General features: G+C 42.3%; 50 protein-coding genes (2 of these 50 running past the window's edge). 31 read left to right on the forward strand and 19 right to left on the reverse strand.

Going from position 1 to position 57,671, the window contains the following annotated elements:
* Window positions 1–170: the final stretch of a DNA primase gene (dnaG, locus tag WC222_07385; protein MFA6916203.1), read on the forward strand. 1,627 nt of this gene lie to the left of the window's left edge; only the last 170 of its 1,797 coding nucleotides appear in the window; its start codon lies beyond the left edge, outside the window; it ends in the stop codon at window positions 168–170.
* A 19-nt stretch (window positions 171–189) separates the two neighbouring features.
* Here dnaG and WC222_07390 read toward each other — a convergent pair whose 3' ends face one another.
* Window positions 190–1,002 (reverse strand): hypothetical protein, encoded by an 813-nt coding sequence (locus tag WC222_07390; protein ID MFA6916204.1) that lies wholly within the window; start codon window positions 1,000–1,002, stop codon window positions 190–192.
* 193 nt (window positions 1,003–1,195) lie between these two features.
* On the opposite strand from WC222_07390, the gene WC222_07395 reads away from it, so the two are divergent.
* The 11 genes from WC222_07395 (at window position 1,196) to WC222_07445 (ending at window position 8,902) form a co-directional block, all read left to right on the forward strand.
* Window positions 1,196–1,474, forward strand: coding sequence for a type B 50S ribosomal protein L31 (locus tag WC222_07395; GenBank protein ID MFA6916205.1), 279 nt, complete (start codon window positions 1,196–1,198; stop codon window positions 1,472–1,474).
* Between the two features lie 21 nt (window positions 1,475–1,495).
* Window positions 1,496–2,572 (forward strand): peptide chain release factor 1, encoded by a 1,077-nt coding sequence (prfA, locus tag WC222_07400; protein ID MFA6916206.1) that lies wholly within the window; start codon window positions 1,496–1,498, stop codon window positions 2,570–2,572.
* A complete protein-coding gene (gene prmC / locus WC222_07405; protein ID MFA6916207.1) occupies window positions 2,569–3,408 on the forward strand; it encodes a peptide chain release factor N(5)-glutamine methyltransferase in 840 nt (279 codons plus the stop codon). Before prfA ends, prmC begins: the two co-directional genes overlap by 4 nt.
* A 45-nt stretch (window positions 3,409–3,453) precedes the next feature.
* On the forward strand, window positions 3,454–4,782 hold the full coding sequence (ffh, locus tag WC222_07410) for a signal recognition particle protein (GenBank protein MFA6916208.1): 1,329 nt from the start codon (window positions 3,454–3,456) through the stop codon (window positions 4,780–4,782).
* Window positions 4,773–5,111, forward strand: a complete 339-nt coding sequence (gene rpsP, locus WC222_07415) for a 30S ribosomal protein S16 (GenBank protein ID MFA6916209.1) — start codon at window positions 4,773–4,775, stop codon at window positions 5,109–5,111. Before ffh ends, rpsP begins: the two co-directional genes overlap by 10 nt.
* 6 nt (window positions 5,112–5,117) lie before the next feature.
* A complete protein-coding gene (trmD, locus tag WC222_07420) occupies window positions 5,118–5,789 on the forward strand; it encodes a tRNA (guanosine(37)-N1)-methyltransferase TrmD (GenBank protein MFA6916210.1) in 672 nt (223 codons plus the stop codon).
* Between the two features lie 28 nt (window positions 5,790–5,817).
* Window positions 5,818–6,243, forward strand: coding sequence for a 50S ribosomal protein L19 (gene rplS / locus WC222_07425; protein ID MFA6916211.1), 426 nt, complete (start codon window positions 5,818–5,820; stop codon window positions 6,241–6,243).
* 9 nt (window positions 6,244–6,252) lie between these two features.
* Entirely contained in the window at window positions 6,253–6,903 is a 651-nt protein-coding gene (locus WC222_07430; protein ID MFA6916212.1) for a ribonuclease HII, read from the forward strand.
* A 134-nt stretch (window positions 6,904–7,037) separates the two neighbouring features.
* Window positions 7,038–7,733 carry a hypothetical protein gene (locus WC222_07435; GenBank protein MFA6916213.1) on the forward strand — a complete coding sequence of 232 codons (696 nt, stop codon included), beginning with the start codon at window positions 7,038–7,040 and terminating at the stop codon, window positions 7,731–7,733.
* Between the two features lie 13 nt (window positions 7,734–7,746).
* Entirely contained in the window at window positions 7,747–7,935 is a 189-nt protein-coding gene (locus WC222_07440) for a hypothetical protein (GenBank protein MFA6916214.1), read from the forward strand.
* Between the two features lie 58 nt (window positions 7,936–7,993).
* Entirely contained in the window at window positions 7,994–8,902 is a 909-nt protein-coding gene (locus WC222_07445; protein MFA6916215.1) for a hypothetical protein, read from the forward strand.
* A gap of 76 nt (window positions 8,903–8,978) precedes the next feature.
* Here the strand turns inward: WC222_07445 and WC222_07450 are convergent, their stop codons facing one another.
* Window positions 8,979–10,172, reverse strand: coding sequence for an ATP-binding protein (locus WC222_07450; GenBank protein ID MFA6916216.1), 1,194 nt, complete (start codon window positions 10,170–10,172; stop codon window positions 8,979–8,981).
* 361 nt (window positions 10,173–10,533) lie between these two features.
* On the opposite strand from WC222_07450, the gene WC222_07455 reads away from it, so the two are divergent.
* A complete protein-coding gene (locus tag WC222_07455; protein MFA6916217.1) occupies window positions 10,534–11,145 on the forward strand; it encodes an HAD family phosphatase in 612 nt (203 codons plus the stop codon).
* Window positions 11,146–11,192: 47 nt separating this feature from the next.
* Here WC222_07455 and WC222_07460 read toward each other — a convergent pair whose 3' ends face one another.
* On the reverse strand, window positions 11,193–12,431 hold the full coding sequence (locus tag WC222_07460) for an aminopeptidase (GenBank protein MFA6916218.1): 1,239 nt from the start codon (window positions 12,429–12,431) through the stop codon (window positions 11,193–11,195).
* 77 nt (window positions 12,432–12,508) lie between these two features.
* Between WC222_07460 and hemH the strand changes: the two genes are divergently transcribed.
* The 7 genes from hemH to coaD all read left to right on the forward strand — a co-directional run bounded on the left by hemH (window position 12,509) and on the right by coaD (window position 20,360).
* A complete protein-coding gene (gene hemH, locus WC222_07465; protein MFA6916219.1) occupies window positions 12,509–13,525 on the forward strand; it encodes a ferrochelatase in 1,017 nt (338 codons plus the stop codon).
* A 135-nt stretch (window positions 13,526–13,660) separates the two neighbouring features.
* Window positions 13,661–16,813: an ATP-binding protein gene (locus tag WC222_07470; protein ID MFA6916220.1), complete on the forward strand. Its 3,153-nt coding sequence runs from the start codon at window positions 13,661–13,663 to the stop codon at window positions 16,811–16,813.
* Window positions 16,794–17,210 (forward strand): response regulator, encoded by a 417-nt coding sequence (locus WC222_07475; GenBank protein MFA6916221.1) that lies wholly within the window; start codon window positions 16,794–16,796, stop codon window positions 17,208–17,210. The genes WC222_07470 and WC222_07475 overlap by 20 nt, the downstream gene beginning before the upstream one ends.
* Entirely contained in the window at window positions 17,207–18,547 is a 1,341-nt protein-coding gene (locus WC222_07480) for a GAF domain-containing protein (protein ID MFA6916222.1), read from the forward strand. Before WC222_07475 ends, WC222_07480 begins: the two co-directional genes overlap by 4 nt.
* A gap of 37 nt (window positions 18,548–18,584) precedes the next feature.
* Window positions 18,585–19,118, forward strand: coding sequence for a thiol peroxidase (gene tpx, locus WC222_07485; GenBank protein ID MFA6916223.1), 534 nt, complete (start codon window positions 18,585–18,587; stop codon window positions 19,116–19,118).
* Window positions 19,111–19,842, forward strand: a complete 732-nt coding sequence (locus WC222_07490; protein MFA6916224.1) for a Fe-Mn family superoxide dismutase — start codon at window positions 19,111–19,113, stop codon at window positions 19,840–19,842. The genes tpx and WC222_07490 overlap by 8 nt, the downstream gene beginning before the upstream one ends.
* A gap of 47 nt (window positions 19,843–19,889) precedes the next feature.
* The gene (gene coaD, locus WC222_07495) at window positions 19,890–20,360 is read left to right on the forward strand and encodes a pantetheine-phosphate adenylyltransferase (protein ID MFA6916225.1); all 471 of its coding nucleotides are present in this window, start codon (window positions 19,890–19,892) and stop codon (window positions 20,358–20,360) included.
* A 2-nt stretch (window positions 20,361–20,362) separates the two neighbouring features.
* On the opposite strand, the gene WC222_07500 is transcribed toward coaD, so the two are convergent.
* Window positions 20,363–21,322 (reverse strand): ROK family protein, encoded by a 960-nt coding sequence (locus WC222_07500; protein ID MFA6916226.1) that lies wholly within the window; start codon window positions 21,320–21,322, stop codon window positions 20,363–20,365.
* A gap of 167 nt (window positions 21,323–21,489) precedes the next feature.
* The gene (locus tag WC222_07505) at window positions 21,490–22,515 is read right to left on the reverse strand and encodes a hypothetical protein (protein MFA6916227.1); all 1,026 of its coding nucleotides are present in this window, start codon (window positions 22,513–22,515) and stop codon (window positions 21,490–21,492) included.
* Window positions 22,516–22,683: 168 nt separating this feature from the next.
* On the opposite strand from WC222_07505, the gene WC222_07510 reads away from it, so the two are divergent.
* Window positions 22,684–23,337, forward strand: coding sequence for a hypothetical protein (locus tag WC222_07510; protein ID MFA6916228.1), 654 nt, complete (start codon window positions 22,684–22,686; stop codon window positions 23,335–23,337).
* Between the two features lie 17 nt (window positions 23,338–23,354).
* A complete protein-coding gene (locus tag WC222_07515) occupies window positions 23,355–24,281 on the forward strand; it encodes a M48 family metalloprotease (GenBank protein MFA6916229.1) in 927 nt (308 codons plus the stop codon).
* Between the two features lie 658 nt (window positions 24,282–24,939).
* Here WC222_07515 and uvrA read toward each other — a convergent pair.
* Window positions 24,940–30,621 (reverse strand): excinuclease ABC subunit UvrA, encoded by a 5,682-nt coding sequence (gene uvrA, locus WC222_07520; protein MFA6916230.1) that lies wholly within the window; start codon window positions 30,619–30,621, stop codon window positions 24,940–24,942.
* Window positions 30,622–30,807: 186 nt separating this feature from the next.
* On the opposite strand from uvrA, the gene WC222_07525 reads away from it, so the two are divergent.
* Window positions 30,808–32,922, forward strand: coding sequence for an SUMF1/EgtB/PvdO family nonheme iron enzyme (locus tag WC222_07525; protein ID MFA6916231.1), 2,115 nt, complete (start codon window positions 30,808–30,810; stop codon window positions 32,920–32,922).
* An 84-nt stretch (window positions 32,923–33,006) separates the two neighbouring features.
* Here the strand turns inward: WC222_07525 and WC222_07530 are convergent, their stop codons facing one another.
* From WC222_07530 to WC222_07540, 3 genes are all read right to left on the reverse strand, one after another.
* Window positions 33,007–33,480 (reverse strand): hypothetical protein, encoded by a 474-nt coding sequence (locus tag WC222_07530; protein ID MFA6916232.1) that lies wholly within the window; start codon window positions 33,478–33,480, stop codon window positions 33,007–33,009.
* The gene (locus tag WC222_07535; GenBank protein MFA6916233.1) at window positions 33,467–36,430 is read right to left on the reverse strand and encodes a hypothetical protein; all 2,964 of its coding nucleotides are present in this window, start codon (window positions 36,428–36,430) and stop codon (window positions 33,467–33,469) included. Before WC222_07535 ends, WC222_07530 begins: the two co-directional genes overlap by 14 nt.
* 171 nt (window positions 36,431–36,601) lie before the next feature.
* Window positions 36,602–37,312, reverse strand: a complete 711-nt coding sequence (locus tag WC222_07540) for a hypothetical protein (protein MFA6916234.1) — start codon at window positions 37,310–37,312, stop codon at window positions 36,602–36,604.
* A 221-nt stretch (window positions 37,313–37,533) separates the two neighbouring features.
* Here WC222_07540 and pyk point away from each other — a divergent pair, with 221 nt between their 5' ends.
* Complete coding sequence (pyk, locus tag WC222_07545; GenBank protein ID MFA6916235.1) at window positions 37,534–39,294, forward strand: pyruvate kinase; 1,761 nt, start codon at window positions 37,534–37,536, stop codon at window positions 39,292–39,294.
* 45 nt (window positions 39,295–39,339) lie between these two features.
* On the opposite strand, the gene WC222_07550 is transcribed toward pyk, so the two are convergent.
* From WC222_07550 to WC222_07565, 4 genes are all read right to left on the reverse strand, one after another.
* Window positions 39,340–39,783: an Asp23/Gls24 family envelope stress response protein gene (locus WC222_07550; protein ID MFA6916236.1), complete on the reverse strand. Its 444-nt coding sequence runs from the start codon at window positions 39,781–39,783 to the stop codon at window positions 39,340–39,342.
* Window positions 39,784–39,938: 155 nt separating this feature from the next.
* On the reverse strand, window positions 39,939–40,196 hold the full coding sequence (locus tag WC222_07555) for a hypothetical protein (GenBank protein MFA6916237.1): 258 nt from the start codon (window positions 40,194–40,196) through the stop codon (window positions 39,939–39,941).
* Window positions 40,193–40,621, reverse strand: a complete 429-nt coding sequence (gene msrB / locus WC222_07560; GenBank protein MFA6916238.1) for a peptide-methionine (R)-S-oxide reductase MsrB — start codon at window positions 40,619–40,621, stop codon at window positions 40,193–40,195. Before msrB ends, WC222_07555 begins: the two co-directional genes overlap by 4 nt.
* The gene (locus WC222_07565; GenBank protein ID MFA6916239.1) at window positions 40,621–41,205 is read right to left on the reverse strand and encodes a DUF502 domain-containing protein; all 585 of its coding nucleotides are present in this window, start codon (window positions 41,203–41,205) and stop codon (window positions 40,621–40,623) included. The genes msrB and WC222_07565 overlap by 1 nt, the downstream gene beginning before the upstream one ends.
* An 83-nt stretch (window positions 41,206–41,288) precedes the next feature.
* Between WC222_07565 and WC222_07570 the strand changes: the two genes are divergently transcribed.
* A complete protein-coding gene (locus tag WC222_07570; protein ID MFA6916240.1) occupies window positions 41,289–41,912 on the forward strand; it encodes a hypothetical protein in 624 nt (207 codons plus the stop codon).
* A 183-nt stretch (window positions 41,913–42,095) separates the two neighbouring features.
* Window positions 42,096–43,433, forward strand: a complete 1,338-nt coding sequence (locus WC222_07575; GenBank protein ID MFA6916241.1) for an amino acid carrier protein — start codon at window positions 42,096–42,098, stop codon at window positions 43,431–43,433.
* Here the strand turns inward: WC222_07575 and WC222_07580 are convergent.
* The 6 genes from WC222_07580 to speA form a co-directional block, all read right to left on the reverse strand.
* Window positions 43,430–44,359 carry an adenosine kinase gene (locus WC222_07580; protein ID MFA6916242.1) on the reverse strand — a complete coding sequence of 310 codons (930 nt, stop codon included), beginning with the start codon at window positions 44,357–44,359 and terminating at the stop codon, window positions 43,430–43,432. The two genes, WC222_07575 and WC222_07580, sit on opposite strands and share 4 nt — an antisense overlap.
* Window positions 44,356–44,964, reverse strand: a complete 609-nt coding sequence (gene pgsA, locus WC222_07585; protein MFA6916243.1) for a CDP-diacylglycerol--glycerol-3-phosphate 3-phosphatidyltransferase — start codon at window positions 44,962–44,964, stop codon at window positions 44,356–44,358. The genes WC222_07580 and pgsA overlap by 4 nt, the downstream gene beginning before the upstream one ends.
* 16 nt (window positions 44,965–44,980) lie before the next feature.
* On the reverse strand, window positions 44,981–46,498 hold the full coding sequence (gene glgA, locus WC222_07590) for a glycogen synthase GlgA (protein ID MFA6916244.1): 1,518 nt from the start codon (window positions 46,496–46,498) through the stop codon (window positions 44,981–44,983).
* 205 nt (window positions 46,499–46,703) lie between these two features.
* Complete coding sequence (locus WC222_07595) at window positions 46,704–47,645, reverse strand: deoxyhypusine synthase family protein (protein MFA6916245.1); 942 nt, start codon at window positions 47,643–47,645, stop codon at window positions 46,704–46,706.
* 20 nt (window positions 47,646–47,665) lie between these two features.
* Window positions 47,666–48,565, reverse strand: a complete 900-nt coding sequence (gene speB / locus WC222_07600; protein ID MFA6916246.1) for an agmatinase — start codon at window positions 48,563–48,565, stop codon at window positions 47,666–47,668.
* A 4-nt stretch (window positions 48,566–48,569) separates the two neighbouring features.
* On the reverse strand, window positions 48,570–50,441 hold the full coding sequence (gene speA, locus WC222_07605) for a biosynthetic arginine decarboxylase (GenBank protein MFA6916247.1): 1,872 nt from the start codon (window positions 50,439–50,441) through the stop codon (window positions 48,570–48,572).
* Window positions 50,442–50,597: 156 nt separating this feature from the next.
* Between speA and WC222_07610 the strand changes: the two genes are divergently transcribed.
* The 5 genes from WC222_07610 to WC222_07630 all read left to right on the forward strand — a co-directional run.
* A complete protein-coding gene (locus WC222_07610) occupies window positions 50,598–51,197 on the forward strand; it encodes a hypothetical protein (protein ID MFA6916248.1) in 600 nt (199 codons plus the stop codon).
* Entirely contained in the window at window positions 51,187–51,951 is a 765-nt protein-coding gene (locus WC222_07615) for an MBL fold metallo-hydrolase (protein MFA6916249.1), read from the forward strand. The genes WC222_07610 and WC222_07615 overlap by 11 nt, the downstream gene beginning before the upstream one ends.
* Before the next feature lie 3 nt (window positions 51,952–51,954).
* On the forward strand, window positions 51,955–53,232 hold the full coding sequence (gene hflX, locus WC222_07620; GenBank protein ID MFA6916250.1) for a GTPase HflX: 1,278 nt from the start codon (window positions 51,955–51,957) through the stop codon (window positions 53,230–53,232).
* Complete coding sequence (gene radC / locus WC222_07625; GenBank protein MFA6916251.1) at window positions 53,225–53,926, forward strand: DNA repair protein RadC; 702 nt, start codon at window positions 53,225–53,227, stop codon at window positions 53,924–53,926. The genes hflX and radC overlap by 8 nt, the downstream gene beginning before the upstream one ends.
* Before the next feature lie 86 nt (window positions 53,927–54,012).
* Window positions 54,013–57,671, forward strand: the 5' portion of a protein-coding gene (locus WC222_07630) for a hypothetical protein (GenBank protein MFA6916252.1). It continues 781 nt past the right edge of the window; only the first 3,659 of its 4,440 coding nucleotides appear in the window; its start codon is at window positions 54,013–54,015; its stop codon lies off the right edge, out of view.

Genomic DNA, 57,671 nt, shown 5'->3' on the forward strand with positions numbered 1-57,671 from the left:
AGAGGATGTTGGAGAAGGAATGGATGCGTAAAAGGGAAGAAGTCCGCCTTAAAATTCAGAGCGGAACCTGTTCAGACGATGAGGTATTAAAGCTGTTGCGCGAGTTTGATGCCTTAAAGGGATCGCCCCCTGTCGTAAAGATTTCGGATAAGATGGAGACACCGATTTAATACACTTGCCAAATGCGCTCTATTGAAGTGTTTGTCCAAATTGTGCTGCCTGAAATTTTTCTAATACTTGGAGGAAGCGCAGATGGAGCGGTTCAGAAGATTCAATCACAGCAAACACTGTATCTAAAAGACATTCAAGCCGATGTTTTTCACGCATAAGTTTTTGCCATTTATCTACTAAGGAATTCTCAACTCCCGGCTTTTCCCGGTATTTAGACTCTTTCGTTTTAATAAACTCTGCTTGCTCCCACTTGGCCTCATGAAACAATTCGTAAAGTGTGGCATCCCCTTCAATAAGGGAGTGAAGGCGACTAATTTTATTTTTCAGCTGAGCCATTTCCTGTTCACAGGACAAAATTAGTTCATTCAATTCTATTGTGGCTTGTTCTCTTCTTTGCACATCCATCCGAGCGATGATCTTTTCTTGTCCATAAGTCCAAAAGAATGCCAAACCAAGTAATGAGATAAAGCCAAAATAAGCGGGTTTTAATAAAATAGCGCATGCAACTAATGAGATGGTTAGAAGGAGTGCACCTAAAGAAAGTTTGAAGTGAGAAGGAATATCTTTTTCATTCTCTCGTAGATAACTAGCTACACTTTTAACCAAGACAACTGTTGAGGGAAGGGCAGTGATACAGGCAGAAGCATATTTCAGCGTAGAGGGAAGCAGCGGATTTAATGAGGTCAATTGAAGAAAGGCCGTTGCCGCTAACCAAAGCGCTGCAATTTTATATTCAGTACGTTCCGAGTCACTCACTTCAAAATAATTTAGAGTTGCATCAATGGGTTTATCAATTAGATGATGTGAAATATAATTAAAGCTATTAATCATTAGGATGTGATTTGTTTAAAATAATTAACAATAGTACATCACTTGTTGTTATAAGTCAATTGATTGAGCGTTATTAAACTATCAAGAAGAGGAGGAAAGCTGTGCGTATGCGACTTTTCTTTTCTCTTGAAATAATTTACCCTACTCTGTAAGATTACTGTCTATTAAGAGCTTTGATGCCGGAGAAAATTACATGAAAAAAGATAAACACCCTCAATACCAAGAAGTTGTTTTTGTAGATTCATCTACAAACCGCCAATTTAAGTGTGGCGCAGCTATTTCCAGCAAAGAAACCATAGAATTGGATGGACAAACTTATCCTATGATAAGAATTTCTATTTCCTCCGATTCACACCCTCTCTTTACTGGCGATCGTAACCGTTTTGTGGATGCTGAAGGACGCGTGAAGAAATTCCAACGCCGTTATGCTGAAGCTTCTGAAAAAAGACAAAAAGGTTCTGAAAAAGAGTAAAACATAAGGCGTCCGCTGGATATGTTAGAGAAAAAAATCGAACGTTTGCGGGCGCGCCTTCATCAAGTAGAAGGATCCTTAGGTGATCCTTCCGCTTTTCAAGATAAAGCCCAATTTAAAACACTTTCCCAAGATCACTCCTACTTAACCCAAGTACTACAGTCCTGGGATACGCTTGTTAGCTTTCGTAAGCAAGTAGCAGATAATACCGAAATGCTGAAAAGTGAAAAAGATCCGGAATTTATCGCTATTTTGGAAGAAGATAATCGCCAGTTAACGGAGCAAATTCCCGAGCTGGAGAAAAAATTAGAGCTTCTTCTAGTCCCGCCGGATCCTAATGATCACCGCAATTCCATTCTAGAGATCCGTGCCGGTACAGGCGGAGATGAAGCAGCCCTTTTTGTAGGGGACTGTGTCCGTATGTACAAGATGTTTGCCGATCGTGTGGGCTGGAAATATGAACTACTGTCATGCACCGAATCTGAAGTAGGCGGCTTTAAAGAATATGTGATGGTTCTAACCGGTCAAAACGTATACCGCTCCCTCCGCTATGAAGGCGGCGCTCACCGCGTGCAGCGCGTGCCCGACACCGAAGCACAAGGGCGAGTTCATACCTCCGCCATCACGGTAGCCATCATTATGGAACCCGATGAACAAAGCGAAGTCGTCATTGATGAAAAAGAACTGCGCGTCGATACCTACCGTTCATCCGGTGCAGGCGGACAGCACGTTAACACCACTGACAGTGCCGTTAGATTAACACACTTGCCGACAGGGATTGTGGTCTATTCTCAAGAAGAGCGTAGCCAGCATAAAAACAAAGAGAAGGCCATGCGCCTACTCAAAGCTAAAATTTCCGATGCGGAAGAAGAAAAGCGCCGCGCCCTGATTGCCGATACCCGCTCCAAACAGGTAGGCTCCGGCGATCGTTCTGAGCGTATACGTACCTATAACTTCCCCCAAAACCGCGTCACGGACCACCGTATTAACTATACACGCTATAATCTTGATCGTGTCATGGAAGGGGATCTGGAAGAGTTGACTGCGCAGCTTGTTGCCTACTACTATCAACAAGAATTACACGACGAAAACGAATGAGCACTTTGCTGCAAGAAGTACAGTCCGCTGCCGCCTACCTGGAAAGTTGCGGATTAGAGCATCCTCGCAAGGAAGTTGAAGAGCTGTTAGGCAGTGTCCTAGGGTTGTCTCGCCTTGATATTTATCTCTACCCGGACCGCAAGCTGAATTCATTGCAATCTCTTAACTTTAAAGAGCTTGTGGGTAGGAGGGCTAAACGCGAACCATTGCAGCACATCCTCGGAAATGTCGACTTCTACAATTGCATACTTAAATCCGATAAAAGAGCTTTGATTCCTCGCCCTGAAACAGAAGAATTAGTCGAAAAAATCATCAAAGAAATCGGCTCGAAGTCCGGTGTATTTTATGATATCTGCTGCGGAACAGGGTGTATTGCTATCGCAGTAAAAAAAGCTTGTCCTCAACTCGATGTATACGCTTCCGATATCGATCCCGACGCTTTATCTTTAGCGCGGGAAAATGCAGAAATAAATAATGTTTTAGTGACCTTTGCTCAAGGCGACCTTTGTCAGCCCCTGCAAGGTCGCCCGTGTGATTTCCTCGCCTGCAATCCACCCTATATTGCTACACAGGAAATTCCCGCTCTCCAACCGGAAGTCCACGCTTATGAACCCAATAAAGCTTTGGACGGCGGAACCGATGGATTGGAGTTTTATAGACGCTTAAATAACGAATTGCCTGCGCTATTAAAAAGCGGAGGCAAAGCCTGGTTAGAGATAGGACATGGTCAAGGCCATGACCTCATCGGGATTTTTAATACTCCCTCTTGGACAGAATGCCATTTGGACAAGGATAGGGCAGGGCGGGAAAGGTATATTTTCCTTGTAAATGAATGAAAAATTTAGTACCTTATCCTCTTAAATCAATAGGTTAAGATAAAAATGTTTGGTGCTCTTACCGATAAAATGCAGGGTCTTCTATCCAAGCTATCGGGAAAACATAAATTAACGGAAGATAATGTCGCAGAAGCAGCAAGCGAAGTTAGACTCGCTTTGCTTGAAGCTGACGTTAACTATAGTGTTGCAAAAGAGCTCGTCAAACAGATCAAGCACAAAGCCCTAGGTGATGCAGTCCTAAAATCTGTAACTCCCGGACAGCAATTCATCAAAGTCGTCCACGATGAACTCATCGCCCTCATGGGGGGGGAAGAATCACCGCTAGACCTTTCCGCAAAACCCACTATCATCATGATGTGCGGCCTGCAAGGCTCCGGTAAAACAACCCATACCGCTAAGCTTGCACGCTATCTCTTGAAATCAGGTAAAGCACAAAAACCTCTCATCGTTGCCTGCGATCTTCAACGTCCTGCCGCCATCGCTCAGCTTAAAACCCTAGCCCAATCGATCGGCGTTCCGGTTTTCTCCGACGATAACGAAAAAAATCCTCTGACCGTTGCTAAGAAAGCCATGGAATTCGCTAAAAAAGAAGGCCATGACATCGTCCTGCTCGATACCGCCGGCCGCCTCCATGTCGACGAAGAGATGATGAAGCAATTAGAAGAGCTCTACAAGCTCATTAAACCTCAGCACGTCCTTTTCGTTGCCAATGCCGCCACAGGCCAAGAAGCAACTAATGTTGCCGCACAGTTCAACAACTCCGTTCCTATTACCGGCTCCATACTCACTATGTTGGACGGTAACACTCGCGGCGGCGCAGCAATCTCTATCCGTCACATCACCGGCAAGCCTCTTCTTTTTGAAGGCATAGGCGAAAAAGTAGACGACATTCAAGTGTTTAACCCACGCTCCATGGCCGACCGTATCCTAGGGATGGGCGATACAATCAATCTTGTCAAAAAAGCACAAGAACATATCGACGAAGATGAAGCAAAAAAGCTCGAAAAGAAAATTCGCTCCGCTTCCTTCACCTATCAAGACTATTTGTCCCAAATACAGATGGTCAAAAAAATGGGATCGTTCAAAAGCCTTTTAGGCATGCTTCCCGGCATGAACGCTCTCAAAGACATCGATATCGATGACAAAGAATTTAATAAAGTCGAGGCCATCATACAGTCGATGACCCCCGACGAGCGCTCCGAGCGCACCGAGTTGGTCCCTTCACGCCGTCGGCGCGTCGCCAATGGCAGCGGAACAACTCTAGAGGCAGTAAATAAACTGGTCAAGTCCTTTAAACAGGCTAAACAGTTTTTTAAAAACATGCCAAACATGAAACAGTTACAAAAGATGATGGGAGGATCCCTATGGCACTAAAGATTAGACTGCGCCAACAAGGCCGCAGCAACAGTCACACTTATCGTATAGTCGTGATAGATGCGCGTCAAGCACGCGATGGTAAATATGTTGAAGCTCTCGGCTGGTATTGCCCGCTAGCGAGCGTACATGAAGAAAACTTTGCTCTTAAAGCCGATCGTATTCAACATTGGCTTAACATGGGCGCGGAAATTTCTGAGAACGTCGTTGCTCTTTTAGCACGCGGAGCTCCAGAAGTTCTACGCACTCAGCGCGAAAAAGCAGAGAAACTAAAAGTACGCCAAGCTGCGAAACGTCGCGAACGTCGCCGCGCTAAGCAAACTGCATAAGAAGAAATGGATATTGACATCATCTCGCTTTTTCCGGATTATTTTACCGGACCTTTTGATGTCAGCATCATCGGGCGAGCTTTGCGTAATGGACTCGTAAGTGTAAAACATACCGATATTCGCAGCTTTGCCCGAAATAAACACAACCGCGTCGATGACCGCCCTTTTGGCGGTGGACCCGGCATGGTCATGATGGCCGAACCTGTTGTCGATGCAGTGGAAAGCGTTGTAAAACCAGCGTCGCGAGTAATTTGCCTTTCGCCTCAAGGGAAAACCCTTACAGCGGAAATGTGTAAAGAACTCGCCAAAGAAGAACACCTGGTCTTGCTGTGCGGACACTATGAAGGCATCGATGAACGTGCGTTGCAAATATTGCACGTTGAAGAGATAAGCATCGGTGATTACGTATTAACGAATGGATGCGCCGCCGCTTTAATTCTCGTCGACGCCCTGCTAAGGTTTGTTCCGGGCGTTCTAGGACATGAGGACGCCGCAGGGCAAGATTCATTTGAAGAAGGGCTGTTGGATTGTCCACACTACACCCAGCCAAGGACATATCGTGGGTTGGAAGTACCTCCGGTACTGCTGAGCGGCGACCATAAGAAAATCGCCGACTGGCGGCGGAAGTGCGCTTTAGAGAAAACACGGCAGGTACGCCCCGATTTGTATAAAGAATAAGTTACATTATTTGGAGAGAAATTAAACCATGAGTAAGCTAGCTCTAATTAAACAAGTGGAAGAGTCGCAGCTCAAAAAGGATATCCCTGACTTCAAAGTCGGCGATACCTTGAAGATCTACATTCGTATCATTGAAGGCGACAAGGAACGTATCCAGCAATTCACCGGTACAGTCGTCGCACGTAAAGGCTCCGGTCTCTCCGAGACCATCTCCCTCTACCGTGTTGCGTTCGGCGGAAGCGTAAAACGCGTTTTCTTGCTCCACAACCCACGTATCGCTAAAATCGAACGTCTGACAGAAGGTCATGTACGCCGTGCAAAACTGAACTACCTCGTTGGTACATCAGGCAAGAAATCACGCGTACGTCAAAAAATGGGCGGCGCTAAAAGCCGTGCCGCAGTTGTCGCTCCTCAAGAAAGCGATGTCCAGAGCACACCTGAATCTAATTCCTAAGCTAGTTACATGCTAGTTCAAGAGCAAGAGCGCATTCGTGCGCTCTATGCTATGGAAGAAAATTTACGGACTCAAGGATACGCCCGCATTGCAGGTGTTGATGAGGCAGGTCGCGGCCCCTTGGCCGGACCTGTTGTTGCAGCTGTATGCTGCATGACAAAACATGTCCATATTGAAGGTATAAATGACAGTAAGCAGGTGCCGGCACCCTTACGCGCACGTTTATACGCCAAATTAATTTCACACTCACATATTCATTACGCAATTGGAATGGCCTCTGTGGAAGAGATAGATGAAATAAATATCTATCAAGCTACACGTTTGGCAATGCGTCGTGCCGTCGAGGGCTTGAGCTTTACACCGGATTACCTTTTGATTGATGGAATGGCCTTACAAGAGCTCCAGATCCCAAATCAAGGTGTGATCAAAGGGGATACCCTCTCTTATTCCATCGCTGCAGCTTCCATCATAGCAAAAGAGCACCGCGACCAGTTAATGCGTGAATTTTCCTTCCAATGGCCTCATTATAAATTTGGAAAGAACAAAGGATATGGTACAGCAGAGCATCTACAAGCTATTGCAGAGCATGGCCCCTGCCCAATACATAGAAAATCTTTTGAGCCGATCAAAGGAATGTCTTTATTAATTCTTAATAAATAGATTGTATAATTTATTCATATTTCAAAATTAATAATTGGAGCACTCAGATTTCAGAACTAATCAATTTCCCTACTATTTCTAACATATCTAACACTGCTGGATTTCAGTTTGTGGTAGTGTCAAATAAAGTACTGATGAAACTTCGCGCTGGCGTAGCGTTGGAAGAAACCACAGTTCTAATTAGATACCTTACTGTCCAAGATTTACTCCAAAAAAACAATGGTGCACGCAAACTTGAAAAGTATTTTCAAGAGTTCCGTATCGGTTATATCAATGCCGAAGGTAAACAGCGTATTAACCAGAAAGTTTTTGAAGAAATTAATTATGCGGTGAGAGTTATGAAGATGGAGAATGTAAGTAAAAGAGCCCCTATAATCACTGAAATCGAAGCCATGGACGAGGAAGAATTCGACCAATTCCAGTTGCTCGTCTCCCAAATGGTGGCGACAATTCTCCAAGCTAAAAAGACGATTACTTCCAATCCAACTAAAACAAAAGAAACGACAGTCTTTTCTTCTGAAAATTATCTGCTTGAAGTGGAACTACAACTGAGTGCAGTCATCACGAAACTTCTTAGACAGTTTGGCGAAGCCGCCCGCAAAGAGGAATCTCGTAATGAAGAAGCATACAAAAATAGAGTTTTCAAAGAAGCTCAACTTAACGAACAAATTAAAGTCCAATCCATTAAAAAATGGGATCTTCTTTTGGCACGTCTCAAAGCAGATATTTTAATTTACGTACACAAAAGTGCTGACAGCAAGCTTGAAAAGCTGGACTTCTCCCTTTTACATCCGAAAAACATGTTAGGTAATGTCACTCCTGTGGCTTAAGAAATAAAATATCATGACAAGTGAAGCGACTGCTGTCTGTATCAGCATCGGCACATTCATAAATGTGATCGAAGCTTTAGACGAAAATACTCAGAGCGTAACATTGCCTCTTTCTGAAAACAATTTTCCAATTTTACGTAAAACTTTAGAAAAGAAGAATTTTCAAAAACCTGCATACGGTTTTATTTACTTTAAAGCATAAGTACATCTTGTGCTCTATCATTTTGAATTTCTATCCTTGAAGCCTCAAAGGATCTGTTATGACTAATACTACAGCCTCTACTCCTTCTTTATCTACTGCGGGCACAGTGAATATAGTGGATTCGTTTACTGGTCTTGCCCTCCAGCATGGACGTACTGAATCCGTCGGACTAGCTTTAGCCCGTATAGGGGGTATTGCTTCCATGGGCATGGTAGTAGCATTATCTTCTATTCCAATGACTCCTTGGTTTCTAGGAAAGATCTTTATCGAAAGCAGCCCATTACTTCTTGTCATTACCGCAGGGCTAGTTTCACAGCTGTCTTTTGTCATATTAGGCGTGTATGTGATAGCTAAGGGTGTTCAATGGTATGTTGGGATAAAGAAATCCATGGAGATGCATAATTCTAAACTTGTTATGCCGGTGCTAGATCTTGCCATCCAGCAAGGTGATTTTGAAGCATTTAGACAGGTGAGCCATTTATGCTCCACGTATGATTTTCATCGCTTTAAATGCATACCGAAATTTTCTGATATTGGTTCCACTTCATTGGGACTCTTGCATCGATTGATACCTAAAGATAGAAGGGGAATACTCGAAGAATTATTCAGAAAGGAAAAGTATTCTTTGAAGCAGCTTGAAGTACTAAATAAAAACGCACAAGAGTTCTGGAATTGGTATTTAGATTCTGAAAATAATGTTGTTAGTGAGGATTTCATACGATCGGGCTTGCCAGAAGAAAAATGGGCATTGGCTTATTTGGATAGATTGATCGAATCTTCTTATCATGATAGTCATGCAACACAGGTTTCTGTGGACAGGATGATTAGGTTGATTGATATGTTTGATATCAACACTACATACATCTCATTTATTCCGGGCAGTAGCCAAGTCAAAACTGTAGTGGATGCCTTCGCACGCAAAGGTTATATCCTCTCTCCCCATTCTGATTGTTTCATCAAGAAATAGATTATCCCCAGCCTCACTTATATAGATACGTTAAACAAAAACTTAGAATGGCGAAGCAATTCCATGATTGCGGGTTCTATTCAAATAAGGAATTTGGAGCCGTTGATAAAAATGCCTTTAATGGAATTCCTTGATCTCCGACCAACAAAATTCTATTTGGCTTAAATTGTTTTACAAAAGAGTCTATCCCTGAATGGTAGATAGATTCTTGACCACTTTTAACTTCTATAGCAATGAGCTTGTCTCCTAATTTAAGCACAAAATCGACCTCTCTATCTCCTTCTCTCCAATAGAAAAGTTCCAGTTGTGTTCCTCGAATGCTATTGAGCAGGTGTGCTCCTACAGCTGATTCGACTAGTCTACCTAAAAAAACTCGATCAGCCATTGCTTCGAAAAAACTCTTTCCCGATTGCGCACTCAAAAGTGCAGTATTATAAACTGCAAATTTAGGACTGGACCCCTTCCGTCTTACGCTTTGATTTGCGAATTTCTGTAATCCAGTAAGTAAACCAGCTCCAGCAAGTAAATCCACGTAATGCGCCAAAGTTGTTGAATTTCCTGCGTCATGTAGCTCTCCGAGTATTTTATTATACGAAAGGATTTGACCAGAATAATTACAGCCTAGTTGAAAGAGTCTCCTTAGTAAAGCTGGCTTATTCACTTGACTCATCAATAAAATATCACGAGAAATCGTTGTTTCAATGATAGAATCGTTAATGTAGTTAATCCAACGTGTTGGATCTTCCTCATCAGAAAGAGGGGCGGCCCCAGGATATCCACCGAAATAAAGGTAGCGTTCTAAAGACCAACCAAAAATTTCGTGCATCTCCTTATATGACCAATGAGTGATGGGAATAACTTCAAATCTTCCAGCAAGACTTTCTGTTAAACCCTTTTGCATTAACCAAGGAGATGACCCGAGAACCAGTACAGAAAGATCAATTCCTGAAGCTGTATCTTGATCCCAAAGCAATTTGACCATATCCGACCAATGAGGGATCTTTTGAATTTCATCAACGATTAAAAGAGCTTTTCCTTCAGATTTTGCTAGTTCGCGTGCTATATCCCACTGCTGTTGCAACCAAGAAATGTCTTGAAGAGTGGCAAGATCTGCCGTAACATAACGACTCGGTCTTCCCAATTCATCCGTCACTTGGCGCGCTAACGTAGTTTTTCCAACCTGACGCGGGCCTATAAGAGATTGAATAAAGCGACGTGGCTCTTGAAGCCTTTTTAAGAGCAGTTCAAAAGATTTTCTTTTTTTCATCATGGATTTACTCAAAGCGTTGATATGTTTTACTCAGTGTTTTGAGTAAATATACTCAATACATTGAGTAAAGTCAATAATGCATCTTAAATTTACTTTTTTAAGAAGGTAAATTTTAAATTGCTAGAGGATTCATGTAAGACTGTAATACAGTTTTACATTTTATTTATGAGCTGAAGTGGCTGAATTCTTCCATCTATGAATGGCTGTGTTTATAGGATGTAAATTTTTCAAACCGACTGATTTCATATTAGCAACTCGTTCTATACCCCCTCTTCACTATCACCAAATTGATTTTCTGCTGCTTGTGTTGCAAATAATTTATTGATGACAAATAGTGTCGGTAACTTCACATTAAGGTAATATGACAATTATTTTCTCTGATATTGGCGGTGTTGTCCTAACAAATGGATGGGACTCCCATGCGCGCCATCGGGCTGTCCTTTTTTTTGAGTTGGACCAAGACGAAGTTAATCATAGGCATGATTTATATTTCCCTCTTTTGGAACTTGGCAAAATCAATTTGGATGCTTATTTAGATGCTGTCATTTTTTATAAGAAGAGACCGTTCAATAGAAATGAATTTCTAGAGTTCGTATACCAGCAATCGCAAACTCTGCCTGACATCCGTGACGTCTATTTGACTTTGAAAAAAAAATACAAAGTGAAAATCTTTGCATTAAGTAATGAAAGCGGGGAGTTGGCTCATTATCGCTACCGTAAATTCCATTTAGGTTCTCTTTTTGATGCCTACATCGTTTCGGCTTTTATCAAATTACGCAAACCCGATCCGGATTTCTATCGATTAGCGCTTGACCTAGCTCAAAAAGAACCGGAAGAGGTGATCTATATTGACGATAGGCCTATCTTAGTAGAAGCTGCCCAGAAGTTAGGAATACGTTCTATCGTGCATGTGAATGCAGCCGCAACTTGGGGCTATCTGGAACAAGCTTTAGCAGCACAAACCTCGCCTTAGTATAGCGCATACACTTATTGTCCCCCGACGTCTCGGGGGACAATTCTTTACTCTACCCAGTTACCTTTGCTAATGAGGACGATCCTTTCACCATTGTAGGTTGTGGCTGTGACATCCACCTCTTCAGAGGAAATCATCACATCGGAATGGACATTACTGACGTTGCATCCATTGCTGTCCACTTCTTCCGGAGTCATTTTCGTTCCTCCATCCAGGCAAAATTTATAGGCCATGCCAAAAGCAATGTGGCAGGCTGCATTCTCGTCAAAAAGTGTTTCACGGAATAGCACACCGCTTTCATACACAGGCGAATCTATCCCTACCAAAGCAACTTCACCCAGGCGCTTGGCACCTTCATCACTGGATGTGTACTCTTGGAATGCCTTTAGGCCTTGTTTAGCGCTGCAGTCAACAAGCTCGCCATTTTTGAATTGCATCTTCAAGCCTTCGACAAGGACGCCATTTAAGACAAATGGACGAGTTATTTTGGCAAAACCCTCAGTTTTTCTCCAATCCGGTGTTGTAAAGCATTCTTCTGTAGGTACGTTGGGTTCAAAAGAGATCCCTCGTGTGCTTTTATCCCCGCCACCGCGGAAAATAGCCAGAGGAGTAAGCCCTACTTTCAGGTCTGTATCCGGTCCTTCAAAATGTAATTCTTTGATTTTTAGATCTGTTAATGCTGCGGCACGGTCTTTAAGGCGTTGATTATGATTCAGCCATAGGTCGACGCAGTTAGCTTTATCGGCACGACAGATTTTAATAATGTGCATCCAGAGAGCATTCAATGCATCGGCATCGGAAAGCTGGGGGAAGATTTTCTTGGCCCATGCCGGCGTTGCTGCTGCTGCCAACGTCCACTGTATCTGTGAGCGTCCAATGCCATCCTCATAGAAACGACGGATATAGTTGCGGTAGCTAAAGTTAAGGGTATTTACTGTTTTGGGATCTACATCCACAAGCACATCGGGAGCTTCGCTTCCTAAAATACGCAAGATAGCGTCATTATTATCGACCAAATCATCGAATTTTTTTGTGATGTAGTCAGGAGTAAACTTGAGGTGTTCTTCATCACGTGTTTCAAGCAAGCGTAGGCGGGAGAGGTAGGGGTCAGTAAAGTCTACACCGACGTATTTTGCCCCTTTATTGTAGGCTGCTTTTGCACATCTAAAGATGAAATCACGGTGGATAAGCTCCCCGTTGATGTAAACAGTTTGGCCGGGCTGTACATTTAAGGCATAGGTTACGATGAGATTAGCGTAGTTGTCTAAAAATTGTTCAAATTCCATTTTTATTTCCTAATAATGACTGTTTAGCCAACAATAGCGGATCGCGTGAAATCTAACAATGTATCGGATGAGGATTTATGCCATCGAAGAAAGGGGTTCTCCTAGTAAATTTAGGTACACCATTATCTCCAAAGCCTAAAGATGTTTATAAATACTTGATTGAGTTTCTAACGGATGGAAGAGTCGTAGATATTCCTTGGCTAACGCGGCAATTTCTAGTCCGGGGCCTGATCGTACCGCGGCGTTATAAGAATTCCGCTGCTTCTTATAAAGAAATTTGGACGGATGAGGGTTCTCCTTTGATGGTATACAGTATGAAGTCCAAAGATCTTTTGCAAAAATCCTTGGGTGATGACTTTCATATTGAGTTAGCTATGCGTTATCAACAGCCATCGATTAAAGACGCTTTAAAAAAATTAGAAGCGGCAAATTTAAAACAGCTTGTTGTTCTCCCTTTGTTTCCCCAATATGCATCGGCTACTACAGGATCTGTCCATCAAGAGGTGATGCGTCATCTAGGAAAGTGGAACGCAATTCCTACAACTAAATTTATCGGTTCTTTTTATAACGAGCCCTTAGTGATTAAGGCATTTGCAGAGAATGCGCTTAAGTATAATTTAAATGATTACGACCATTTTTTATTTAGTTTTCATGGTCTTCCTGAAAGGCAGCTAAATAAAGCAGATAAAAATAAACATTGTTTAAAAGCAAAAAGCTGCTGCAAAGAACTTTGCCGAGTCAATCGGGGATGCTACAGCGCGCAATGCCATCATACTGCGCGCTTAATTCAAGAACAGCTGGGCTTATCGGACGAAAAAGTTTCGCTATGTTTTCAATCTCGATTGGGGAGTGAACCCTGGCTGCAACCCTATGCTGTGGATGAGCTGAAAAAACTCGCGACAGAAGGGAAGAAAAATGTTTTAGTATTCAGCCCTGCCTTCGTTGCGGATTGCTTAGAAACAATTTATGAAGTTTCCGTAGAATACAACCAAGAATTTAAACACTTAGGGGGTCATAAATTAGATCTTGTTGAGGGCTTAAATGTGAATCCCACCTGGATCAAAGCTATGCAAGAAATCATAGTAAGTTCTTGATTGCGGTCCATTCCGACAAATTTCGGAAATAGTGATAAAACATAAGTTGATTAATCTTCTATTCTCTTTGATACCATTTTTTTTCAGTTTCAGCTAATTTTTAAAATTATATCTTAATTTTTAAAATCGGCTGCGATGGCAACATTTATAAGTAAAATTATTTATGGTATAGCATGGAAGACCTACTCCTCCGTTCTTGCTTTTTTCTGCATAGTTATAGGAATAATCGTTCTCTATGGCTGGAAAATCGAAAGTTCAGCACTGGTCCAAGTCTATTCCACCTATGCCCCTATGAAGGTCAATACCGCGCTATGCTTTATCCTTACAGGCGCTTCTATCTTATTACATATAAATTTCTTGCATAGGATTGCAAGGATCCTGAATTTTTTAGTGATCATTGTAGTGTTGGTAACCGGATTGCAATATATCCTGCATGTTGATTTTGGTATTGATAATTTTATTTTCCACCCTTTTACAGCAGTGGAAACAATGGTTGCGGGACGGATGTCTCCTACTGCTATTACATGTTTTACTTTCACTAACATGGGATTGGCATTATTAGGAACGCGGAGCCTTATTACAGCGTTTCTTCAAGGGATTTCGGGGATATTTGTACTTGTCCTTTCGTTAGCTTCCATCTTTTTCTATTTGAGCGGTTTGAAGGGCTCACTGATCGGAACGAATTTAACGTATATGGCAATACATACTTCACTGTTATTTCAGGGCTTAGGCTGGCTCTTATTCATTCATTCAGGAAAGATGCTGACACATTTCTCTTCCCGGCATGGCTGGCTATTACCCGTATTTGTGGGGATAGGAGGGCTTGCTATAACCGCGTGCTTATTTTTGGCATTAAGGGAACAGCAAAAGATTTTATTAAACAAGTCATTCGACATTATTTCAGAGGGTATTGGTGATTCTATAGAGAACTATTTTGATGATAGGATCAAAGGGATTATGCGGGTATCTACTCGTTGGACGGCGAGGGGGGGGGCTCCGAAGAATGAATGGTTAGCGGATGCAGAGAGTTATGTGAAGGATCATCCAAGTATTCAATTTATGTTTAAAACAGACGAAGATGAACATATTATTTGGACAGCACCTTTGAAAGATGATCAGTTGCTAAATGGTATGAAATTGCCGCCTCTTAAAGCACTTTCAAGCACTGAAGGAGGGAAGATTGGAATTTCATATAACAAGGCGTTATTCAATAACAAAACAGTTTTTATTATTGCTGCGCGATTGAGTGTGAATAAAAAACCGGAGGGGTATGTCGGAGCTGTGTTCGATATTGATAAACTCATTAATACGACAATGAAACGATCAAATTTTCAAAAATTTGGTATAAAGGTTTACCATGACGGCTCTTTAGTCACTTCTGAAAATATCGGCAGATCATCAGACTATACCGGAAAAGGTAAAATTGATATTTCCGATCATGTGTTCGATTTAGAAATCTTTCCGGATGCGAGTTTCGTTGCAAAACAAAAATCAACCCTTCCTTTTGCTATTTTGTTTGTAGGGCTTCTTTTGTCTGCTCTTTCTTCAATCGCTACTTATTACAATGTAGAAGTGGCGAAAGGACGTCGCAATTTACATAAAGCATATAGTGAAATGAGCCAGAAGGAAAAAGAGCTTAGACGTCAAAAGAATCTTCTACAGTATATTATGGATAATTCCGATGTCCTCATTTACTTGAAGGATATCAAAGGCAAATATTTGCTTGTGAATTCCCGTTTTATAGAGTTATTTTGCAGCGAAGGCCCTCATAAAGGGTTCACCGATTTCGATCTCTTTCCTGCTGATATTGCAGAACATCTGATTCAAAATGATAAAAAAATTATGAATGAAAAAAAGAAGCAGATGATTGAAGAAGTCGTTCCCGTAAAGGGGGGACAGAAGACCTTTTTATCTTTAAAAGCCCCCGTGTTCGATACCGATGGTAACTTTTATGCAATCTGTGGAATGTCTACAGATATTTCAAAAAGGATTGAAGCTGAGAAAAAGCTGCAATCCTCCCTTAATAGCCTAGAAGAGATTAATCGACAAATATTAGAAGCCAGGAAAAAAGCTGAAGAGGCTAATATTGCAAAAAGCGCCTTTCTAGCAAATATGAGCCACGAAATCCGCACTCCTTTGAATGGCGTCATTGGTATGACGGAGCTGTTGTATAACACAGAGTTATCAGAGAAGCAGGAAAGATACGTTCAAAGAATTTCATCTTCTGGGAAAATGCTTTTAACTCTTGTGAACGATATTTTAGATCTTTCGAAAATTGAAGCAGGGAAATTGATCTTAGATACTACTGAGGGTAATATTGCAACTTTGGTCAAAGAGGTTGTCGAGATTATGACGGTGCGTACAGAAGAGAAAAATCTCCAACTTAGCATAGATCTGGATCCCCAAATACCGAATCCAATCTTTTTAGATGTTGCCCGTTTGCGTCAGATACTGGTTAATCTTGTAGGCAATGCCGTGAAGTTTACCGAAAAAGGGGGGGTTAAGATTAAGTGCTTTTGCATTAAGCATAAGGAAACCGACAGCAATCATATGGCGCTGCGGTTTGAAGTGATAGATACAGGAATAGGAATAACTAAGAGTAAATTTAATCAGATTTTTGAAAAGTTCTCTCAAGCAGATGTTTCAACGACACGTAAATTTGGAGGAACAGGCTTAGGCCTTGCCATTTGCAAGCAGTTAGTGGAAAGAATGGGTGGAGATATAGGCTTTGAGAGCGAGGAAAATAAGGGATCGACATTTTGGTTTGAGTTATTATTTACTCTCCAAAAGAAAGAAGGAGCAAAAGACCCTGAATGGAGGCCCACTTGCGAGCAATTTTCGGAACTAAAATTCTTAATTCTAGGGTGTAATTCACAGCAAACCTCCGTTATAAAAGATTATGTAGGAAGCTGGAATATAAAATGCACTCATTGCTATACAGGTGAAGCCGCCGTTGAAGAGTGCCTTTCAGAAATCACGTATGATATATTAATTGTGGATGATAGTGTGCAGGATTGGGAAGCTATTACCGTTGTGAATAGTCTCTTAGCTAATCAAGGTAAAAAGAGAGTGGCTATTTTACTGGTATATTCCGGCCTTAAACCTCAGTCAGAGGTTTCTTCTAAGGTAGATATTGTCTTAAAATTGCCTTTCTCCAGTTCTGAGCTATTTAATTGCGTGGCAGCATATTTCACTAGGTCATTCAGGAACAAAGATGAGTTTCTAAATGATTATTCGTTAACCCAAACAAATGATGCAAAGGGTAACAATGAAAAAAATAACAAGTAAATTTCCGGGACGAAACGTCCTTGTCGTTGAGGACAATCTCATTAACCAGGAAATCATAAAAGAACTCCTTGAACTCATGGACTTCCATATCGATATCGCTTCACACGGAAAAGAAGCATTGAAGAGCACGGCTGCAAAGAAATATGATATTATTTTTATGGATATCCAAATGCCTGAAATGGACGGGTACGAAACGACACGACAGATCAGACATATTGAAAGCCCCAATAAACACACTACCATTATTGCTTTAACAGCAAATGCCATGAGCGATGATAAGATAAAATGTATAGAAGTAGGGATGAACGATTATCTTTCAAAACCTCTGGATGTACAAAAATTGGAGGTCATATTGCAAAAGTACCTTATTAATCTAAGCGACGATGCTAATAAATGAAGATCGAAAATGAGTATGAGAACCTTCCCTCCTTATCTCAAAAGCCATTTATCCAGGCATTAATCTGCGCATTAAGCCTGGCTCTCATCCATTATGTTCTGGGAGGAGGAGCCTTGTTTCTTCCTTTGATCCTCTATGGATTTTGGTTTTTGTCATGCATAATAGCCTCTTTATACGGCACAGTTGTGGGGCTGTTTTGCTCAATCTTATGCAGTGCAATTTATTTGCTTTTTCATGTATTCGATCCAAACATTCCTTTGGGAGCATTATTACAGTTCCGCCCTTACGAGCAGCCTTTATTATGGATTTTCTCAGCGATAGTTTTTGGAGAAATTCGTTCACAGCTCAATCTTACTATGCTGCAAATGCAAGACCATCTCTCTCTCTTAAGTGATTCTAATCAAATGCTGCAGGACAATGTTGCAGAAGTGCAGAGAGAGAATAATAAGTTTAAGCATTTGTTAGTCTCAAGTAGCGAGAAAAATGAGGAGACCATCAATGTTTTGCTTCCACTTTTAGCCCTTAAGTCAACACAGGTATTGCTTAATGTAGAAAACGCTATTCATACCATATTGAGTCCTAAGAAATTCTCTATCTATGCCAACGGGAATGATGGGCTGGAGATTTTGATTTCACACGGCTGGTCTGCGATGGATGCCTTCCCTTTGCGTATTGTTCCGGATGATCTTCTCTATAAATCAGTAGTGATCCATAGGGAAGCTGTTGCCGCAACAGACATACCGATCGATTTCCTTGAAAAACATGGAGTCTTTGCCGCTCCCTTTAGCGATCCCGAAACAGGGGAAGTCTACGGGATGATTAAAATAGAGGAAATGGGAGCGAAGCCCCTCGATCAAAGCAGCGTTGAAATTGCCAAAGAGTTGTGTCGGTTCATAGGCCAGGTTTATGCACTGGCCCGCCATTACCAAGATGCAATGAAGAGCTCTATCTACTCGCGACAAGGCTATATCTATTCTGATGCCATGCACCAGTGCTTGCATGAATATTTACTGATGTTAGCAAAAAAGCTTGGGTTCTCTTTATCTTCTTTCCATATTGTGCTGAGGTCTGCCTCGGAGAATGTTTTCTTATCTGAACTGCGTATCGTTTCAGAGATCATCGCCAGAATACTACCCTCGCAGGCCCTGATCTTCCAGGGTAAGGGCCCGTCTTATGAATTATCAGTGCTTCTTCCCGGATGCCTGCCTAGGCAAGTAGAAACATATGAAGTTGCTTTAACTAAAGCTTTACATGAGCAAGGTTCACTCAAAACTAGCAAAGTATATGTGACACGTAAAACAGAATATGTGCTAGAAGTAGCATTGATGAATAGTTAATCATTATTTAAATCTGAATATTTTCCGGAGAAATGATATGTCTCAAGTTACACTTAGAGGAAAGCCAATTCATACTCTAGGCCATCTGCCCAGTGTAGGAAAAACAGTACCGAATTTTACTCTAGTAGGGAGTGATCTCTCTGAAGTGACATTATCGCAATTTAACGGTAAGACTGTACTATTAAATATTTTTCCTAGCCTAGATACAGATGTTTGCGCCTTATCGGTGCAGAAGTTTAATGCCGAATTAGCGAAGCATCCTGAAATAACAGTGCTTCATATTTCCAAAGACCTGCCTTTTGCTATGAACCGATTTTGTTCTACGAATAAATTGGAAGGCGCCACTACGTTATCTGCTTTCAACAGCAATTTCGGAAAGGATTTTGGTGTGGAAATTCAAGAAGGACCCATGAGAGGATTGTTATCACGCGCTGTGATTATTTTAGATGAGCAAGGCAAAGTTATTTACGAAGAACAAGTTCCTGAAATAGGACAAGAACCTGACTATAAAAAAGCACTATCAGCATTAGGAATTGATTTAGCCGTTTCTAAAGGAGGTAACCATGCTTAAAAAATACCGTTTTGCATCTTTGTTATTGTTGATTCAAGCTATGGCATTACCTTTGGCTGCTGCACCAGAGTCCAATTCAACCTACCAAACCTACGTAGCTAAGGATTTCAGCACTCTAAAAGGTTTGAAAGGTATTTCAGATAATCTGATGGCGATGCACTTGAAACTTTATGAAGGCTACGTCAAAAACACGAATTTACTGCACGATCAGTTGCAAGATCTTGTCAAAGAAGGAAAAGAACGCTCTCCCCAATATGCCGGGCTGAAAAGAATCTACGGCTGGGAATTTGATGGTATGCGCTTGCATGAGTATTATTTCGGCAATCTGGGCGGTGACGGAAAACCCGTCCAAGAAGGGACTTTAAATAAAGCGATCGTAAAACAGTTTGGGTCCTATGAGAATTGGAAAAAAGACTTTATCGCGACCGGAATGATCAGAGGAATTGGCTGGGCTGTGCTTTATCAAGACCCTTCCAATGGAAATTTAGTCAATACATGGATCAATGAACACGATCTAGGGCATCTTGCCGGTGGCAAGCCTTTAGTTATCATGGATGTATTTGAACATGCTTATATCACTGAATATGGCTTGAATCGTGAAGACTACATCAAAGCTTTCTTTGATAACTTATCATGGAAAGTTGCTGAAGAGAGATTTAACCCTGCCGTTGTTACGTCTCCAACAACCCAGGAGCTCACTACAAATAAGCTAAGATATAAGTAGTCATGACCGCGGCGCATTTTATGCGCCGCTTCTAGAAATGGGGTTATATGGAACAGGCTGTCTTCCCGGGGACTTTCAACCCGCCGACAATAGGGCATCTGGATATTATTGAAAGAGCATCAAAACTTGTTAAAACACTTTATGTTGCTGTAGGGAATAACCCTAAGAAAAGCAAGCAGGAAGCGACAATAGAGAAACGTTTAGAATGGCTAAAACTCATCACTTCAAACCTGCCAAACGTACAAGTCGTTTCATTTGAAGGACTGCTTGCAGATTTCGCTAGAATAAACGGTATCAAGGTAGCTATCCGTTCTATCCGCGGGGCGTTGGAACTGGAGCAGGAAACTATGCAAGCCAAGATGAATAAGGCTATGACTGGATTAGAGACACTATTTATTCCATCAGATCTTCCTTACATCAGCTCTAGTTTAGTCAGAGAAGTCGCTGTCAATAAAGGCCCGATTGAGGCTTTTGTACCTTATAGTTTGGTTAAGGATATCCTTATTGCCTACTCTTAATTCTATTCCACAGTAGCTGCCGCTGCTGCGCCGATGACATTAGCTTTCACACCAAGTTTTGCGGGGATGCTCTCCAATTTTGCTGTTGCAGCTTTTAAGGCATAGCGGAGGATCTCTTGGTGCACTTCTTGAATAAATGTGGGATGGGATAGGGCCACGCTGCCCCCAAAAATGATTTTTTGTGGATTGAATGCATTCACAAAAGAAACACATCCGTGAGCAAGGTTTTTTATTAGATCATTATGGATTTCTATAGCAAGGGGATCCGCAAGTTTATGGGCTGCAGTCAGATGTTCGCCTTTGATTTTATGGATATCGCCTTCTGCAAGTTCAAGCAGCTTTTTGGCACGTTCCGGGTTATTGGCCACAGCTTCTTGAACAGTCACTGCAATGCCCCAACCACCTGCATAGGCCTCTAAACAGCCGCGATTTCCACAGGTGCATTGACGTCCACCTTCACGCAAGGTCGTATGTCCCAGTTCACCTGCGGTGTTGCTGTAGCCCTGCATGAGGTGGCCATTAGTGACTATGCCTCCGCCGATACCCGTTCCGATAAAGATACAGATGAAATCTTTGCATCCTTTTCCTGCTCCATGAAGCCATTCGCCCCAAGTAGCGGCCCTGACATCATTCAATAATACACAGGGAAGGTCGAGCCCTTTTTCTAAGATGTTTTTAAGGGGGATATCGGTCCAGTTTAAGTTGGGTGCAAAAAGTACTTTGTCACCTTGCGAGCTTATTTGACCTGCGATTCCGGCTCCGACTGCCTTAACTTTTTGAGGGGATTCTTTGATAAGATTTTTTGATGCGGTAATAATATCTTCTGCAACAGCTTCAGGCCCTTCATGCACACGGGTAGGTATTTTAATATCTTTAACGACAATGCCTTTGGTATCTACCAAGGCTATTTCCGCTTTTGTTCCGCCAAGATCGATGCCGAGGGATAGAAAATTGTGAGACATAGTTATTCCGGTTCAGGATGGATATAGATTTGAGCAAGGTCCGTTAGGATACTTTTACTCTAGAAGTGCAATTTGTTAAAACTTGACTTTAGCGGAAATTTCAAATTATTCCTTTGTTAAGGGAATGTTTTGAAATTTCCGCTAGTATTTTGTAAGATTTTGAAAGATTAGATAGTTTCAATTAGCAATTTGCCGAAGTTAAAGAGACCTTTCAAGGAAGATCCTTGCGGACACTGGACTTTACCGAAACCATGCATATGGTTATATTTAAAATGTCCTTTTCTAATGGTGCCACAGGGTAGGACAACTGTAGCGAAGCCATTCATGAAGCCGTTTGTGAATTCCCCTTCTATCAACTTTCCGGAGGGGAAGATGACTTTAGCATTTCCTTCAACTAGGCCGTCTTTAAGTTCACCATTGAGGAGCAGTCCAATAGGTAAGCCTGGAATGGATTGATCTTCCTCACTAAAAGTAATATCTATAGGATTTTCCGGGCTGTGGCAGGGAAAGGCTACAATTTGCTGCTCATCAAAACTACCAAAAGTAGATTCAGTTTCGAAAGAATGTTCATAATTACTATCAATTTCATTAATGAAAGCCTCAGAGGACGAAAATAGACCTTCGACAAACAGACCTGTAAATTGCGATCCGTCGCCTAACAAGATATTGGCTTTTCCTTCCGGTGTTCCATCGATAAATTCAGCATTCAATGTACACTTGTTTGGGAAAGTTAAAGTGCCATGGCCGTGAATATTCCCGTGAACAAAATAGCCTGTTTGTATAGAGCCGTCTTTAAATGTTTTTTTACCTTCTCCATGGAGTTTTGATAAAAGGAAGTTTCCTTCATGAAATTCTCCATTAGCAAATTTAATGGATCCTTTCCCATTCAAAAAGCCATTGATAAATTGTCCGGATTGTGACTCTCCGTCAGCAAAAGAGACTGTTCCTTCTTGAATAATGCCATTGTCAAAGAGACCTTCTTGAGTTTCTTTGGAAGGAAAAGTGATTTTTCCATATCCGGTAAGATCGTTCTCTATAAAAATCCCTTCATGCACTTCTCCATTGGGGTAGTAGAACATTCCATATTTAGAGGGGGGCTTATTGATCGTAGAGGTGGCAGCTTTTTCTGAAGGACTGAATTTTTCAAGCGTATGTTTAATAAATCTTAATACTAATCTATAAAAAACATTCATTATTGTTATCTTTAAGTTGGTTAGTTAAAACTAATTATAAACTAACTTTTAATTAATGTAAATAATTATTTGATGCAAAAACAGCTCCTACTATACTATTGCTTGACAATTAGACCCACTTTTCACTATGCAAAAGCGTATTAATAACTTTTAGCTAAGGATTTTCTCATGCGACACATCATTTCATTCTGTATCGGTATTTTTTGCGTAATTGAGCTAGGGGGAGTTGAAGTAATATTTAGCGACCAACGGGGAGTTGAATCTACTTTAGAAATCGATGGGACAACTCCGATCTACCTTATGAATGCACATATAGAAAATCATTTAGGAGCTAATGTTAAAAATGTCCAAATGATGGTCGATTATAACACCGATAAGGCGGCGGCTGTTACTAAAGATTTTAGAGACTATTACACTCCCGTGACGCCTACGGAAGTAGAAAAAATCAACTATATTGTAAAGACGTTAGGCACTAAAGCTAAAATCCAATTATTTTGGGATAAATCCTCTCTCGATAAAACAGGCGATCAAATTAGACACCTGCATCCTTTAAAATTCCTTACTGTTATTTTGACCAATCAAGACAATATCAAGTATATAAGGATTATTCGCGATAAGGGCCGTGTCTGGGATAATTTTGGTGGCGAACTCAAAGGCAGCTTAAAGGAGGAGGCTGCCAAAGATAACCTAAAATATGAATATGTCGCAGATTTTGCTGAGAAAATTAAAGTCGATATCAATCTGATCTGGCCTGATGTGCAAAATAAGAAATGGACGGCATTTGTAGATAAGGTTATTTATCAAGTACCTTACAAAAAATAGACTGTCGGAGAAAAGTTATGGGAATGTACGACCAATACGATCAACAACCCCAGCGCAGTTCTTCAGGTGGGCGGTGGATAGCCGCGCTCCTCATTGCTCTTTTCGGACTTTTTATGTTCTTGAGTCAAGTTCAGGAGAATCCTGTGACGAAGGAGCGGCAGTATGTCGCTATCTCTCCGGAGCAGGAGATCCGCCTCGGATTAGAATCTGCTCCTCAAATGTCCCAGGAAATGGGTGGAGAACTTTCTGCCTCTGATCCAAGGACGCAAGAAGTCAAACGTATTGGGGCCATGATCGTTAACGGTACAATCGCCAAAGGCAGTCCATGGAAATTTCAATTTCATCTATTGGCAGATAATAAAACGATCAACGCATTTGCCCTTCCAGGAGGGCAAATATTTATTACTGATGGGCTGCTTAGCAGGCTTCAGAATGAAGCTCAGTTGGCGGGAGTTCTCAGCCATGAAATAGGCCATGTCATTGAGCGTCATTCTGCTCAACAAATGGCCAAAGAACAGTTCGGCCAGATCCTCATTGGAGCTGTCGCGACAGGTGCTGCAGATCCTTACTCTCAGAATGGGTTTAATCCTGCGATGGTAGCTGCATTTGTGAATAAAATGGTACAGCTTCGTTATGGACGACATGATGAGTCTCAAGCTGACCAATGGGGTTTAAAACTGACTGAACAAGCTGGTTTTGATCCCTTTGCCATGATTGAAGTCATGAAAATTCTTAAAACGGCAGGACCACGTGGTAGCATGCCCGATATTTTCCAATCACATCCCGATCCGGATCTGAGGATAGAGCAAATTCAAGCTTACCTAAAAGAGCATCCACCCAAAGCAGGTCTTTCTCTTGGACGTAACCTAAGCGAAGTTTACGGTAATACTCCTGCCCGGCGCGATGAGCCATCGGGCGGGCTGGATGATTTCTGGTTTAGATAAGCGAAATAATATCTCTGTGTTCGATTTATAGGGATAATTGGATTATCTTCAGATTATTGCAGTCCTTCAGACTACATAGAGAGGCATTCAGTTACCTAGGTCATCTCCCTAGGTATAGTTTAAGCACGTATATGCAGTCTGAACGACTGCAACATCTTATTTTCAAAAGGTCTAAGAAAATAAATGTGTTCAATAACAAGGAATTGTCGCAGTACATTTAACTGCGAAGCAGTACTTTGCCACGAAGTGGTGGCAGCTTTAAGGTGGGGTTAGAGTGACTCAGTGGTGTCGCCACTTCGTGGCTCAATTTTTTGCTGAATTTTACCATGCGTTCATTCGCTTCGCTCATTCACACATGGCTAACATCATGTAGCCACTTCGTGGCAAAAGACTGCTTCGCAGTAATGCATATGAAATTCACACATGGCTAACATCATGTAGCCACTTCGTGGCAAAAGACTGCTTCGCAGTAATGCATATGAAATTCACACATGGCTAACATCATGTAGCCACTTCGTGGCAAAAGACTGCTTCGCAGTTATGCATATGAAATTCACACATGGCTAACATCATGTAGCCGCTTCGTGGCAAAAGACTGCTTCGCAGTTATGCATATGAAACGGGAAGTAAACTTCTTTCCTAAGGTACCATTTTTCCATCACTTCGCAAGAAACTTACCTGTAAGCGATTGAGCGGATTTTGCTAGGTTTTCAGGTGTACCGGTAAAGACAACCTGTCCACCCTCGTCGCCTGCATCAGGACCTAGGTCGATGACGTAGTCGGCATTACGGATAACGTCGGAATTATGTTCGATGACCAGCACCGTGTTACCTTTATCGACAAGTTTGTTAAGGACATTTAGGAGTTTATCGATATCGTCGCTATGCAGCCCGGTTGTGGGTTCGTCTAGCAGGTAGATAGTTTTACCCGAAGAGCGTTTAGCTAATTCACGGCTAAGTTTTATCCTTTGAGCTTCCCCCCCGGAGAGTGATGCCATTTCTTGTCCGATTTTAAGGTAGCCGAGTCCGACGCTGATGAGTGTATCCAGGATACGGACTATGCGTGGGTGGTTCTCAAAAGCAATTTTGGCTTCATCGACAGTATAGTTGAGGAACTGTCCAAAGTTCTTGCCTTGGTAGGTTACTTCCAGGCTGACAGGGTTAAGCCTTAGACCTTGGCATTCTTCGCATTTTACTCTTACAGCCGGAAGGAAGTGCATTTCAACTTTCCTATAGCCCATACCCCAGCAGGCAGTGCACATTCCGCGGCGGTGGTTATAGCTGAAGTTTTTGCCTTTAAGCCCCTTCGTACGTGCAAGGGGAAGTGTGGAGAAGAAGTCGCGGACGCGGGAAAGGAGATCCACGTAAGTTCCCACATCGGAACGGCTAGTAAGTCCGATAGGGTTTTGGTCGATATAGATCACCTTATCGAAATTTTCAATGCCTTTCACTATTGCTATTCCTAAGTCAATAGAGTCGAATCTTTCAATACCTTTTTTTAGCGCGGGCAGGATGATCCTATGCATGAGTGTGGATTTTCCTGAGCCTGAAACGCCTGTCAAGCAGGTGAGGAGTCCTACGGGAACATTGACGGAGATTTTCTTAAGGTTGTGCAGTGTGGCATTTTTTATGGATAAATTTTCTGTAGATTTATGAGAGCGTTTTTTAGGTAAAGTGATTACCTTTTTGCCGGAAAGATATTGTCCTGTAAGGGAGTTAGGGTTGCGCAGGATCTCTTTATAAGTGCCTCGGGCAGTGATGTGTCCGCCATGAATGCCGGAGTGGGGTCCGAAGTCTAGAATATAGTCTGCTGTTGCAATGGTCAAAGGGTCATGTTCAACCATGATGAGGGTGTTTTTAAGGTCTTTCAGTTGTTGCAAGGCGGCATTTAAACGTGCGTTATCGCGCGGATGAAGCCCTATTGTAGGTTCATCCAGGACGTAGAGGACGCCTGTAAGACCGCTGCCGAGCTGACGGGCAAGACGGATTCTTTGTGTCTCACCCCCGCTAAGTGTGGGGGCTTTGCGTCCTAGAGCCAGGTAATGAAGCCCTACTTCGCAGAGAAAGCGCAAGCGTGATAGGAGCTGCCTTTGAATTTCCTCCATCCATTTTTTTTCAGCTTGGGGAAGATTCAAGTTTTCGATGAAAAGTAAAGCCTGCTTTAGGGGCAGGTTGCAGAGTTGATCGATGGAGACGTCGTGGATTGTCACATTGCGGGCAAGGGGGTTAAGGCGTGCACCATTGCAAGAAGGGCATGTATGTTCTTCTAAGAGAGGTACGACCATTTCACGGACATCGGTAGTTCCACTTTTACCTGCTTTAGCTAAGACGTTATTGATTCCTCGCCACTGAAATTTCCATCCTTCAGGTGCAATGTAGAATTTATTTTCCGGCGACCCGTTCATGAGGAGGCCTAGGTGTTTCGTAGAGAGTTCGCATAGTGGTGTAGACCAGGAGATTTTTTCCTCTTCAAGAAAGAGAGTAAGGAGTTTCCATGCGATTTTATGAGTGTCTTCGGGCCAAAATTTATTCATGAGTTCGGCGGTTGAGAAATGGAGGAACTCATTATCTTGCGCGAGGTTGGCGCCATATTGGTAGCCAAGGCCTAAACACTCCATGCACATTCCTTCCGCATGGTTGAAGGCAAAAGTCTGGGGAGTGATCGGTGGATAGGACTTTCCGGTACTTTCTACTGCGAAGGAAAGGTTGAAAAAGAGGTCGGAGGTTTCTTTAGCTACAATCAGTTTGCCTTCACCATGCTGTGCTGCTGATGCAATGGCTTCATCAAGCCTTGCCATGATAGTAGGGATGACTTTCAAACGATCTACGATGAGCATGAGCTCGTGTTTACGCTTTTTGTCATAGTTTTCGAGGAGGGCATTATCATTTATATCGTAATAAACGCCGTCGAATCGCACGCGCAGATATCCTAGACGTTGGTATTTAAAGATGACATCTTTGATTTCAACCGTACGTGATAAGCTTAGGGGAGCGAGGATTTGTATTTTTTCGCCTTCGGGTAGGGTCAGTATCTTTTCAACGACAAAATCTTTGCTGATAGATTTGATGACTTCGCCTGTTTCGGGGCTATGGGGAATCCCGATGCGAGCATAGAGGAGTCTTAAGTAGTCATAGATTTCGGTCATTGTCCCGACGGTAGACCGGGGATTGCCGGCATGGACTTTTTGTTCAATGGCGATGGCGGGGGAGAGGCCTTCAACGCCGGCAACTTTGGGTTTTGGCAGTTGCTTAACAAATTGTCTAGCGTAAGGTGAAAGAGATTCGACATAACGACGCTGCCCTTCAGCATAGATCGTTTCAAAAGCTAGAGAACTCTTACCGGAACCTGAAGGACCGGTTAGAATGGTTAGTTTCTCACGGGGGATGACGGCATCGACATGTTTCAAGTTGTTTTGTTCTGCGCCTTCAATGGTGATAGAAGTAATTTCGGCGGTATTTTTTCTTTTCTTCTTGGCTTTTGCAGGTTCTTTAAGGATATTTTGTGCTTGTTTTTGCAATTCCTTAGTTAAAGATGTCTTTAGGGCTTCGCCTGTAGGTGTCTCCATTTTGGAGATTTTCTCGGGCGCACCTGTTGCTACGACAAGGCCTCCTTGTTCGCCTCCATCAGGCCCCATGTCGATGATCCAGTCTGCCGTCTTGACGACGTCCATATTATGTTCGATGACAAGGACTGTATTGCCCCTTTCTACAAGTTCATGCAAGACTTCAAGCAGGTGTTTGATGTCGTGAAAATGAAGTCCGGTGGTGGGTTCATCCAATATATAGAGTGTCTTGCCGGTAGGTGGCCTGACAAGTTCTTTTGCTAATTTTACCCTTTGCGCTTCTCCGCCGGAAAGGGTTGTGGAAAATTGGCCGATTTTAATGTAACCGAGGCCAACTTTCTGCAACATGTTGAGTTTGTGGAAGATATGGGGGATGTTTTGAAAGAACTCTGCAGCTTCATCGACTTCCATCTCCAGTACATTGTAGATGTTTTTGCCTTTATACAGGATAGAGAGCGTTTCGTGATCAAAGCGTTGTGTATGGCAGACAGGGCAGTCTGCCCAGGCATCTTCGAGGAAGTCCATATCGATTTTTATCATGCCCATCCCTTCGCAGCGAGGGCAAGAGCCTTCTTTCACATTAAAGCTGAAGCGGCCTGATTTATATCCGCGCGCCTGACTTTCAGGCAATTGGGCATAGAGGTCGCGGATATCGTCAAAGAGTTTGATATAGGTTGCGGGGTTAGAGCGAGGGTTTCTTCCAATGGGCGTCTGGTCTACGGCGATGACCTTATCGATAAGGTTGGAGTGGAGCAAAGCTTTATGAGTGCCTACAGAGAGCGAGCTTCGCAGTAACTCGTTGCTTAGGGCGGGGTATAGTATCTCGGTGATAAGAGAAGATTTTCCTGAGCCTGAAACCCCGGTCACTGCAATAAAGAGTCCTAAAGGAATATCCACATTGACGTTTTTCAGGTTATGGTGCGCTGCTCCCTGGATCTTTAGCACTTCTTTTGTAGGTTTGCGTCTTTTCTTAGGAACGGGGATTTCTTTGGTGCCGAGAAGATATGCCCCGGTATAGGAATCTTTATTTTTAAGGAGATCTTTAAGGGTGCCGCTGACAACAATCTCTCCGCCTCTGACACCGGGGCCGGGCCCGAAGTCCACAATGTGGTCCGCCTCTAAGATGGTTTCTTCATCATGTTCCACTACAATGACGGTATTACCCATGTCGCGGAGGCGTTTTAATGTTTCAATCAGCCTTTTATTATCCCGTGGATGCAATCCGATAGAGGGTTCGTCCAAAATATAAGTGATGCCCACAAGTCCGCATCCTATTTGCGAAGCGAGCCTTACCCTTTGTGCCTCTCCGCCGGAAAGTGTAGGAGCTGTTCTATCTAATGTTAAGTAATGGAGGCCTACATCATTAAGAAAGTAGAGCCTTTGGCTGATTTCTTTTAGTAGTTCCTCAGCAATGATCTCGTCTGAAGGGGAGAGCTTGACCTTTTCAAAGAAAGCCAAGCATGCGCTGACAGTCATATGGGTCATTTCATAGATTCTTTTTCCGCAGAATTGCGTTGCTGCAGGATAAGGTTTTAAACGTTCTCCGTGACATTCTGGGCACGTTTGTTCACTCATCAGCATTTCCATCTTACGGCGGTAGGAGTCGCTGGTAGCTTCTGAATATCTCGAATGGGCTTCGTAGAGGATTCCACGCCATTGCACATGATCTGTCCAGGTTGCACCGGTGTCAGGATGGACGAGGTGCATGCGTGTCCACTTCTTCTCAGTCCCTTGGAGAAACACGTTTTGCGCTTTAGGGGGGAGCTTTTCCCAGGGTGTGTGTACGCTGAAGTTATAGAGGCGGGCAAGGTTGTCGTAGATGTTACCGTAGCGGACAGTGTTGTATGAGCTTCCGATGATAAAACAGTCTTCAGCAATGCTTTTTTTAGGGTCGACGATTTTCTCAATGATGTATTCGTTGACCATACCCAAACCTTGACAGCGAGGGCACATGCCAGAGGGGCTATTGAAGGAAAAGTCTTGAGGTTCGAGGGAGGAATAGGAAATTCCGGATGCAAGGGAGAAGGCGTGCATCGAGTAGAATGTTTCTTCTTCTGTATCTGCGTCAACGGTGATGCAGGAACCGTCATTGAATTGCAGGGCGTTAGTCAGTGCTTCGGCGATGCGGGAGTTATTTTCAGTGCTAATGACGATTCTATCGATTAACACTTCGACTGTATGGGCGACATTCCCATCAAGGGTGATGGGTTCTTCCAGATTAGCCATTTTTCCATCGATACGTGCCCGAGTATACCCTTTGCGCAGAAGGTCTTGGAAGTCATCTTTAAACTCGCCTTTTTTCTGCTTGGCGTAAGGAGCTAAGATGATCAGCTTTGTTTTAGGCGGGAGGCTCTGGACGGTTTTAATGATTCTTTCGCGGCTTTGAGGAGCGACGGGTTCTCCGCTAACAGGACAGTGGGGAACGCCAACGCGTGCGTAGAGTACACGCAAGTAATCATAGATTTCTGTCATTGTGCCAACGGTAGAGCGGGGATTCCGTCCGGCAGTCTTTTGCTCGATCGAGATGGTAGGAGTAATACCTTCGGTGTGTTCAACGTCCGGTTTCGCCATATCCGTCATTTGACGGCGCGCTTGAGTGGATAGGGATTCAATATAGCGCCGCTGTCCTTCTACATAGAGTGTATCGAACGCCAGGGACGATTTGCCTGATCCTGAGACACCTGTAAAAAGAATGAGCTGGCCATGATCTAATTCAAGTGAAATAGATTTTAAGTTATGAACATTTACGTTTTTTAAAATTATTTTGCGCTGAGACACATTTCTCCTACAAAGACCTAAAAAAATAATACACCAAATGCTTTTGTACTTTCCAGATTTTATAACGTCTAATATAAGAAATTCTTGATTAATAAGAATATGGAGTTAGGGAAAATGAAAAAATGTTTTTTGAGTTCATTGTTTGTGGTTTCAATGATAATGGAATTATCGTTGACAGCGGCCCCAATGTCTCAACCTATGATAGTCCAACGCAGAATCACCTATTCTCCGCAGAAGAATGTAGCTCCTAGCACTCCTGTTGAAGATGTCATCTATTTAACTGACGGATCAAAAATTCAGGGGCACCTTACGGTTCTTCCTCCTTTGATTTATCCATTCGGATCAGTTCCTTTTAGAATTCAAGATGCTAAGAACGTGAAATTTTCCACTGACCAAGGCACATGGAAAATGTACATCGAAAATATCGATGGAACGAATTTTATCTCAGATTTTACGGACGGTAGCGCTATAGAAGTTAAGGGCTCCGATGGTGAAATGCGTCAAATCCCTTTTATAGATATCATTTCGATCGATTTGAATTCTAATCGTTCGCATGTGAAACCGGCCCAGGGGCCGCAGATGTTTATGGTAGGATTCAAAGACGGTTCTTTGATACCGGTGCGTCTGCAGGATGCGACATTGAGTGTTAACGATGGTCAGAAAGATTATGATCTCCCTCTGCTGTCCGTTGTAGATGTGATAAATGATGGCGGTTTGCATGGAATTGTTCTTACGAAAGAAGGGGAGTACAAGCATATTCCATTAGCAATATTGAAAAGCCAGACATTACCTGTAACGATCACTGGCGATAACAAAGTTACGCAGCTCAATTGGAGCGATATAATAAGGGTCTATAAGCATAATTCAGCAGAATTTGCTAAAGGCCTTCCTCCTATCAAGCAGAATAATATAACTCCTAGTCAAACTGCTTCTCCTGTCAAGACTGTTAATGCACCGGCAAATACATCACCTGCAGAAGAGCCACGTCCCGTACCTAGGGTTGTCACGTCCGTGTCAAAAGATGTGCTTTTTGTTCCGGAGCAGTCTACAGCTGCTCCTGAGATTTTTCCTGTGAATACGCCGCCTGCGATGCCTGAAAGGCGTTCACCTATTGCCCCTATTCCAAAAACCGGGGGTACGAGTCCTTCTGCACCTTTACCCGTGTACCCTGCAGTGCCTGTACAATCAAAACCTGTTTTAAATAATGAGCCGGTAAAACCTTTAGACAATAAAGGGGATAATTCCCTAGCTTTAGAAACGGGGACATATTTGATTGTGCCAACAATAAGAGAGGATAGCGGTGCTACCAATTATACCGTTGTGGGAAGAATTCCTGTCGACAATCCTACTGCTGGTGCTAAAATATCCTCTCAGCCTTCGGATATCTCTCTTATTGGTGAATCTATAACTTACGTACCCAAAAAGAGGGATCCATTAAGAAGCAGCGAAGAGGAAGAAAACGATGCTGCCCAAAGTGTGGAATCGCCTACTGAAGTAAAGAATGAAATTCAGTTTACAGCACTGGAAGAAAAGCAGAAAAAGTATTTTGTTGCGAAAGGAGGAGCCGTAAGGAAACCGCTTTTAGCGCAGTCTTGTGTATTAAGGGATGAGCCTCTAGTGGCTATGACCCAACCTTCTGAGTTGATCACAAAACATAGTACAGACAGTTACAAAGATAGCGATGGCTACTACAAGGTCCCTGCTGTTAAGATAGTCCCAGAATCAATTGAAGATGATGAACAAGACCTATCGCATGATCCGGATTTAGCGGGTATGGTTTTCATCAATGAGCAGGAAGTTGCTTGCGCGGCAGAGGGTGATTTGCCTGAATCGCAAGAGGCGGCAAGGGCGTTTTATATTGATAAGTATCCTGTAACAAATAAGCAATACTATAGGTTTGTCAAATCGGAAAACTATCCAAGACCCAAGGCATGGCCTGCGGGACGCATTCCTAAGGGACAGGATCTTCAGCCGATTACTAGTATTTCGTATCAGGATGCCCTGGCTTATGCGGAATGGGCTGGTAAGAAATTACCTTCTTCTTCTGAATGGTGTAGAGCCAATAATAGCCACCTAATAAAATTTTCTACAAAAAGGGCCATCAAAGAGTGGACATCCACAGAGTTTGTGGCTCAAAATGATTCGAGAGTAGAGAAAAACTGGATGAAGCAGAACAATGTGGATTTAGCGCGCGAAGTATACAGGGCGGTCATTGGCGGCGAAATCGTAGGTGCAGTGCCTGTGCCTGAGGGTGATTTTTCACCAAGTATCGGTTTCCGTACAGCCCTTATGGCGGAATAGATCAAACCCAAGCTAGGTTTGAATTTATGGCAAAGACAAGAGGACGCATCGACCGCAATGTCTTTGCCATAAGTATCAAGGGATTTAAGCCTGTAGAGGCTTTTCAATAAAAAGGCTGTATTGGATGTCATTGTGGTTATTAATAAAGGGATAAGCACAACGTACGCAATACGCCATATCATTGACTTCATTCCAAACAAAGAACACGAAAGAATTGCCCATAAACTTTGGAGCATGCATTTTGGCTAAATTTGCTTTGCCATATTTTGTAGCTATTAGGGTGTCTTTAGTTTGAAGATACTCTCTGATGAATACGTTGGGGTCAGTAATAACACGGAACGTTTCTCCGGTAAAAAGAAAATTAGCGCAGCGGGCAAGTGCGCCGGGATGATGGATGAGCTCCGGAAAAGTTACCACGAGTTTATTCAGCGAATAGAAAGGGATATCTTCGACCTCTATACGTCGATTATCGGGGGAATCACCTTTACAAAGATAAGAAAGGGATCCCACGGGGATGATTTTTTTTGGCAGATCCAAATAACTATTATTTTTTAACATGGCTAGTCTCCTTATCTAAGAAGAAAGGTTCATAAATTTCCCATTCGTGATCCTGCAGCCAAACCATCTGGTCTGCGGCAGAAAGATTCTTTCCATTATCCATGGCTTCCCAGATTTCCAGCTTTCCATTTCCTGGATTCACTACAAAGCAAAAATGGACGTCGTGTGCGCCTTCATACCAGTTAGTGTCAGCAAAATGAACGGCGCTATTCTCAAGGCCGAGTTTCATGTTAGGTTGTAGGGATGTGTAGATATGAGTGTCTATCTTGCGCATCCACATCGACAGGATGCGTGATGTATTAGGCTGTATGCGCTGCAATATCCCTTTAATGTGATAGCGGAATTCTTTGATAGTTACGTTATGCGGTATGGTGATGTACTGGTCAAGGAAAGCCTGCGTATTTTTAGAAGAGACTATTTTTTTTAAGGTGAGGTCAATGAGTGCCCTTTTCATTTGGGCATCGATAGGGCTTGCTGCGATGGTTTTTCCTGGCTTGAGGACGCAATCTTGTAACCAAGCATTGGTGTCGGCCCCTTTTTCAAAACCTTTTAAAAGGGACGGATGTCCTAGCATAAGGGAAAAAGAGTGTAGTCCTTGTGTCCTGACCGGAGTTAGAAGGTAAGGGTTTGTTTTCGAGTGGTCGTGGTTATGTTCCGAGCAAGCCTGGCCTAATTGCAGAATTTTCTGCAGTAAGTTTGGCGCTGAAAGAGGGGTGAACTTTTCAGTTGTCGGCAGCTGGCTCGACTCTAAGTATACTTGCAGTATTTTTTTGGGGTTATTACCTCCACGTATTAACCAGGGTGTATATTTTAGATCATCAACTTTTTTCAGCGGGTTTTTTAAACGATTATTTCTAACGTTGATATTCTTGATGGTTTCATTTAAGAAATATTCACTTTCAAACAGGGTTTGTACTGTCACAGTAAAAAGCTCTAGCCATTGTATCACACGCATATTCCCCTGTTCTTTGATCTTGGCCAGCACAAGAAGTGCATGTTTTTGTATCAATGCGTTAAACAGCTCCGAAGAGTCTATCTTTGTCCATTTATCGGGAGAAATCGAATCATTTCTATCAAATAGGACAAAGCCCCCTTTTTTAGAATGTTGATCGTTCCCGATGCTCGCATTATCAATAGATCTGTCGTACAGAAATCGTAAGGATTTATTGAGCTCGTCATTCAAATACACATTAAATAATTCAATTAGTGGTTTAGGAAAGGGGGGTGTGATCTTATGGATATTCTCAATAAGCACTGTAAGTATTGTTACAATGACGGTAGATTTCAAAATGCCGCTTTCATTTGCCTCTGCCATTCCGGCAATTGAGCTAACCCATGCCATAAGCAAAGGAGATGTTTCTTCCTCTTCAAAGGCTTTAATCCCTTTATATTGAATTTCAGGACTAACACTGAACGACCTGATGATATCAAGGGGTTTCACTGTAAGAGGAAGCTCTACTGTTGTTTTAGCAGATAACTGTTGTAAATAAGCCTCAATAGCTGATTTAACATCTTTGATCCCCATAGCATACGCAGCAGACTGCAGTCCGGGAGAATCCCATAAATAAGGCTTATTTCCATCGGGGAGCAAACCTTGACCTGTATGAGTGACCAAGACATTCTTATCAATAGATTCTGAATAGGACGAAGGAATAAAGGGGAATTGTATGGATATCCCGTCGCAATATTTTGTGAGGTAGCCTTTTTGCAGCAATTCGATAAAGTCTTCCGCACATTCTACGGGCCTGGAGGCAAGCATATTAATTGCTAGGAAGGTTGCAAAGCATGACCCTTCATTTCCTTGCCGCAGATGTGAAAATAGAGCTGTCAGGGCGGTGAAGGCTGCGCTCCTTTTTTGAGAGGTAGAGTTTTCGTGTAAGCCTCTATCATTAAGGGTATTGAGGATAGGCTGGTGAAGTGTTGTTGGATTGAGTGAATTCACGATAGAACGTAATTTGGGAGTAGACTGCAAAAGGTTCATCTTCAATTGCAATTCCATGTCGGAATTGACTAATTCCTCGCTTACAATATGAATAAGACCTGTATTAATAGTACCATCTTGCAGTAGCAGAAGATCGGATGTTTCTTTTATTAGTTTATTGCGTCTTGCCAGATCCGGAGATTGAAGTCCGCTGAAAAGATGCTTTTGGCAGTTTTGCTTAATTTTTAACTTTGATTGGTCAATCACGTTTTGGACATTATCACTAAGCCATTCTATAAGGCTATTACCTTGAAAAAGTTTCACACGTTCAATAAGTGTTACCGGTGATCTGTCAGCAGCAAAAATTAGTTTTCCTAATTCACAGAAGGAGATCTCCAAGCTTCTATGCACCAGTTCATCCGGAGAGAAAATGGCTGTGGCCTGATGAGCTAGAATCAAGGCTTGTTTCAAAATAAACTCTGCTTGATAGGGAGCACTAATAAATGGAGGTTTTTCCAGTAATTTTTGCAGGGCTATCAACTGTTCCATTAAGGCCGGATGTCCAACCGACGCAATTTGACGCCAAGGCTGTTCTTTGATCTTATCATGGAGTATTTGAAGTGTGGAGTATCCTTCAGCAATCCATTGATTTATTTCGTTAGAGGTATGTCTTGGGACCTCACTAAATGACCCAATGACTCCTCTGCCGGCTGCTTTTGTGACTTTGGAAAAGAAGCAACGCAATTTTCGTTCGTTAAGGAAATTATCCTTACTTCCTTCTGAATGGGATAAGCGGGACGGAGTAGCCGGAGGAGGACTTGCATTTTCAATGGACAAAGCTTGTTTTTCGTTTGCCCATTTTAATGTATGTGTGAGTGCGCTTGAATGGGAAACGGATCTTTGATGCTTCAGCATGGACTGAGCCACGCCGGTGGAGTTGCTTATAACAACTTCCTTAGTGCAAGTATCCATTGTCACGTGCAACAGACGCTCTTGTGATGTCGATGCTAAATCACCTTCCCAAGACATAATCAACCTCATATTTTTGGCCCGAGCCAATAGAAATATTTGTTTTGCAAACTGTCTTATGCAAGGCAGCGGTCTTGCCTTAATATTGTTCTATGAGTCAAATTATTGAGTTTAGTGCGCGCTTGAGGGTGTTTGAGCTTATGGCCTAATAAACACTCTCACAGATATATTTTATCGAGGCGTCCCATCCTTGCTTGGTGAGGCAGGAATGGGAGGATTAGAGGGGGGTGCCCCCTTAGCAGGGATAGAGGTGTTATTTCTATCGACTTGCCATTGTTTTAGACGGTCCTTAGGACTAAGAGGTGTATTGGTTGCAGGAGCATCGCTTACAATGCTTTCTACACCTAAATAGTTAGGCGGCGATTGTTCCGGTGATAGGAGTTTCCCTGTAACGGTTATGACGTAATATCCTTTTTCGCTATTATCTAAGACTTGTAATAGATTGGGGTCAAGGCCCGTAGCAGAATAGTTATTTAGATTCGGTTTAGTTTTAATATTTTCCGGAGGTTTAGGAACTAGTATAAAAGCTGTTTCATCGCCGATCGAAGTTAGAGTTACACGGTTTCCGGTCTTAGTGACTGTTCCGCGTACAGTCATAGTGACATCTAGCGCTTGAACGCCGGGAGGGCGTAAGACTAATGCAATATTCTGAAATTGGAATCTAGATAAAGGCATCCATCGCATTGTTGCAAAGCCGTTCTTGTAGTCAACATCTAAACCGACAGCGCCGGGCATTCTTTTAAAGCCTCTTTCCAGCTGCATATTACAGTTTTCTCTGCAGGCTTTGCCATCCCAACGTACGGCAATATTCACGATTTCAGCGTGGAGCATGAAGGGGATGAAGAGGAAAAAATAGCTTAAAAAGACGGATATTTTCTTCATGGAATTACCTTGATGATCAAAAATTTTTCTATACTAAATCGTTAAATGTTCGTCAATTCGAGAAAAGGCATGTCAAAGAGAGTGCACTGTTAAAAACTATCTTACAAAGAGGAAATTAAGTTATTGTCCTGCGACAAGATTCTTTTAGATTAGGTAATATATATATATTATGAATATTATGGAATTGCTAAGCACTCCGCCTGGTAAAAGGAAAAAGTGAGATGATCCGCACAAAAATTATTTGTACAATAGGTCCTTCGGTAGCCTCGCTGGAAAAAATTTTGAGCCTCATTGATGCAGGCATGAACGTTGCCAGATTAAATTTCAGCCACGGCACACACGAGCAGCATCTCCATTCTATCAACATGCTTAAAGAAGCTCGTCAGACGCGTAATGTCCCCTTGGCTATAATGTTGGACACCAAAGGTCCAGAAATACGTATCGGAAATATAAAAGACGACCAAGTACAGCTTCAAAAAGGGCAGCTGTGGCTTCTCACCGCGGAAAATGTAGAAGGCAACGCAGAACAAGTCCACATTGATCCTCCTTACATTCTTAAAGATTTAGAACCCGGTGTCAAAGTTCTTTTTGATGATGGTTACATCAGTTCTGTCGTATTGTCAACATCATCGCATGGCGTTGTTGTACAAATTGAAAATAACGGGATTTTGCGCTCCAAGAAAGGGGTTAATGTCCCAAATGTATCTCTTTCCCTTCCTGCAGTTACTGACAGAGATATTGAAGACATTCGATTCGGCTGTGAGAACAATATTGATGTCATTGCAGCGTCTTTCGTCCGCTCAGCTAAACATGTGCTGGGAGTGAAAAAGATCCTGCATGATTTTGGCAAAAGCGAAATATTCGTTATTGCTAAAATCGAGAATCATGAAGGGGTGACAAATTTCGATAGCATCTTGCAAGTTTCTGACGGGATTATGATTGCCCGCGGAGATTTAGGAGTGGAAGTCCCTCTCAGTCAAGTGCCTAAGCTGCAGAAAATGATGATCCGTAAGTGTTACTTAGCAGGAAAAGTCTCTGTCACTGCAACTCAAATGCTAGAATCCATGATACAGAACCCGCGTCCTACACGCGCTGAAGTGTCGGACGTAGCGAATGCTATCTATGATGCGTCTTCGGCAGTGATGTTGTCAGGAGAGACAGCTATAGGCAAATATCCGGTAGAAACAGTGAATATGATGCGGGGTATTATCGAAGAGTCAGAAAAGGATTTTGATAACAGGGCATACTTCAATCTGCATAGTGGACTGGTCTATCATGACGTTCCTTCAGCGGTTAGTTTGGCGGCTGTAAAGACTTCCTATAGTATCGGAGCAAAGTGTATCTTTACTTTTACAACACGTGGAGCTAGCGCGCGTTTAATAAGCCGCTTACGCCCTAGTCAGCCTATTATAGCAATGACCACCGATATCAATACCTATCATAAGATGGCCCTTTTTTGGGGAGTGACACCGGCAATTGCGGACAGGATCGACAGCTTATCTGACGGGTACAGCAAAATAAGCGCTTTAGCATTAGCAGAAAACTACATCACTTATGGCGATTTAGCAGTAGTTACCGCCGGTTCACCTTTCGGTGTTGAAGGGACGACAAATTCGATAATAGTCGAGAACGTGGGAAATGTTTTAGTAAGAGGGCATTTTGGACATGGCGGGAAAGTTTACGGCAACGTTGCTATGGTTTTAGATTCAGATTCCCAGCCTGAGTATGGTTTCACGGATAAAATTGTAGTATTAACACAATGTAACGAGAAATACTTACCATTCATCGCGGGTGCGCGTGGGATTGTATTACAGAATCATATCGACGATTTAGATTCTGAACTCTATTTGGTTGAAGTAGCAAAAGAAATGGAAAAACCGGTGTTAGTTAGAGCTGACGATGCGCTTCGCATTTTGAAAGAAGGACAACTTGTGACCCTCGACCCGGTTAGGGCCTTGGTATTCAAGGGCGTTGTTCTATAGATCTTTAATCGATTCAAAGCGTGCAGCAAAGCTGCACTTCACACTCTACTGCCATTCTTCGGAGGAAGCTTCGTTTGTGATAGCTTTTTTGGTGGTATTCACGGGCGTAATGTTTTTAAAGACAACATGTACGCAGGAAACATGCAAACCCGTAAGGTGTGTAAGTTCTTGAGTGATGGTTGTTTGAATCTCTTCTGCCTTCTCAGGTATGCTAATGCCGAAGTTAATATTGACTTCGATCTTCACACTAATCGAATGGGATTTATTATCTTGCTCTGTAGATATTCCTTTTATCCCTTCCACGCTGCCGCGATTGAAAATGGTATCAATGAAATTTCCTTCGAGCAATGTTATGCCGGGAATTGTTGCAAGGCTTTGTAATACAATGCCTTGAAAAACCTTATTTTCAATATCCCTAATAAAAACCGTCTCAGGGAGTTCCAATTCTTTATCAATGGGAGGAGAATAACGTTTGCTTTCTTCTTGCATAGCTTCACCATAAATCCTTTCAAGCAATATTAACATCCCAAGAGAACACACGCAAGGACTAAATAGACAGCTAAATACCGGCCGAAACCCTAACCCTCAAACTGAAAATGATCCTATATTTTCAGTTTGAGCGAGAAGTCTCGAACTACATCTAGCTATTTGGCTGGATTATTATTCACTGTAGAAGGTGTTTTAACTTGCTTCTTAGGTGCAGGAGCCGTTTTTTGAGCCGGTGCCAGGGGCGTACCTTCTAACGTATCCATTGTGAAAAATCCGGTATCTTCATAGTAAGGTCCATTTTTGATGTCGTCCTTGTGTGATTGCTGACGCAAAATGCAGCTTTCACAGACTTTTTCTGCCTGAAGACCCGTAACTAGAAACAAAGCTCCTAAGACTAAAGATAGATATTTCATGGAATCTCCTGTTGTTGATGATCAGCAATGAATTTTAATGCTATTGAGTTAATACAAAACCTCTTGCGCATCGGCGGCGGCCCGTCCTCGAAAACATGTCCTAAATGGCTATTGCAACGTGCACAACGTACCTCAGTTCTTTTGACGGCTAATTTATAATCGTCATGAAAATCAATATGCAGCGGTTGAATAGGGTGAGTAAAACTAGGCCAGCCCGTCCCCGAATCAAACTTGTCATGCCAGTCAAAGAGCGGAAGATCACATCCTGCGCAGTGGTAGCACCCCTTTTCGTAATGGTTGGCATATTTGCCTCTGTAGGCAGGTTCAGTACCGCCTTCTCTTAAAATATGGAATTCTTCGGGAGTTAGCTTCTCACGCCAGTCAGTATCAGATCTCTTTATATACTCATGCGAATTATTGTCCATTATCCTACTTGCTTTTGTCCGGTCATTCCGGCAGTTAAAACGAAACTCATAGCTTTATCCACAGGCATGTTCATTTCTTTGACTTGCGATTTGTGGATGAACACAGTCATCCCTCCAATTTGGTAACTTAAGGGGATGTAAACTGCGATTAGGTCAGGTTGGCTAAGGCCGTCAGGGAGCTGCTCCGAGTTGTCTATGGTAACAAAACCGATGACTTGGCCTAGGCTTGTTTCAATGAGAACAGGCACACCGCTTTGGCCTTTGCGTGTAGGATCGAAGAATCCCATTAGATCTTCTAAAGAGTTATAGATGTTTTTGATCACAGGGATGCGTTTCACAAGGCTTTCACCATAATTATAAATACCTTGAATGATCCACAAATTAACAAGGATGCCAAAACAGAAAATAAACACTAAACCGAGTAAACTTCCTAAGCCTTTGAAGTAATACGAGGGACCGAACATCTCTTTAAAAATCCCGCCGAAGAAAGCTTCAATCACAGAAAAGATCCAAATAACAACCGCAAACGTTATAAGTAAAGGAAGGGTGGCTTTAACACCTCTCCAAAATGTATTTTTGATCATTGTACTACCTAGTATGCATTTGAACAAAAAGTAAATATGTGACACAATCTTTGTCAATTTTATTGATAATTCGAGGTTAAAAAATGAATAAGTTTTTATATGTGTTATGCACTTTTATTTTTTTATGTACTGCTTTTCATGGATTAACAGCTGATGAATTACATGAAGAAGACCAAGTAAGCTTTAAAACCTACCGTCGCGACTACACTTTTTGCAGGATCTTCGAATTTTTTGCAGGGGCACAACAACATGGCAGCGTTATTAAGAGTTCCTTCCATTTGCGTACCCACTATGATCTTTATGACAAGCATGGAGTCTTTGAAGCGCAAGCAATCTACCAATTAAGACCATTAAGCATGCTATTTACTTGGGCAGCCGTGATCAATATCTATGATTTGGACGGTAATTATTTAGGTCAGATTGATGGTCAAGCTATGACAACCGAATCGGCTAAATTCAATATCTATAATAGCAGCGGGGAAAGGATTGCTATTGCCTACTTAGATGAAAATGCAATGGGATTCTCGGTTGTCTCACCTTCAAATTCAGCCTTTCTCTTGGCCAATTTAAAACGTAAATTTGTAAAGAAAATGCCGGACCATTGGGATGTCTCAGTTTTTGAGAAAGAACTCATACCTCCGCTATTTGTTAAAATATTTTCTGCCTTTGTGTGCGATCGTCAAGGTAGCTTCAGAGTAGATAATTAAGGTTATTGACATTCAATGGCTTGATTCTATACCTTGGACACTAAGTCTTTAGCCATACGACGCTTACATTAGCTCGGAAACCTAAGCTAACGATGCTTATATTAGTGTAGGGGTGCAACGTTATTTCGCCGCACCCCTAGCTAATTTGAAAGACTTACTAATGTTAGGGATGTCAGATAGCTTATGTTTGAACTCATGCTTGAAATACTGTTATGGCTCGAAGATGCAATTTGGATCTACTTTTGTTTCCCTTTTATCGTCTTGATGGGGATATACTTTTCCTGGAAAAGCGGCTTCGTTCAAGTGCGGAGCTTCACGACAGCCTTAAATAACTTTCTAACATTATTACGACAAAAACATGTGGCTGATGGCAAGGTTCACCCTTTGCAAGCTTTCTTTGCTTGCGTAGGGGGGTGTATTGGCATTGGAAATATTGTCGCAGTTTGCACCGCAGTCACAATTGGCGGTCCGGGTGCTCTTTTATGGTTATGGTTGACAGCTACCCTGGGCGCCATCATAAAATATTCGGAAGTATATCTTGGAATAAAATACAGGGTCGTCGATGCCCACGGACATTTTAGGGGCGGACCGATGTACTATTTACAGCGTGTTTTCAACGGAAGCTGGGCACCTATTACCGTAAGCCTTTTGCTTTGCATGTACGGCGTAGAGGTGTACCAGTTCAGCATCATGGCTTCCAGTATTTCCCTCAATTTTGACCTGCCTAAAATTCCAGTTGTGGGGGTGCTATTGGTTTTAGTTCTCTATGCTGCATGGGGCGGTATTCGTCGTGTGGGAATGATTTCCTCAGCTACAGTGCCGATTTTCGTCGTCGTCTATTGCAGTATGGGCGCCTATGTGATATTCCAAAATGCTGCGGTGATCCCTGAAGTGCTGCTCACAGTGTTTACGACTGCATTTACAGGGCATGCTGCCGTAGGCGGATTTATCGGCAGTACTATTTTGATAGCTGTAACGCAGGGGATACGCAGGGCTTGCTACACAGGAGATATCGGTATCGGCTACGCTTCTGTTATCCATAGCGAAAGTAGTGTGATACAGCCTGAAAAGCAGGCATCTTTAGTCATTGTAGATATTTTTCTGGATACGTTTATCATTTGCACTACGACAATACTACTCATATTGGTTACAGGGGTATGGAATCAGAATATTCCCCAAGAATTGATGGTGCAAACGGCACTTGGAACGGTTTTCAGCCATGTCGAATGGTTTATGCCCTTTTTTCTTTTCCTGTTGGGATTTTCAACTATAAACGCTTATTTTGCTGTAGGTCTGAATTGCGCCCAGTATCTGGGGGGAAAACCTGCAAAGATTGCCTATTTTATTTATGCTACGGTGGCGTTAGGACTCTTTTCCTTTGTGGACCCTACTGTAGCTCAAACAATAATGACCAGTGTCGGCGGCCTTCTGTTAATCATGAACTGTTATGGTATCTATGTCTTGCGGAACGAAATAGGGTTCGATATTGAAAGGGCAAGCAAAGCTAATCCAGAATCCTAAATCTTAAGGGAAGCGCCTTTAACTTGAATGACGCGTGAAGCGAGTTCAGCCCCAAGTTCTGCACATTTCTGCAAATGTTCCCCTTTTAAATATTGATCTAGAAATCCCACCGCAAAAAGGTCTCCTGCGCCGGTAGTATCTTTCACATGGACTTTCCTGGCCGGAAAATGCAGGGGTTCTTCCCCTTGTTTGCAAATCCAGCAACCTTCATCACCGATTGTAACGATAGCAAGGGGACATAAATCACTGATCGCCTTGGCCGCATCGCGAGGAGGTAGATTGGTTAGTTCTTGGGCTTCGTCTTTATTACTGAAAACAATATCTACGGAAGCAGTGAGAATTTTTTTGATCCTTTCAGAATACATAGCGACATACATGTAATTTGCTAAATCAAAAGAAACAAGTGCTTTAGCATCTCTGGCTTTGGCGGCGGCTTCTTCAACGATTGAGCCATAATCAAGTGCATAACCTTCAATATGGACCAAACGTTTATCTTTAAAATGATTCTGGGATAAATCTTCGCTTTTAACTTTTGCTCCGGGGATGTAACGCATAGTACGTTCACCCACTTCATTGACAAAGCAAAATATCCTGCCTGAGGGCTGTGGGACGCGTTCGTGAATAATCTCGATGTTGTAAGAGAGTAAATCTTCTGCTAGATATTCACCAAAGGAGTCATTGCCTATTTTACACGTCAAAAAACATTTCCATCCTAATTGGGCCAATCCGCGCATGACATTTGCGCAGCTACCACCCGGTGCAATTACCCCTTTATCCGTGATAGTTTTGGTGAGAGCACTTATTTCTTCTTCCTCGATTTCAGCAACGCTGCCTTTTTCCATTTTATTTTTAATGAGGAATTCATCACCCACCATGTACACAGTGTCTACAAAGAGGGCGCCGACACCTAAGATACTGCCAGTCATGAGTCTGAAGCCTTTTTAGGTTGTTTTAGCAAACGATAGATATAAAAACGATTGGCAAAGACATAATCAAAACCTGAATAAAGGGTATATATTGCAGCCAAAGCAACAATGACCGTAGCAAAAAGTTGTAAGGTGCTTTGAGTAATTTCCCCTGATGCAGCCGGGATGAGAAGCAAGGTGATGATCAATATTGCACTGGCTTGCACTCCTGCTTTGATTTTGCCGCTAATGCGTGCTGCTAAAGTATAGCCGCGCAGAGCACAGGCTGTTCTCAGTGTGCTGACAACGAAATCACGATACATGAAAATAAAGACTGTCCAGATAGGTAAGCGGATAGGGTCTTGAGTGAACGCTAAAAACATTGAGATATGAGAGATGCTGTCAGCCATAGGGTCAAGAATTTTTCCTAGCTCGGTCACTTGGTTGAATTTTCGGGCAAAAAAGCCGTCAAAAAAATCTGAAAGCTCTGAAATTCCTAATAAGGCGAGGAGGGCGTATGGGAGCCATTGCGAGTTAAGGCCAAACCAGTCAGGCTCTAGATAGACTAAAAGGAAAATAGGGCTGATAACAAGCCTAAGAAGAGTAAAATAGTTCGCAAGATTCACGATTTCATCCCTTCCGTCAATTCAATATAGTTTTTTTTTCTTGCATGATCCCTTCGTATATTTGGAGGTATTTATCCGCAGGATGATTCCAACTGAAATCAATAGACATGCCATTGACCATCATTTTACGCCATTTATCTTGGTGATGGAACCAACAGTCTAAGGCTCTCGCAAGGGCTGCTTCAAACTCTTTGTTATTCGGATTGTCGAAAGTATATCCATCAGCCATCTGGTCAGTACGGCCTGAGTTGTCCACGTCAAAGATCGTATCAGCTAAGCCGCCTGTTTTCCGTACGATAGGGATGCTTCCGTATTTCAGAGCGATCATTTGCGTTAGTCCACAGGGTTCGAAAAGAGAAGGCACAATAAACATATCTGATGCAGCGTAGATCAGGTGGCTCATGTCTTCTTGACTATTTAGGATGATGCTGACATTGGGATTGTCGTCGTAATATTCTTTTAGTTCATGAAATTCAGCCATAATACTAGGGATGGGTCCGGAGCCTAATAAAATAAACTGTCCGTTGTGTTCCTCTACATATTTAATAGCAAATTTGATGAGATCTATGCCCTTTTGTGGCACTAAGCGGGTAACACAGCCTACTAAAGGGCGATGAGATTCATTTAAGGCAAGTTTCTCTCGGAGATATTGCTTAATGAATCCTTTTTTATCCAGCGTGCAAAGGTCTTTTTTATCTAGGGGTTTTTCTCTCACAGAATAATGCGCGGGGAGGTATCGGTCAATTTCAGGGTTCCAAAAGGAATAGTCGATACCGTTTAAAATACCGGCAAATTTGAATGCATTTTGTTGAAGAGTTTTTTCTAGGCCGCGTCCTCCGTCGGGGGACATAACTTCTTTGGCATAATTCGGCGATACAGTGGTGAAGAAATCGCTATAGATGATCCCTCCTTTCATAAGGTTGATCAACTGGTCGTCGTGATTATCCTGCAGCTTGTTTGGTACGAGATAATTTGATCCTAACATGCCAATATTGTCTAGGTTGCTTTTTGAGCACTTACCTTGATATTCCATATTGTGGATGGTAAAAACGATCTTGGCGCTATTCAGGCCTAAAGGAGAATACATATCCTTGTAAAGAGGTGCGCAGATAGCAGTCTGCCAATCGTGAAGATGGATAATATTTGGCCTAAGTCCACTTTTGAACATGAATTCCATTGCTGTGCGGGCAAAGTAAAGGAAGCGGTCGGTATCATCTTCACAACCATAATAACAGCCGCGGTTAAAGAAGTAGCGCGCGTGGTGTGGTTCAATGAAATAAACTTTGAGATTTTCTACCCAGCCAACCCAGATAGTATTTGGATGCCATCCGCCTTCAAAAAAAGACATGAGATTAGTATGAAATACAGTAAGATCCCTGATTTCATTGCTGTTCATACAGTCGTATTTAGGAATGATAATATCTACGTCATGACCTTTCCAAGAAAGCTCTCTGGATAATCCTAATAGGACATCGCCTAGACCGCCCACTTTTGCTACGGGTGCTAATTCTGATGCTAGATGTACAATATGCATGTCGGTCTTCTCCCTGCGAAGCATCAGATTACAGGGAATACAATTTATGGACAAACAAATCCGAAGAGCAATTTACACATTAAACCCCACCTAATTCCTGGGTATTTTGACATGGGGGAATAACCTTCCCAAGGAGGAAACATCATATTAATATTCTATTATTAAGCTAATAAGTGAGTGTTTAGAACAGAGTGTAAAGAGAAGTTCAAGTTTCTAAAACATATTCAAATATCAAGGGGGCTACGATAGAAGCATCCGATTCAATAATAAAACTTGGAGTATCTATGCTTAGTTTCCCCCAGGTGATTTTCTCATTGGGAACTGCTCCGCTATAGGAGCCAAAGGAAGTGGTGCTATCGCTAATTTGGCAAAAATAAGCCCATAGAGGGACATTTTCATTCAAATCTTGGCGAAGAAGGGGAACCACGCAAATCGGAAAATCTCCGGCGATTCCTCCTCCGATTTGAAAGAAACCTATAGGATGGGATTGGTTTTTATACCATTCAATAAGAAAGGCCATTTGTTCTAAACCGGATTTTACAATATGGGTATTTTGAAGATCCTTAGATATCACATGTGAAACAATGATATTACCTAGGGTAGAGTCCTCCCATCCAGGGGTAAATATCGGTAGATTTTTCTCTTTGGCAGCGATAAGCCAAGAGTTTTTAGGGTCTATCTCGTAGCTTTGTTTAATAGAGGGGAGATCTAAAAGCTGGTACATATATTCGTAAGGGAAATAGCTTGTTTTCTCACGATCAGCATTTTTCCAAAGTTGCAGGATTTCTTTTTCAATTTTACGAATCGCAGTATCTTCAGGGATACAGGTATCTGTGACGCGGTTCATCCCCCTGTCATGAAGTTCCAATTCTTCCTGTTTGCTTAAGGATCGGTAGTGGGGAACCCTTAAGTAATGATGATGGGCAAGAAGATTGAAAATGTCTTCTTCAAGGTTTGCCCCTGTGCAGCAAATGGCATGAACTTTATCTTGGCGAATCATTTCAGCTAGGGATATCCCAATTTCAGCTGTACTCATCGCACCTGCCATAGCTAGGAACATTTTCCCCTTGTTTTTTAGATGGGCGCACCAAGCCTCGGCAGCATCTACACATACGGCAGCATTGAAATGTTTATAGTGCTTCTTCATAAAGGATTTGATGGTCATATTCATTTTGCCGTCTGTTGGAATTTGTAGCTTAGTAACTTATAGACTAGTTTTGCAGCTAAATAGTCCGGTGCGATGTTGTAGGGATTAGGACATAGTTCCACCACATCAAACCCAACAAGGTTGGTTTTTGCAGCAACCATTTTGAGGAATTTTAATGTGGGATTCCATTGCAGTCCCCCAGGTTCTGGAGTCCCGGTAGAGGGCATTATTGCAGAATCAAAGGCATCCAAGTCAAACGTAATATAGACATTCCCGGATAGCAAGCTTAGCGCTTGGTCCATCCAAAGGTCGGTTTCAAAAATGTCGTGGGCAAAGAAAGTGTTTTCTTTGGCAAGGTAGGGAAGCTCCTCGCTGCTAAGGCTGCGAATGCCGACGGAGACAGTTTTGGATATGTTAGGAAGCTCTTTTACACGGGACATTACTGAAGCATGGCTCCAAGGATTATCTTCATAGCTTGGCTGCAGGTCGGCATGAGCATCGAATTGTAAAATGGTCAAAGGGGCGTATTTCTCAGCATGCGCTTTGATGGCGCCATAGGAGATAGTATGCTCACCGCCTAATGTCACAACGAATTTACCTTCTTCAATATAATGATGTGCTGCCTTGTAGGTTTCTAAAAGCATTTCTTCTGTGGTTCCGCATGCAATAGGGGAAGCTGTGTAAATACCATTCAGAAAAACTTCCGAACCTGTTTCGATGTCGTATAATTCCATGTTCCTTGAGGCTTCTATCAAAGCTTCAGGCCCTTCAGAACTACCTTTTTGATAGGTAGAGGTTTTATCGAAGGGGACTTGCAGTAGGACGACACACGCATTTTTTTCTGCACCATAAGGGTCTGTAAGCCCCCCAAAACGATGGGAAATACCGTGGCCTTGACTAATGTATTTATTTGGGTCCATATTCTTAAACCACTAAATATGTGTAACTTTCAAGAGCTTGCTTAAACTCTTTTTTTACTTGAGCAGATTCTGCATTGGACAAGCGGCCGGCTTTTAGGGATTTCTCAATCATGAGATTAAGCTGGTTTTTCAGTTTTTCCGGATTATACTGAACATAGTGGAGAACTTCTTCGATGCTGTCGCCTTCCACTAGGCGCGATATTTCCCATCGGCCGTCAGGTCCAAGTTCGGCATGGACAACGTTAGTATCGCCAAAGAGGTTGTGTAGTCCGCCAAGAATTTCTTGATAAGCCCCTACAAGAAAGATGCCGAGATAGTAAGGCTCTTCTTGATAAGGATGTAAATTGATACAGTCTTCCGGTTCTCTCTTCCCTATAAAAGATGAGATCTTTCCATCGCTATCGCAGCTTAGGTCAGCAATGACAGCACGGTGGGAAGGTGTTTCTTTTAACCTATGAATGGGCATGACAGGGAAAAGCTGTCCGATAGCCCAAGCATCCGGAAGAGATTGAAAAACGGAAAAGTTACAGAAATAATTCTCTAAGAGAATTTGATTTAACTCTTCCATCTCCTCGGGAATATCATTTTGCTGTTGGAATAGAGAGCGGATTTTTAATAGTAAAACACGATAGCTTCTTTCCGCGTAAGCTCTTTCCTCAAGGCTTAACTTTTCATGGACAAACTCTTCTAATATTCTTTCCCTTAATTCCATAATATCATGGAAAACTTCCCTGCAGTTGCTGAGCGAGAGTTCTTTTTCCATTTCGGATAAGTTTAGAATGATTTCATGCTCGCTGGGGGGAGGGCCGCTTTCAATGGATTTAGGTGTAGAAGTAACATCAATGACTTCAATAATCATCACTGAATGGTGGGATACTATTGCGCGGCCTGATTCAGTGATGATGAGGGGGTCTGCAATCCCTGCAGTAAGGCAGGCTTGCCCTACTGTGTAAATGACATCCCGCGCATATTCTTCCAGTGTATAGTTCATCGAGGAGTCGGCAATGCTTTTTGTCCCGTCATAATCTACAGCAAGGCCTCCACCTACATCGAGGATATGAAGAGTAGGGTATTTAGAGGCAAGTTCAGTATACATCCTTACACCTTCATTCAAGGCTTTTTTAATGGACTCGATAGAGGTGATTTGGCTTCCGATATGAAAGTGAAGCAGCTTCAGCCATCCCGCTTTGCCGTGCGCTTTTAATATTTCTAAACAGTCCATAATTTCGTAGGAGAATAGTCCAAACTTAGAGTGTTCTCCACCGGAGGATTTCCATTTTCCGGTCCCTTTATTGGATAACTTCATCCGGAAGCCTAATTCAGCCTCCACACCTAAATTCTCTGCAATTTTGAGGACAAGTTTTAATTCATATGTCTGCTCAATAATGATAATTGCTTGCCGGCCTAACTTTGATGCCATGAGCGCCAGAGAGATATATTCCGCGTCTTTATAGCCATTGCATAGAAGAAGGGCATCTTCGCTTGTTTCAAGAGCAAGGATTGCTATCAGCTCCGGTTTGCTTCCTACTTCAAGCCCCATGCTATATTTTTGGCCTGATTGCTGCACTACTTCTACCACATGCCTTTGGGGATTCACTTTAATGGGGTATGCAATACGGTGTTCATTCCGGTACTGGAAATCTTTGATGGCGGATCTGAATGCTTGGGTCAGGGACTCAATCCTATCGCGAATAATCCCATTAAAACGGATAAGGATAGGAGCTTCGATTCCCTGCTCGACCAAAGAACTTATGAGTGAATAAAGGTCTCCTCCATTTCCTTGTCTATCGGGGATAACTGCAATATGGCCATCCTCATTGATTTTAAAATAGCTTTGACCCCATCTGTCAATCCAGTAAGTTTTATCGTCAGTCATAGAGGCTCAGTTGTTTTATATGTACTTAATCCTTTTTGTTATTTTTTACCATCCGAACGTAGTCAATATAAAATGCCGTATTGGAACAAAGAAGAGATAAAATAAAAAAATGGAATTTGTGCTAAAAAGTAGAATAGAAGCTATAATGGAAATCCTATGCCGAAAACTGAAATACCCTCAATTAAAAGACAAATTGCCGGCCTTCTCACCGTATTAGGTGCAGGACTTATCTTCGCGTTAGCGATCATTGGATACTTGCTTTATACTTATGGCCCTACAGGACAGTATAAAGCACAGAATATCCTTGTAGAACCTTCCCTGATGAAAAATCTCTCGTATATTGATACAGAGGTGAGTAGGGGAAAGGAAGGTAAACACGTCCTTGATCATGTGCAATTTCAAGTTTTCGACGAAAAAAGCGGCCAGTGGGATGTCTACATCTTAAACGATGATCAATATAAGCGTATTTACGACTTAGTGGCCCGCGATGAGAGCCTATTTCCGGTATCAGACGATTTAGAGAACAAATTTCGTTCCTCTCGTCTTGCCAATTTGGAGATTATTGCACGTCCGGAAATGCCCGGAAATTCCAAGGACCAAACAAAGACGTTCCTTTCAGTGGATTTTATTCCAGGAACTGATGCTTACAGGGTGTTTATCCGCACTTCCTCCATAGGAACGGACTACGCTTTTTTTATTCATCCCGATGTTTACCAAAAAGTCTTAAATATAGTTCGTACACCCAATGCATGGTAATTTGACATTTCTCGGTACAGGGGGCTCCCTAGGCATTCCAATGGTAGGATGCCAGTGCTCTGTCTGCAAATCGGATAATCCGAAAAATAAGCGGTTCAGATCTTCAGCTCTCGTGCAATATAGCAGCGAAAACATATTGATAGATTGTGGACCGGATCTGCGTCAGCAATCTCTTCAGCATAACTTAAATCATCTTGACGGGGTACTCCTTACCCACGCCCACTACGACCATACCGGCGGTATGGATGATCTGCGTCCCTTCTTGTTTAAAAGACACGAGCCACTACCCCTGCTGATGTCGAAAGAAACTTTGGGAGAGGTCACAATGCGCCACGGATACTTCATCGATGCTAAACCGGCTAAGGTGGAAGTCCATCTTCTTGAAGTGGAAAGGGGAGAGCGCACTTTCAAGAGGCTTCCCCTAAAATATTTTTCCTTTTACCAAGGAAACATGAAAGTTAATGGATTCCGCTTCGGCAATCTAGCCTATGTCTCTGATATTAAAGAATATCCTGAGTCCTTATTTGAGGATTTAGCGGGTGTCGACACCCTTATTTTGAGCGCCCTAAGATATGAGGCTTCTCCTCTGCACTTGACAGTAGATGAAGCCATCTCTTTGGCTGAAAGTTGCAGGGCAAAAAAAACATATCTCACACATATTTCTCATGAGCTAGACCATGAAAAAACAGAAGCGCTCTTGCCTCCGAATGTGAGATTGGCTTACGATGGTCTGGAATTAATCTTTGAAGCATAGAAAATGGAAAATACACTAGAACGTAAAAAAGCCCTTCTAATAGCCGCATATCATGGCAGCCAGGAACTACTCGTTTGTCAGGAACATCTCGATGAACTTTCACTTCTTGTAGACACCTATGGAGTAGACACAGCAGCAAAAATACCTTGCACCCTACGAAAAGTCGATGCCTCCACCTATTTTAGCAAAGGGAAACTGCAGGAACTTCTTCTAAAAGCTCAAGAACTGCAAGTTGATATGATCATCATTGATGAAGAGATCAACCCTAGCCAGCAGCGTAATCTGGAAAAGCTCTTCGGCCGCACAGTGATGGACCGCGCAGAAGTGATTCTCGGCGTCTTTGGGCAACGCGCTCAAACTAAAGAAGCCCGCTTGCAGATTGAACTGGCACAAGTAAAATACCAGATCCCTCGCTTAAAAAGATTGTGGACTCACCTTTCACGCCAAGCAGGAACAATGGGCGGCGGCGGAGCCTACCTTAAAGGGGAAGGCGAAAAGCAGATAGAGCTAGACAAACGCATACTAAGGAAAAAAGGGGAAGACCTTCAGAAAGAGCTGGACGAAGTCCGCCTTCATAGATCCACCCAAAGGCAAACACGCCAGAGAAGCGCCATCCCTTCATTTGCAATTGTAGGCTATACCAACGCCGGAAAATCAACACTTCTTAACGCTCTTACTAATGCAGATGTCTTTACAGAAGACAAGCTATTCGCTACCCTGGATACTACCACTCGTAGATATACCCTGTCTAACCAGCAGGATATCCTTTTAATTGATACGGTAGGTTTTATCAGGAAGCTTCCTCACCTACTTGTAGCTGCCTTCAAGAGCACTTTAGAAGAAGCCCTTTTCGCTGATATCCTTTTGCACGTGATCGACGTAAGCCACCCGCTAGCCGAAGAACAAGCGCAAACAACCTTCGAAGTCCTAAAAGAACTTAACGCAGGCAAAAAACCGATCATCACAATCTTGAATAAGTCCGATAAACCTGAAGTCAAAGACAGAGCCTTCAAGCTGAAACTCAAATACCCTAAATGTATCTCCCTTTCAGCCTTGAATCAAACAGGTTTTGAAGATCTTGCAAATGCGATGATTGAAGAGATAAAAAATCAACGTGCCATGGTTCAGTTGCGCATACCGCAAAGCGACTATGCTGTAGTCTCTGAAATTTTACGTGAAGGCATCGTCTTCCAACAAGAATATGTAGACGATTTCATCGATATGAAAGCCGAAATACCCACTCTACTTGCCCTTCGCCTTCAAAAATATACACATGAGTAACTCTTATACCATCCATGATCTTCCCCAAGCTGAACGGCCTAGAGAAAGGCTTTTAAAGCATGGATCGGAAGCTCTTTCCTCGGCGGAACTCATTGCGATTATTCTGGGAAACGGCACCCGGGGCACCTCGGTGCTTCAACTTGCACAACAACTTCTAAGCTCCTTCGGCGGCCTAGAAAAACTAGTGGATGCTACTCTTTCCGAGCTTTGCCAAGTCAAAGGAATTGGAAAAGCCAAGGGACTGCAGCTTCAGTCTGTTTTTGGTATATGTAAAAGAATCAAAACTGTTACACCACAAGAAAAGCCCACTATTGACTCCCCCTGGCATGTTTACAATCTCCTTAAAGACACTATCGCCCTTGCAAAACAAGAACACTTTATTGTGATAATGCAGGATACCCGAGGTTGTATGATCCACCAAGAAGTTGTAGCCATAGGGACTCTTACCGAAACCTTAGTTCATCCCCGAGAAGTTTTTTATCCGGCGATAAGAAATAAAGCCGCATCCATACTAGTTGCACATAATCATCCTAGCGGAGATCCCGAGCCTTCCCTTGAAGATATAGAGATTACAGAAAAGTTATGCGAGGCTGGATTACTGATGGATATTCCCTTAATGGATCACCTTATTATTGTTCCTACGCGATTCGTTTCTTTAAGACAAAGAGGGCTGAAGTGCTTTTTAAAGAAATAATGTTTATTGAAAGATATCTTAATCTTTTATTAACATAGATGTACTAAACTAGAAGATTATTATACGATTAAATCTCCGAGAGAAAAATGTCATCATTTTTGGTATCTGTTAGAACCTTTTTAACTCCTTCTCAAGCTCCCGAGCTTAAGAAAGATATTGCTCCTGATCAAACTCCTTCTGAAGCCATCTCTACAGAAGGTTTTGAACGGGTGCCTATCCTCCCCGACGAAGCACGAGACATTATTGAAAGCAGCATTGAAGACGCTAATACCTCACATCCCTACCCCGAAAAGCCTGCAGAAAACACTAAATCTTACTGGGACTATTGGAACACAACGAAATTCGTCGCGTCCGAAGCGACTTCCTTCTGCGCATATCTTGGAAAACGAGCACTATTAAATACTGCATCGACCGTACTTACTCTTTCCTTTGATTACAAAAAAGAAGTGGAACAGCATAGAAAGTATATCTCTGAAATAACAAAATCTTGGCATCTTGACCTGATCATTACAAGCGGTTCAAATAAAGCCGTAGATTTCATTATTAATTCTTTAGAGAATCCCGATCCTGAAGAAGCAGAAAATACTGATGCTGAAAATACGACAGCTAATACGAGTTCCTACTGGGACTCTACGAAGAAATCTATAATCAATGCAGCAAAGCATGAAGCTTGGGCCTACGTCAAAGATTATAAAGAATATTTTAGACAGATTATTGAAGTCGTTATATTACGCTTCACATCTAAAGTCCTTGAAAACGTACATAAAGAATGGGATGAGGTTATCCAAGCCAAATTGGCTAAACACATCGAAGAGACGAAGCTTACAGACGAAGTGAAAATAAAAGAAGCCAAAGACCTTCTTCTCTCAGCACATCCCTTCTCTACCTATATGTTAAGCGCTCTATTGAAGCGGTCTAATACATTCTTTATCGAAGTCGATGGAGAAGGTCCAAAACTCTCCTTGGAAGAGCAAAAGAAAATATTTGAGCTTGCAACTCCTGAAGAACGCATTGACGCATTAAAAACACACTTTGGGAAGCCGTTTATCCTGGAGATTATCCAGAAGTTCCTTCCTGATCCTACAGGAATTTTACCTGTAATTTCAAATGTTTCTTCTGTGATAAGAAACCATGTGCTTCCTAGAATACTCCCTAAGTTTGTTGATTTTGCAGGGGAAAAACTGGCCTATCTTAAAGAGATCACCACCAATCCTACAGGCGGGCAAGAAGTCGCAAAGAAAAAAGAGTTTGTCGAAGCGCAGCCAGGCGGTAAAACTTTCTTAGCGGAAGTAGAGTCCGTCCTCAATACCTCCTTTGATAAGCTTCCAGGTTTGATAAAAGACATTGCAGTACCTCTTGCAAGCAATTTAACTGCAGAATTTTTTGTTAAAAATTTGCAGGATACTTCTGAAGCGCTCAAAGAAGAAAAATCAGCAAAATTTGTCCTTCAGCAAATGAAATCCTGGACGTATGAAAGACTTCAAGGTGCAATCTCTGAGGGGGGCAACATTCAATCCCTGCTGCCTATTATAAAAGATCAATTGCAACAGTATTTCACTTACCTCACTGAAGCTATTCTGAAAAAAAATCCAAACAATGGCCTTTCCCTTTCAAATAATGTCGCAAATGTCGTGAGCGCAGAATTGGTGTCCTTCTTTAAAGAGCATAAAGAAGAATTATTAGCTTTTGAAGAATCATTAAAGGAATTGGATGAAAATAAAAGAGCTGTTGAGATAACAAAAAAATACGCTCCTCTTTGTAAGAAATTTTTGGCCAGCATTCATACCCATGGGAACTTCATTATTGAGAAGTTTGTTGTTAACCTTTTCCCCAGCTATATGCATGCATTCTTTATTGCATTTCAAGGACCGGTAGCTGAGCGTGAGAAAGTCATTAAAGAAATCGTTGCTATGGCAACAGGTGATCTTACAAAACAGATGGAGAGCGTTGTCGCAGCTAATGAACAGTTCGTGGATGATGCTTCGGCTGCTCTTGGAAATTTCATCAGTTCGATGTCAAGAGAACAGTTGCAATCTTCTGAAAAAGACATTTGTAAAATTCTTCCCGACTACAGTCCCGAGGTAATCAAAGACACTTTAGATTGGTTTACCGCTTCAAATCAGAATGACATACCTGCTCTTGTATGGACTAAAGTAGATGAATTAATTCAAACTGCAATCTTGCATGCAGGTAAGAACCTCATGGAAAAAAGCAGCATTGATCTTGCTGACATGGAAGGTGAAGAGGCCGTTCAGACTGATTTAGGAAATGTATTAATCCTCCTTTCGAAAATCATCAATGAATCAGGACAGCAGATAGAGCCCTTGCGGTTAGAAGAATATAAACTTCATCGCGCCAATTTACAAGCTTTGAACGCTAATCTACAAAACGCTACGAACGAAGAAGACAAGATAAAGGCTGAAAGTGCCTTAGCCCAAGAAGAAACACGCCACGCTCAAAAATTAGGGGAGATTTTTGCTCCTTTTGTCGTGAAATTTATGGGATCTATATCTATTGAGAATCAGCAAGCGGTTGTAAATCTTCTTCCTCCAAAACTTCAATCCTTGTCAAAAAATATTATTGGATTCCTTTGGGAAAAAATTATCCCTCAAGTGATCGGCAAGATGTATGAAAAGACGCGTGTCTTAAGCGACAACCGCGATCAATTACAACTTGAAGTGACAAAGTTATATGACAACGGCCTACCTGTTCTCTACTCACGCGTTCAAGCTCTCTATGTTAAGGCTTGGCTGCCCAAATACCTTGCTTCCGAACTTAAAAAAGCTAACCACAACGTAGGGACAGCCCCCTCAGAATCTGTAGTCGATAAGGTCATCGATGGCATAGCTAAGTTTTATGAAAGTAAAGGCGCTAAAATTGCTAACCTGGATAAAACAACAGGGCAAAGAGTCGCTGAGTATATTAGGGCAAATAAAACTAAGCTGTCATCAGAATTAGCCCTTGCTCTTGAAAAAACCGGCCAGCAAGCCTCGCTCGATAGTATCCTTAATTCCGGAGTGGATTACGTTGAAGGAATACTCCTCCAGGTTTTCAAAGGTCTATATATCGAAGTGGAAGAACTTGAAAAAAGTGATCCGACAGCGATGGTTCGCCTGCTAAACGATTGGTTAAAGACAACAATTCAGAGATTACGTGCGCTCAATGAAGACGGGACTTTCAATAGCGAAAGCCTTTCCTCTGCAATGGGAGTTGCTGCTCCTGAAACAAGACGTCTTCTGGATCGTATTGTCGGTACCTTCGGAATCGATATGAAATCAGCGCCATTGCCTGACCAAGGTAAGAAAGCTCTATGGGATGTCCTTAACGACGTTGCTTTGCCGAACGCCTTTAGCACAGTAGTATCTAACTTCGTGAATGAAAATACTTTAAGAAAAATCATTCTAACAGCACTAGAAACCTACCATAAAAAAGACGACGCGAAAAGAAAACTAAAAGAAGATACTTTAGAACAATATAGACTAGCACGCAGAGAAGCTATTCTCCAAAGCAAAGAATTGCCTGTAAATTCTGAGGCAACTGCAGCTAAAAATGCAGGAGCAAATAAAGTCAATGCACCTTCAACGCACGATAAAGCGGTTGAAGGAGAATTGAGCGGATTGTTTGGAGTTCTACTCAAAGAGATTGCCACAGCTACAGGCGATCCTGTGATACGTATGCTGCTTAACAGTGAGAAGCTGAATAAAACTGTTTCAGATGCTGTAGCCGTTATCGCTTATGAAAATAT

The organism is Parachlamydiales bacterium (genome assembly GCA_041671045.1).
Classification (GTDB): domain Bacteria; phylum Chlamydiota; class Chlamydiia; order Chlamydiales; family JABDDJ01; genus JABDDJ01.

Bases quoted from the DNA above. Each gene is read 5' to 3' on its own strand.
- WC222_07440 (MFA6916214.1), top strand. From the start codon at position 7,747: ATGACAAGTGAAGCGACTGCTGTCTGTATCAGCATCGGCACATTCATA.
- prfA (MFA6916206.1), top strand. From the start codon at position 1,496: ATGTTAGAGAAAAAAATCGAACGTTTGCGGGCGCGCCTTCATCAAGTA.
- WC222_07460 (MFA6916218.1), bottom strand. From the start codon at position 12,431: ATGGAATTTGAACAATTTTTAGACAACTACGCTAATCTCATCGTAACC.
- prmC (MFA6916207.1), top strand. From the start codon at position 2,569: ATGAGCACTTTGCTGCAAGAAGTACAGTCCGCTGCCGCCTACCTGGAA.
- WC222_07435 (MFA6916213.1), top strand. From the start codon at position 7,038: ATGAAACTTCGCGCTGGCGTAGCGTTGGAAGAAACCACAGTTCTAATT.
- WC222_07490 (MFA6916224.1), top strand. From the start codon at position 19,111: ATGCTTAAAAAATACCGTTTTGCATCTTTGTTATTGTTGATTCAAGCT.
- WC222_07475 (MFA6916221.1), top strand. From the start codon at position 16,794: ATGAAAAAAATAACAAGTAAATTTCCGGGACGAAACGTCCTTGTCGTT.
- WC222_07515 (MFA6916229.1), top strand. From the start codon at position 23,355: ATGGGAATGTACGACCAATACGATCAACAACCCCAGCGCAGTTCTTCA.
- WC222_07615 (MFA6916249.1), top strand. From the start codon at position 51,187: ATGCATGGTAATTTGACATTTCTCGGTACAGGGGGCTCCCTAGGCATT.
- WC222_07550 (MFA6916236.1), bottom strand. From the start codon at position 39,783: ATGCAAGAAGAAAGCAAACGTTATTCTCCTCCCATTGATAAAGAATTG.
- WC222_07480 (MFA6916222.1), top strand. From the start codon at position 17,207: ATGAAGATCGAAAATGAGTATGAGAACCTTCCCTCCTTATCTCAAAAG.
- WC222_07470 (MFA6916220.1), top strand. From the start codon at position 13,661: ATGGCAACATTTATAAGTAAAATTATTTATGGTATAGCATGGAAGACC.
- speA (MFA6916247.1), bottom strand. From the start codon at position 50,441: ATGACTGACGATAAAACTTACTGGATTGACAGATGGGGTCAAAGCTAT.
- WC222_07445 (MFA6916215.1), top strand. From the start codon at position 7,994: ATGACTAATACTACAGCCTCTACTCCTTCTTTATCTACTGCGGGCACA.
- rplS (MFA6916211.1), top strand. From the start codon at position 5,818: ATGAGTAAGCTAGCTCTAATTAAACAAGTGGAAGAGTCGCAGCTCAAA.
- WC222_07610 (MFA6916248.1), top strand. From the start codon at position 50,598: ATGCCGAAAACTGAAATACCCTCAATTAAAAGACAAATTGCCGGCCTT.
- coaD (MFA6916225.1), top strand. From the start codon at position 19,890: ATGGAACAGGCTGTCTTCCCGGGGACTTTCAACCCGCCGACAATAGGG.
- WC222_07430 (MFA6916212.1), top strand. From the start codon at position 6,253: ATGCTAGTTCAAGAGCAAGAGCGCATTCGTGCGCTCTATGCTATGGAA.
- msrB (MFA6916238.1), bottom strand. From the start codon at position 40,621: ATGGACAATAATTCGCATGAGTATATAAAGAGATCTGATACTGACTGG.
- WC222_07570 (MFA6916240.1), top strand. From the start codon at position 41,289: ATGAATAAGTTTTTATATGTGTTATGCACTTTTATTTTTTTATGTACT.
- WC222_07540 (MFA6916234.1), bottom strand. From the start codon at position 37,312: ATGAAGAAAATATCCGTCTTTTTAAGCTATTTTTTCCTCTTCATCCCC.
- glgA (MFA6916244.1), bottom strand. From the start codon at position 46,498: ATGCATATTGTACATCTAGCATCAGAATTAGCACCCGTAGCAAAAGTG.
- WC222_07500 (MFA6916226.1), bottom strand. From the start codon at position 21,322: ATGTCTCACAATTTTCTATCCCTCGGCATCGATCTTGGCGGAACAAAA.
- WC222_07530 (MFA6916232.1), bottom strand. From the start codon at position 33,480: ATGTTAAAAAATAATAGTTATTTGGATCTGCCAAAAAAAATCATCCCC.
- WC222_07395 (MFA6916205.1), top strand. From the start codon at position 1,196: ATGAAAAAAGATAAACACCCTCAATACCAAGAAGTTGTTTTTGTAGAT.
- WC222_07580 (MFA6916242.1), bottom strand. From the start codon at position 44,359: ATGACTGGCAGTATCTTAGGTGTCGGCGCCCTCTTTGTAGACACTGTG.
- hemH (MFA6916219.1), top strand. From the start codon at position 12,509: ATGCCATCGAAGAAAGGGGTTCTCCTAGTAAATTTAGGTACACCATTA.
- WC222_07555 (MFA6916237.1), bottom strand. From the start codon at position 40,196: ATGAAATATCTATCTTTAGTCTTAGGAGCTTTGTTTCTAGTTACGGGT.
- tpx (MFA6916223.1), top strand. From the start codon at position 18,585: ATGTCTCAAGTTACACTTAGAGGAAAGCCAATTCATACTCTAGGCCAT.
- WC222_07450 (MFA6916216.1), bottom strand. From the start codon at position 10,172: ATGATGAAAAAAAGAAAATCTTTTGAACTGCTCTTAAAAAGGCTTCAA.
- rpsP (MFA6916209.1), top strand. From the start codon at position 4,773: ATGGCACTAAAGATTAGACTGCGCCAACAAGGCCGCAGCAACAGTCAC.
- WC222_07455 (MFA6916217.1), top strand. From the start codon at position 10,534: ATGACAATTATTTTCTCTGATATTGGCGGTGTTGTCCTAACAAATGGA.
- radC (MFA6916251.1), top strand. From the start codon at position 53,225: ATGAGTAACTCTTATACCATCCATGATCTTCCCCAAGCTGAACGGCCT.
- hflX (MFA6916250.1), top strand. From the start codon at position 51,955: ATGGAAAATACACTAGAACGTAAAAAAGCCCTTCTAATAGCCGCATAT.
- WC222_07575 (MFA6916241.1), top strand. From the start codon at position 42,096: ATGTTTGAACTCATGCTTGAAATACTGTTATGGCTCGAAGATGCAATT.
- WC222_07595 (MFA6916245.1), bottom strand. From the start codon at position 47,645: ATGAAGAAGCACTATAAACATTTCAATGCTGCCGTATGTGTAGATGCT.
- ffh (MFA6916208.1), top strand. From the start codon at position 3,454: ATGTTTGGTGCTCTTACCGATAAAATGCAGGGTCTTCTATCCAAGCTA.
- speB (MFA6916246.1), bottom strand. From the start codon at position 48,565: ATGGACCCAAATAAATACATTAGTCAAGGCCACGGTATTTCCCATCGT.
- trmD (MFA6916210.1), top strand. From the start codon at position 5,118: ATGGATATTGACATCATCTCGCTTTTTCCGGATTATTTTACCGGACCT.
- WC222_07535 (MFA6916233.1), bottom strand. From the start codon at position 36,430: ATGTCTTGGGAAGGTGATTTAGCATCGACATCACAAGAGCGTCTGTTG.
- WC222_07525 (MFA6916231.1), top strand. From the start codon at position 30,808: ATGTCTCAACCTATGATAGTCCAACGCAGAATCACCTATTCTCCGCAG.
- pyk (MFA6916235.1), top strand. From the start codon at position 37,534: ATGATCCGCACAAAAATTATTTGTACAATAGGTCCTTCGGTAGCCTCG.
- WC222_07510 (MFA6916228.1), top strand. From the start codon at position 22,684: ATGCGACACATCATTTCATTCTGTATCGGTATTTTTTGCGTAATTGAG.
- WC222_07565 (MFA6916239.1), bottom strand. From the start codon at position 41,205: ATGATCAAAAATACATTTTGGAGAGGTGTTAAAGCCACCCTTCCTTTA.
- WC222_07505 (MFA6916227.1), bottom strand. From the start codon at position 22,515: ATGAATGTTTTTTATAGATTAGTATTAAGATTTATTAAACATACGCTT.
- WC222_07390 (MFA6916204.1), bottom strand. From the start codon at position 1,002: ATGATTAATAGCTTTAATTATATTTCACATCATCTAATTGATAAACCC.